This is a genomic window from Pseudomonas sp. MM213 (genome assembly GCF_020423045.1).
In the GTDB taxonomy this organism is placed as follows: domain Bacteria; phylum Pseudomonadota; class Gammaproteobacteria; order Pseudomonadales; family Pseudomonadaceae; genus Aquipseudomonas; species Aquipseudomonas migulae.
This window is the reverse complement of record NZ_CP081943.1, coordinates 1145894-1203564: the sequence shown is the minus strand read 5'-3', so window position 1 is coordinate 1203564 and position 57671 is coordinate 1145894. Positions and strand designations below refer to the sequence as shown.

51 protein-coding genes and 1 pseudogene (1 of these 52 cut by a window edge) are annotated in these 57671 nt (G+C 60.5%); 46 read left to right on the top strand and 6 right to left on the bottom strand.

The features are described 5' to 3' along the window. Window positions 1-241, bottom strand: partial view of a cupin domain-containing protein gene (locus K5R88_RS05430; protein WP_207284313.1) — the beginning only. It extends 260 nt beyond the left edge of the window; 241 of the gene's 501 nt are visible here — the first part of the coding sequence; the start codon lies at window positions 239-241; its stop codon lies off the left edge, out of view. A 68-nt stretch (window positions 242-309) separates the two neighbouring features. After that, window positions 310-816, bottom strand: a complete 507-nt coding sequence (locus K5R88_RS05425) for a transporter suffix domain-containing protein (RefSeq protein ID WP_008041543.1) — start codon at window positions 814-816, stop codon at window positions 310-312. A 104-nt stretch (window positions 817-920) separates the two neighbouring features. Between K5R88_RS05425 and K5R88_RS05420 the strand changes: the two genes are divergently transcribed. Genes K5R88_RS05420 through K5R88_RS05410 form a run of 3 tightly spaced genes read left to right on the top strand, consistent with a single transcriptional unit; the run spans window position 921 to window position 4589 of the window. Then, a complete protein-coding gene (locus K5R88_RS05420; RefSeq protein WP_192227201.1) occupies window positions 921-2438 on the top strand; it encodes an efflux transporter outer membrane subunit in 1518 nt (505 codons plus the stop codon). Beyond that, window positions 2435-3574 (top strand): HlyD family secretion protein, encoded by a 1140-nt coding sequence (locus K5R88_RS05415; protein ID WP_226299374.1) that lies wholly within the window; start codon window positions 2435-2437, stop codon window positions 3572-3574. Before K5R88_RS05420 ends, K5R88_RS05415 begins: the two co-directional genes overlap by 4 nt. After that, window positions 3564-4589: a DUF2955 domain-containing protein gene (locus tag K5R88_RS05410; protein WP_008041548.1), complete on the top strand. Its 1026-nt coding sequence runs from the start codon at window positions 3564-3566 to the stop codon at window positions 4587-4589. The genes K5R88_RS05415 and K5R88_RS05410 overlap by 11 nt, the downstream gene beginning before the upstream one ends. Here K5R88_RS05410 and K5R88_RS05405 read toward each other — a convergent pair. Further along, the gene (locus K5R88_RS05405; RefSeq protein WP_008026410.1) at window positions 4574-5026 is read right to left on the bottom strand and encodes a YMGG-like glycine zipper-containing protein; all 453 of its coding nucleotides are present in this window, start codon (window positions 5024-5026) and stop codon (window positions 4574-4576) included. The two genes, K5R88_RS05410 and K5R88_RS05405, sit on opposite strands and share 16 nt — an antisense overlap. A 275-nt stretch (window positions 5027-5301) precedes the next feature. Here K5R88_RS05405 and K5R88_RS05400 point away from each other — a divergent pair, with 275 nt between their 5' ends. From K5R88_RS05400 to K5R88_RS05375, 6 genes and pseudogenes are all read left to right on the top strand, one after another. Beyond that, window positions 5302-6078 carry an ABC transporter substrate-binding protein gene (locus K5R88_RS05400; RefSeq protein ID WP_226299373.1) on the top strand — a complete coding sequence of 259 codons (777 nt, stop codon included), beginning with the start codon at window positions 5302-5304 and terminating at the stop codon, window positions 6076-6078. A 92-nt stretch (window positions 6079-6170) separates the two neighbouring features. Further along, entirely contained in the window at window positions 6171-6860 is a 690-nt protein-coding gene (locus K5R88_RS05395; RefSeq protein WP_008026412.1) for an ABC transporter permease, read from the top strand. Window positions 6861-6873: 13 nt separating this feature from the next. Continuing rightward, window positions 6874-7572 (top strand): ABC transporter permease, encoded by a 699-nt coding sequence (locus K5R88_RS05390; protein WP_008026413.1) that lies wholly within the window; start codon window positions 6874-6876, stop codon window positions 7570-7572. Between the two features lie 9 nt (window positions 7573-7581). Next, window positions 7582-8693: pseudogene (locus tag K5R88_RS05385) on the top strand (succinylglutamate desuccinylase/aspartoacylase family protein). Window positions 8694-8711: 18 nt separating this feature from the next. Beyond that, entirely contained in the window at window positions 8712-9476 is a 765-nt protein-coding gene (locus tag K5R88_RS05380; protein ID WP_207284309.1) for an ABC transporter ATP-binding protein, read from the top strand. A gap of 120 nt (window positions 9477-9596) precedes the next feature. Further along, the gene (locus K5R88_RS05375; protein ID WP_008041565.1) at window positions 9597-10517 is read left to right on the top strand and encodes a MurR/RpiR family transcriptional regulator; all 921 of its coding nucleotides are present in this window, start codon (window positions 9597-9599) and stop codon (window positions 10515-10517) included. A 12-nt stretch (window positions 10518-10529) separates the two neighbouring features. On the opposite strand, the gene K5R88_RS05370 is transcribed toward K5R88_RS05375, so the two are convergent. Continuing rightward, window positions 10530-11450 carry a helix-turn-helix domain-containing protein gene (locus tag K5R88_RS05370; protein ID WP_226299372.1) on the bottom strand — a complete coding sequence of 307 codons (921 nt, stop codon included), beginning with the start codon at window positions 11448-11450 and terminating at the stop codon, window positions 10530-10532. A 161-nt stretch (window positions 11451-11611) separates the two neighbouring features. Here K5R88_RS05370 and K5R88_RS05365 point away from each other — a divergent pair, with 161 nt between their 5' ends. The 17 genes from K5R88_RS05365 (at window position 11612) to K5R88_RS05285 (ending at window position 31869) form a co-directional block, all read left to right on the top strand. After that, entirely contained in the window at window positions 11612-12970 is a 1359-nt protein-coding gene (locus K5R88_RS05365; RefSeq protein ID WP_226299371.1) for a glutamine synthetase family protein, read from the top strand. Between the two features lie 155 nt (window positions 12971-13125). Next, window positions 13126-14214, top strand: a complete 1089-nt coding sequence (locus K5R88_RS05360) for a polyamine ABC transporter substrate-binding protein (RefSeq protein WP_008026423.1) — start codon at window positions 13126-13128, stop codon at window positions 14212-14214. Continuing rightward, window positions 14211-15512: an NAD(P)/FAD-dependent oxidoreductase gene (locus K5R88_RS05355; RefSeq protein ID WP_226299370.1), complete on the top strand. Its 1302-nt coding sequence runs from the start codon at window positions 14211-14213 to the stop codon at window positions 15510-15512. Before K5R88_RS05360 ends, K5R88_RS05355 begins: the two co-directional genes overlap by 4 nt. A gap of 537 nt (window positions 15513-16049) precedes the next feature. Continuing rightward, window positions 16050-16646: a paraquat-inducible protein A gene (locus K5R88_RS05350; RefSeq protein ID WP_192227209.1), complete on the top strand. Its 597-nt coding sequence runs from the start codon at window positions 16050-16052 to the stop codon at window positions 16644-16646. Next, window positions 16643-17293 carry a paraquat-inducible protein A gene (locus K5R88_RS05345; protein ID WP_008038428.1) on the top strand — a complete coding sequence of 217 codons (651 nt, stop codon included), beginning with the start codon at window positions 16643-16645 and terminating at the stop codon, window positions 17291-17293. Before K5R88_RS05350 ends, K5R88_RS05345 begins: the two co-directional genes overlap by 4 nt. After that, entirely contained in the window at window positions 17274-18929 is a 1656-nt protein-coding gene (locus K5R88_RS05340) for a PqiB family protein (protein ID WP_226299369.1), read from the top strand. The genes K5R88_RS05345 and K5R88_RS05340 overlap by 20 nt, the downstream gene beginning before the upstream one ends. Before the next feature lie 17 nt (window positions 18930-18946). Next, the gene (locus K5R88_RS05335; RefSeq protein WP_223479995.1) at window positions 18947-19507 is read left to right on the top strand and encodes a PqiC family protein; all 561 of its coding nucleotides are present in this window, start codon (window positions 18947-18949) and stop codon (window positions 19505-19507) included. A gap of 79 nt (window positions 19508-19586) precedes the next feature. After that, a complete protein-coding gene (locus K5R88_RS05330; protein ID WP_226299368.1) occupies window positions 19587-20831 on the top strand; it encodes an MFS transporter in 1245 nt (414 codons plus the stop codon). A 77-nt stretch (window positions 20832-20908) separates the two neighbouring features. Next, the gene (locus K5R88_RS05325; RefSeq protein ID WP_008026436.1) at window positions 20909-21424 is read left to right on the top strand and encodes a sigma-70 family RNA polymerase sigma factor; all 516 of its coding nucleotides are present in this window, start codon (window positions 20909-20911) and stop codon (window positions 21422-21424) included. Continuing rightward, complete coding sequence (locus K5R88_RS05320; RefSeq protein ID WP_226299367.1) at window positions 21425-22402, top strand: FecR domain-containing protein; 978 nt, start codon at window positions 21425-21427, stop codon at window positions 22400-22402. A gap of 102 nt (window positions 22403-22504) precedes the next feature. Then, window positions 22505-24934: a TonB-dependent receptor gene (locus K5R88_RS05315; protein ID WP_226299366.1), complete on the top strand. Its 2430-nt coding sequence runs from the start codon at window positions 22505-22507 to the stop codon at window positions 24932-24934. 65 nt (window positions 24935-24999) lie between these two features. Continuing rightward, the gene (locus K5R88_RS05310; RefSeq protein ID WP_226299365.1) at window positions 25000-26187 is read left to right on the top strand and encodes an ABC transporter substrate-binding protein; all 1188 of its coding nucleotides are present in this window, start codon (window positions 25000-25002) and stop codon (window positions 26185-26187) included. Further along, the gene (locus tag K5R88_RS05305) at window positions 26184-27245 is read left to right on the top strand and encodes a FecCD family ABC transporter permease (RefSeq protein ID WP_192227216.1); all 1062 of its coding nucleotides are present in this window, start codon (window positions 26184-26186) and stop codon (window positions 27243-27245) included. Before K5R88_RS05310 ends, K5R88_RS05305 begins: the two co-directional genes overlap by 4 nt. Then, on the top strand, window positions 27239-27994 hold the full coding sequence (locus K5R88_RS05300) for an ABC transporter ATP-binding protein (protein WP_226299364.1): 756 nt from the start codon (window positions 27239-27241) through the stop codon (window positions 27992-27994). Before K5R88_RS05305 ends, K5R88_RS05300 begins: the two co-directional genes overlap by 7 nt. Window positions 27995-28186: 192 nt before the next feature. Next, window positions 28187-29200, top strand: coding sequence for an iron ABC transporter substrate-binding protein (locus K5R88_RS05295; protein ID WP_008026448.1), 1014 nt, complete (start codon window positions 28187-28189; stop codon window positions 29198-29200). A 3-nt stretch (window positions 29201-29203) separates the two neighbouring features. Next, the gene (locus K5R88_RS05290) at window positions 29204-30802 is read left to right on the top strand and encodes an ABC transporter permease (protein WP_192227298.1); all 1599 of its coding nucleotides are present in this window, start codon (window positions 29204-29206) and stop codon (window positions 30800-30802) included. Further along, window positions 30799-31869, top strand: coding sequence for an ABC transporter ATP-binding protein (locus tag K5R88_RS05285; protein ID WP_226299363.1), 1071 nt, complete (start codon window positions 30799-30801; stop codon window positions 31867-31869). The genes K5R88_RS05290 and K5R88_RS05285 overlap by 4 nt, the downstream gene beginning before the upstream one ends. Here the strand turns inward: K5R88_RS05285 and K5R88_RS05280 are convergent. Next, window positions 31866-32756, bottom strand: a complete 891-nt coding sequence (locus K5R88_RS05280) for a site-specific integrase (RefSeq protein ID WP_008038408.1) — start codon at window positions 32754-32756, stop codon at window positions 31866-31868. The genes K5R88_RS05285 and K5R88_RS05280 overlap by 4 nt on opposite strands. 434 nt (window positions 32757-33190) lie before the next feature. Here K5R88_RS05280 and arnB point away from each other — a divergent pair, with 434 nt between their 5' ends. The 13 genes from arnB to K5R88_RS05215 all read left to right on the top strand — a co-directional run bounded on the left by arnB (window position 33191) and on the right by K5R88_RS05215 (window position 49061). Next, the gene (arnB, locus tag K5R88_RS05275) at window positions 33191-34339 is read left to right on the top strand and encodes a UDP-4-amino-4-deoxy-L-arabinose aminotransferase (RefSeq protein WP_226299362.1); all 1149 of its coding nucleotides are present in this window, start codon (window positions 33191-33193) and stop codon (window positions 34337-34339) included. After that, window positions 34336-35355 (top strand): undecaprenyl-phosphate 4-deoxy-4-formamido-L-arabinose transferase, encoded by a 1020-nt coding sequence (gene arnC / locus K5R88_RS05270; RefSeq protein WP_008026458.1) that lies wholly within the window; start codon window positions 34336-34338, stop codon window positions 35353-35355. The genes arnB and arnC overlap by 4 nt, the downstream gene beginning before the upstream one ends. Beyond that, window positions 35352-37343, top strand: coding sequence for a bifunctional UDP-4-amino-4-deoxy-L-arabinose formyltransferase/UDP-glucuronic acid oxidase ArnA (arnA, locus tag K5R88_RS05265; RefSeq protein WP_226299361.1), 1992 nt, complete (start codon window positions 35352-35354; stop codon window positions 37341-37343). Before arnC ends, arnA begins: the two co-directional genes overlap by 4 nt. Then, on the top strand, window positions 37343-38227 hold the full coding sequence (gene arnD, locus K5R88_RS05260; RefSeq protein ID WP_226299360.1) for a 4-deoxy-4-formamido-L-arabinose-phosphoundecaprenol deformylase: 885 nt from the start codon (window positions 37343-37345) through the stop codon (window positions 38225-38227). The genes arnA and arnD overlap by 1 nt, the downstream gene beginning before the upstream one ends. Beyond that, window positions 38224-39873: a lipid IV(A) 4-amino-4-deoxy-L-arabinosyltransferase gene (gene arnT, locus K5R88_RS05255; RefSeq protein ID WP_223414294.1), complete on the top strand. Its 1650-nt coding sequence runs from the start codon at window positions 38224-38226 to the stop codon at window positions 39871-39873. The genes arnD and arnT overlap by 4 nt, the downstream gene beginning before the upstream one ends. Continuing rightward, a complete protein-coding gene (gene arnE, locus K5R88_RS05250; protein WP_192227224.1) occupies window positions 39870-40214 on the top strand; it encodes a 4-amino-4-deoxy-L-arabinose-phosphoundecaprenol flippase subunit ArnE in 345 nt (114 codons plus the stop codon). The genes arnT and arnE overlap by 4 nt, the downstream gene beginning before the upstream one ends. Next, the gene (gene arnF, locus K5R88_RS05245; RefSeq protein WP_008026471.1) at window positions 40211-40612 is read left to right on the top strand and encodes a 4-amino-4-deoxy-L-arabinose-phosphoundecaprenol flippase subunit ArnF; all 402 of its coding nucleotides are present in this window, start codon (window positions 40211-40213) and stop codon (window positions 40610-40612) included. Before arnE ends, arnF begins: the two co-directional genes overlap by 4 nt. Beyond that, a complete protein-coding gene (locus K5R88_RS05240; RefSeq protein WP_226299359.1) occupies window positions 40609-41988 on the top strand; it encodes a UDP-glucose dehydrogenase family protein in 1380 nt (459 codons plus the stop codon). The genes arnF and K5R88_RS05240 overlap by 4 nt, the downstream gene beginning before the upstream one ends. Window positions 41989-42327: 339 nt before the next feature. Further along, complete coding sequence (locus K5R88_RS05235) at window positions 42328-45960, top strand: toxin VasX (RefSeq protein WP_226299358.1); 3633 nt, start codon at window positions 42328-42330, stop codon at window positions 45958-45960. Between the two features lie 7 nt (window positions 45961-45967). Beyond that, window positions 45968-47074: a hypothetical protein gene (locus K5R88_RS05230; RefSeq protein WP_226299357.1), complete on the top strand. Its 1107-nt coding sequence runs from the start codon at window positions 45968-45970 to the stop codon at window positions 47072-47074. Then, window positions 47071-47247: a hypothetical protein gene (locus K5R88_RS05225; RefSeq protein WP_226299356.1), complete on the top strand. Its 177-nt coding sequence runs from the start codon at window positions 47071-47073 to the stop codon at window positions 47245-47247. Before K5R88_RS05230 ends, K5R88_RS05225 begins: the two co-directional genes overlap by 4 nt. A gap of 7 nt (window positions 47248-47254) precedes the next feature. Continuing rightward, on the top strand, window positions 47255-48361 hold the full coding sequence (locus K5R88_RS05220) for a hypothetical protein (protein ID WP_226299355.1): 1107 nt from the start codon (window positions 47255-47257) through the stop codon (window positions 48359-48361). Between the two features lie 97 nt (window positions 48362-48458). Beyond that, window positions 48459-49061, top strand: a complete 603-nt coding sequence (locus K5R88_RS05215) for a GNAT family N-acetyltransferase (protein ID WP_226299354.1) — start codon at window positions 48459-48461, stop codon at window positions 49059-49061. Here the strand turns inward: K5R88_RS05215 and K5R88_RS05210 are convergent. Next, on the bottom strand, window positions 48964-49935 hold the full coding sequence (locus K5R88_RS05210) for a LysR family transcriptional regulator (RefSeq protein WP_223451360.1): 972 nt from the start codon (window positions 49933-49935) through the stop codon (window positions 48964-48966). The two genes, K5R88_RS05215 and K5R88_RS05210, sit on opposite strands and share 98 nt — an antisense overlap. Before the next feature lie 296 nt (window positions 49936-50231). Here K5R88_RS05210 and argH point away from each other — a divergent pair, with 296 nt between their 5' ends. From argH to K5R88_RS05175, 7 genes are all read left to right on the top strand, one after another. Continuing rightward, entirely contained in the window at window positions 50232-51659 is a 1428-nt protein-coding gene (argH, locus tag K5R88_RS05205) for an argininosuccinate lyase (RefSeq protein ID WP_192227226.1), read from the top strand. 154 nt (window positions 51660-51813) lie between these two features. After that, window positions 51814-52692, top strand: a complete 879-nt coding sequence (locus K5R88_RS05200; RefSeq protein WP_008026479.1) for an amino acid ABC transporter permease — start codon at window positions 51814-51816, stop codon at window positions 52690-52692. Between the two features lie 10 nt (window positions 52693-52702). Next, window positions 52703-53467, top strand: a complete 765-nt coding sequence (locus K5R88_RS05195; RefSeq protein WP_008026481.1) for an amino acid ABC transporter ATP-binding protein — start codon at window positions 52703-52705, stop codon at window positions 53465-53467. A gap of 38 nt (window positions 53468-53505) precedes the next feature. Then, a complete protein-coding gene (locus K5R88_RS05190) occupies window positions 53506-54330 on the top strand; it encodes an ABC transporter substrate-binding protein (RefSeq protein WP_008026483.1) in 825 nt (274 codons plus the stop codon). A 140-nt stretch (window positions 54331-54470) separates the two neighbouring features. Next, window positions 54471-55313, top strand: coding sequence for a polysaccharide deacetylase family protein (locus K5R88_RS05185; protein WP_008038392.1), 843 nt, complete (start codon window positions 54471-54473; stop codon window positions 55311-55313). Further along, on the top strand, window positions 55306-56193 hold the full coding sequence (locus K5R88_RS05180) for a polysaccharide deacetylase family protein (RefSeq protein ID WP_226299353.1): 888 nt from the start codon (window positions 55306-55308) through the stop codon (window positions 56191-56193). The genes K5R88_RS05185 and K5R88_RS05180 overlap by 8 nt, the downstream gene beginning before the upstream one ends. Beyond that, the gene (locus tag K5R88_RS05175; RefSeq protein ID WP_226299352.1) at window positions 56190-57539 is read left to right on the top strand and encodes an MmgE/PrpD family protein; all 1350 of its coding nucleotides are present in this window, start codon (window positions 56190-56192) and stop codon (window positions 57537-57539) included. Before K5R88_RS05180 ends, K5R88_RS05175 begins: the two co-directional genes overlap by 4 nt. Window positions 57540-57671 lie beyond the last annotated feature (132 nt).

Sequence of the window (57671 nt, the reverse complement as noted above, 5' to 3'; positions counted from 1 at the left end):
TGTACTCAATGGCGTCGCCCAGGTGGTAGTAATGCATGATGTCGGATCGGTTCAGGTGAAACTGGCCGACGGGCGAATCTGTGGTCAACAGGTAATAGATGGAGCTCATCGTGTAACGTGGACCACCAATCGTCTCGACCATAGGCTGTTGATCAGCCTGATAGGTTCTTCGGTAGTAGCCACCCTCGACATGCGGTTCAAGGTTAAGCGCGGTCACGAGTGCTTCACTGTTTAGCTGCAATGGCTGCTCCGAATGCCATGATGGCAAATAGCTATACTAAATAGCCCTTTAGTTAAGTTAATCAATAATCACACTGCACTGGTGTTCACCACTCGCGCGGTTCGAATGAACAATGCGCGCACTTTTTCCCAGAAGTTTCCCCCCAGTACGAAAAAGCTGCCGATCAACATCAAGTCGCCCAACGCCTGGAGCTGCCAGATGTTGGGCCTGAGTCCAGGCCAGATACTGTCGACATAGGGTTCCAGAAATGCCGAAATCAGCGGCAGACAAAACATCACGACACCGATCCAATGACGCCATGGCCCAACTTCGGTGTCGGTTGCCGGTGCCAGTTTAGACACGTAGCCAAATACAGTGCTTTTAAGCTGCTGAAACCCCGCCTTGCCCATGACAGCAATGACGATAATCAACAGCACTTTGTTACTGATAAACAGGACGCCGGTCAGCGCGGCGATCTTGGAACCCGGCATGTCGGTTGCCGCCATGATCGGCACCAACAGCCAGGAGCCGAGCATCAGACAAATGATCGCGATGCCCAGTTTGAATCGCCATCCAGCGGTATGGGGTGCATTCATGGCTGTCGTACCTGTTAAAAGGGTCAGATGTTTGGACAGCTTAGCAGTCAGTTGATCATTTGGACGTCTATGCTCCTGTGAACTTCCTTGGCTGGAAAACATGCATGCATCTGACGCGATCGGGACAACTGTTGCTGCTGGGTGTGCTCGGCTTGAGTGGCTGCGTACGTCTGGGGCCGGATTTTCAGTCGCCGAAGCCCACGTGGATCGAGCACTGGAGCTCCCCTGCCCTTGAGCAATCCAGTCAACGCAGCCTGAACCCGGATTTGCGTCAGTGGTGGCAAGTCTTCGGCGATCCCGTCCTCGATCGTCTGATTGCCGAAGCGGATACGAACAATTCGGATCTGAAGATTGCCGGTCTGCGGGTCATGGAAGCTCGTGCGCAACTGGGGATTGCCCAAAGCGGACGCTATCCGCAACTGCAGCAAGCCAGCGCCGACAGTCTGTACTTCAACCGCCGGCAATCCGGCGGGAACAATCCTCAGGACAGTCATTTCTGGCAGCACAGTGCCGGGTTCGACATTGGCTGGGAGCTGGACTTCTGGGGGCGTTTCAGCCGAGCGATCGAGTCGGCCGATGCCAGTTACTTCGCCGCCCATGCCAACTATGAAGACGTGCTCGTGCTGCTGCGCGCGCAGCTGGCGGATACGTACTTCTTGTTGCGCACCACCGAGGCACGCTTGCGGGTTGCAAGGGAAAACGCCAAACAGCAAAAGCGTAACTTCGAGATCACCGAAAAACTGTTCAACAGCGGCCAACAAGCCGAACTCGACTTGCAGCAAGCCAGAACCCAGTACCTGGGCACCCTGAGCACCATCCCCAGCTTCGAGGATCAGTTGCTGCGCACGCGCAATGCGTTGGCGGTGTTGATTGGCCAGCCGCCCGGTGCGCTACCGCAACTCATCGACAATGAAGGACTGATCCCGCTGGTCGACCGCGCCGTGCTGCAGGACGTCCCGGCCAATCTGCTGCTGCGACGCCCCGATGTACGCGCTGCTGAACTGAATGTCGCGGCCCAGTCGGCCTTGATCGGTGTGGCCGAAAGCGATTTCTACCCGTCGCTGACCTTATTGGGCAGCATCGTCTGGTCGGCCGACACGCTCAATGGCACCTCGAGAAGTCTGGACCTGATCGGTGGCCCCAGCCTGCGCTGGAACCTGTTCGACCATGGCCAGATCAGCAACAACGTGCGCGTGCAGGATGCGCGGTTGCAGCAGTTGATCGAGGCTTACCGCGACAAGGTTCGCCAAGCGGCTCGCGAGGCAGATGACGCCGCCAATGGGCTGATCAAATCCCTGGAGCGCGAAAGCATCCTGCGTGAGGCTGAAGTCGCCGCCAAACGTTCGTTGGTGCTGGCGAGCGCCCAGTATCGCGAAGGCTATTCCGACTTTCAGCGGGTGCTGGACGCGCAACGCGCATTGCTGGAGCAACAGGACAATTACCTGGTCAGCCGCAGCAATGCCGTGAGCAATGTGATCGCGCTGTATAAGGCGCTGGGCGGCGGTTGGTACAGCGCCCAGCCGATCGTTGATCCGGCCACCCGCCAGGATATGAAAAAACGCACGGACTGGGGCGATTTACTGGATGAGCCCGCAGCCGCCAAAAAAGGTAACGGACCATGAGTGATGCCGCGCAACCCTCCCCTGAGGCGCCCTCCCCCAAGGCGCCTGAACCGCCTGCCGACCCGGCGAAAAAAGGGCTCAAGTGGGTGCTGCTGTTGATCCTCCTGAGCCTGGCCTGGTATCTGTTGGCCGACCGATACACGCCTTATACGCAACAGGCTCGGGTCGGTGCCTTTGTCATTCCGGTGGCCGCGGAAGTGGCCGGTCGGGTCATTCGCGTCAACGTGCGCAACAATCAGGACGTGAAGGCGGGAGACGTGCTGTTCGAGGTCGATCCTCAGCCTTATCAGATCGCCGTCGACCGTGCGCGCGCAGACCTTGAGTCGACACGTCGCCAGATCGGCGCCAGTACCGCCGGCATTGCCTCGGCCCAGGCCAATTTACGCGCCGCGCAAGCCAACGAACTCAAGGCTCGCCAGGACAATCAGCGCCTTGAAGGTTTGTACCGCGACGACCCCGGGACCATTTCCGTGCGCCTGCTCGAAGTGTCTCGGGCCAACCGCGAACAAGCGGTCAGCCAGGTCGCCGCTGCCCGTGCCGAAGTCCAGCGCGCGCGTGAGCAGGAAGGTGGCAGCGAGGAAGAGAACGCCTTGCTGCGCAGTGCAGCCACCGCGTTGTCGAAAGCCGAGCTGGATCTGGCCAATACGCAGATTCGTGCGCGTTCGGCCGGTTTGATCACCGACTTGCGCACTGACGCCGGGCAGTTCGCTGCCGTTGGCACTCCGGTGATGACGCTGATCGCGATCCACGATGTCTGGATCAGCGCGGACATGACCGAAAACAACCTCGGCCGGGTCAGGGTCGATACGCCGGTGGCAATCGTTCTGGATGCGCTGCCGGGCGAGGTGTTCGAGGGGCGCGTGCGCAGTGTCGGTTACGGCGTCAGTGTCGGTCAGACGCCGCCACCCGGTACGTTGCCCACTGTGCAGAACAGCCGTGACTGGCTGCGCCCGGCCCAACGCTTTCCAGTGATCATCGAATTTTCCGAAGACTCGATGGCCAAACTGCAAGACAGTCGCGCCATTCGTACCGGCGGTCAGGCTGAAGTCATGGCGTTCCCCACCGAGGGCAATCCGTTGAATCCACTCGGCCGCTTGTTTGTGGGCCTGATGAGCTGGCTGTCGTATGCCTACTGAGCGCACACCCCGGGAGCAGCGCGCATTGCGCCTGGCCACCGGCACCGCGATGTGTCTGGCGGCCAGTTTCGGTTTGGGATTGCCGATTCCGTTCATCGCGCCGGTGCTGGCGTTGTTGTTGCTCGCCAGCGTCAATCGTGCGCTGCCGTTTAAGGCTGGACTGGCGCTCGCGCTGATCGCAATGTTGACCACCGGCGTCGGCCTGTTGCTGATTCCGATCCTGCGTTATTACCCGGTCAGCGGCGTACTGTTGATCGGCGTGTGCCTGTTTATGGTGTTTCGTTTTGGGCTGCGCGGCGGCAACAATTTGATCGTCACGTTCCTGGTGATCGGCCTGACCATGATTTCCTCGGCCGGCGTTGCCGAGTTCGACCTCGCGGCGACGGTCATCGGGGCGCTGGTCAAAGGATTGCTGCTGGCCGTGATGGTGGTCGGGCTGAGTCATTGGCTGTTTCCTGAACCTGCCAACGCACCGTCGCCGCCAGTCGCGCCGCCGATGCCAGCCGAAGAAGTCAGCCGCGTGGCGCTGCGTGCAACCCTGATTGTGCTACCGGCGTTTTTACTGGCATTGATCGATCCGGCAAGCTATCTGCCGATCATCCTGAAGGCGGTCGGCCTGGGTCAGCAGAGTTCCACCACAGCCCGCAACGCCGGTCGCGAACTGGTCGGTTCGACCCTGCTCGCCGGTGTGCTGGCGGTGCTGTTCTGGAGTGCACTCAGCCTGTTTGTGCACCTCTGGATGTTTTTTCTGTGGATGCTGCTGTTCGGTCTGATCATTGCGCGCAAGCTCTACGCGCTGAGCCCGACAAGTTTAACCCCGGGGTTCTGGCTCAACAGCCTGATCACGATGATCATTCTGCTGGGCCAGTCGGTGCAGGACAGCATCGCAGGCAAGGACGTCTACACCGCATTCGCCGTGCGCATGGGACTGTTCATTCTGGTGACGCTGTATGCCTGCCTGATGGTGTATCTGCTGGATCAGCGACCGCCAAAACACGCTCAGGGATTGACCTGATACCCCTTACCTTGCAGGCAACTGGTATAGGCCGTCGAGCTGGTCGAAGCGGCGGTTTTCTGCTGCGCCCGGCGCTCCTGGCGTTGACGCGAGCCACCGACCACCGCGCCTGCCGCTGCCGTCTCTTTGGCGCGATTCTGCCGATAATCCTGCTTTACATCGTCATCGACGCGGTCATAAAACTCGTCGTGCTGGCGCCCGCGAACCTGAGCTCCAGCGGCTCCGGCAGCGGCACCGACCGCCGCGCCTTTCAGGCGGCCACCGGATGTTGGCTGCGTCGATGAACTCTGACTGGCGGCCACGTTGTGGCACTCATTGATGTCCAGCTGTGTCTGTTGCGAGTTCTGCCCTTTCATCGGCACAACCGTTTCTGCCCGACTCTGAGTAGCGACAACCGACAGCGCGAGACACAGGCCAATGCAAGACAACCTGTTCATGAAAACCTCCTGGCATTTTTCTCAGCCATCAAGAGTGTAGATCACCCCCGCTCCCCCTCCTCCGACGGGTGACTGACGGCCCTCACTACACACCGGTTTCGGGTCATGCGCGTCGAGAATTTGTGCGCCCTGTTTTGATATGTATATTTTCACACTGTTGCAAAATGAAATAAAACGTGTCAATTATAGCTGCACACATTTCAGGGACTGCGACATCGCCAGATCGGACGGCTTCTACCCGGACCACCCAAACGCCCCTTCAAGGAGTCAACAAAATGAACAAAAGAGCACTTCTAGGCGCCATGGCACTGTGCGCAACAAGCTTCCTGGCGCATGCCGACGAAGACAGCCTGCGTATCGGTATCGAAGCCGCTTACCCTCCCTTCTCCTTCAAGACACCGGAGGGCAACGTCAGCGGTTTCGACTACGACATCGGCAATGCCCTGTGCGAAGAAATGAAGATCAAATGCGAGTGGGTCATCCAGGAGTTCGACGGCATGATCCCGTCACTCAAAGTGCGCAAGATCGACGCCGTGCTGTCGTCGATGTCGATTACCGAAGACCGGATGAAGTCGGTCGACTTCAGCAAAAAGTACTACCACACGCCGGGCAAGTTCGCGATGAAGGCCGGCAACGTGATCAACGACCCGCTGATTGATCTCAAAGGCAAGAAAGTCGGCGTGCAACGCGCCTCGACTTACGACCGTTTCGCCACCGAACAGCTGGCGGAACGCGGGATCGAGGTGGTGCGCTATTCCTCGCAGAATGAGGCGTTCCTCGACCTGGCGTCAGGCCGTCTGGACGCGACGCTGGCCGACATCGTCAACACCAACGAAAGCTTTATCAAAACCGCGGCGGGCAAGGATTTCGCCCTGGTAGGACCGGACATCAACGACCCGAAATATTTCGGTCGGGGCGCCGGGATCGCGGTGCGTAAAGGTGACAGTGCCAACGTTGTCCGCCTGAGTGCCGCCATTGACGCCATCCGCGAAAATGGCAAGTACCAGCAAGTGATGAGCAAGTACTTCGCGTTCGATATCTACGGCGAATAAGCCTTCACCCGCCACTCTGGCGCCGGCCCCCGGGCAGGCGTCGCTTTGGGCTTGTTTGCGCGCCTCACCGCGCTCGCTTGAGGAACTTCATCATGCTTCACGGCTACGGATCGAGCATTCTCGATGGCGCCTGGCTGACCGTTAACCTGGCCCTGACTTCCATGGCCATGGCGATAGCATTGGGTCTGCTGGGAGCGGCCTTTCGTTTGTCGCCACTGAAATGGCTGGCGATGCTGGGCGAAAGTTATACCACCCTGATTCGGGGCATTCCCGACCTGGTGTTGATCCTGCTGATTTTCTACGGCGGCCAGGATCTGGTGAACCGCGTCGCTCTTGCGCTCGGTTACACCCGCTATATCGATATCAATCCCTTTATCGCCGGTGTCTGCACCATGGGTTTCATTTTTGGTGCCTACCTGTCGGAAACCTTTCGCGGCGCCTTTATGGCGATCCCTAAAGGCCAGGCCGAGGCTGGTGCCGCTTATGGCATGAGGGGCGCGCAGGTGTTCTGGCGAATTCTGGTGCCGCAGATGATTCGTTTCGCCCTTCCCGGCTTCACCAACAACTGGCTGGTGCTGACCAAATCCACCGCGCTGATCTCGGTCATCGGCTTGCAGGACATGATGTTCAAAGCCAAGAACGCTGCGGACGCCACCCACCAGCCGTTTACCTTTTTTCTCGCGGTAGCGGCGCTCTATCTGATGCTGACCAGCCTGTCATTGCTGGTGCTGCGCTATCTGGAAAAACACTACTCGGTCGGCATCAAAGCCGCCGAACTGTGATGGGGAGCAACCAATGATGCTCGACTACAACCTGATCTGGGAAAACCTGCCGCTGTATTTCAACGGCATCCTGGTGACGCTGAAAGTGCTGCTGATTTCCCTGGCCTTCGGCCTGGTCCTGGCCGTTCCGCTGGCGTTGATGCGGGTGTCTCGATCGCCGCTGATCAACTTTCCGGCCTGGCTTTACACCTACGTGATCCGCGGCACGCCCATGCTGGTGCAGTTGTTCCTGATCTATTACGGCCTGGCGCAGTTCGAATCGGTACGCCAAAGCGCGCTCTGGCCCTACCTGTCCAGTGCCACCTTTTGCGCGTGCCTGGCCTTCGCGATCAACACCAGTGCCTACAGCGCAGAGTTACTGGCCGGCAGTTTGAAGGCCACGGCACATGGCGAGATCGAAGCGGCCAAAGCCATGGGCATGTCGCGCGTGACGTTGTACCGCCGCATTCTGCTGCCGTCGGCCTTGCGCCGGGCGCTGCCGCAGTACAGCAACGAAGTGCTGATGATGCTGCAAACCACCAGCCTGGCGTCGATCGTCACGCTGGTGGATATCACCGGGGCCGCGCGAACAGTCAGTTCGCGGTTCTACCTGCCGTTCGAGGCGTTCATCACTGCCGGCCTTATCTACCTGGCCCTGACCTTCATCCTGGTTCGTCTGTTCAAGTTGGCCGAGCGCCGCTGGCTGGCATACCTGGCACCGCGCAAGCATTAAGGAGCTGTTATGGAGCACATTGAATACCTGTTGCCGTGGAGTGCTTCGGGCACCGAGCGGCGCCTGTCACTGTTTCGCTTTGGCAGCGGGCCGCGCAAGGCTTACATCCAGGCCTCCCTGCATGCCGACGAGTTGCCGGGGATGCGCGTGGCGGTGGAACTCAAACGTCGTCTGCGAGTACTGGAAGAGCAAGGTCGCCTGAACGGGGTCGTCGAGTTGGTGCCGATGTCCAACCCCATCGGCATCGCCCAGATGTTCCAGGCCACCCATCAAGGTCGCTTCGAGTTCTCCAGCGGCAAGAATTTCAATCGTGATTTCCCCGAGTTAACCGAAGCCGTGGCCGCATTGGTGAAAGGCCTACTGGGCACCGACGCCGACGTCAACACCGCGCTGATCCGGCGCGCCATGGCCGATGTCCTCGCCGACATACCGCCAGCCACTTCGAACTCGATGGCCTGCGTCGCCTGCTGTTGCGACATGCGTGTGACGCCGACGTGGTGCTGGACCTGCACTGCGACTTCGAGTCGATCATGCTGCTTTATGCCATGCCGCAACACTGGCCACGTTTGCGCTCATTGGCCGCACGCCTGGGCGCCGGTGCCGCCCTGCTGGCCGAAGATGCTGGCGGCAGCGCCTTCGATGAAGCCTGTGCGATTCCTTGGTTACGCCTGGCCGAGCTGTTTCCCGAAGCGGCCATCCCGATGGCGTGCGTGGCCACGACCATCGAATTGCGTGGCATGGCCGACACCGAGCGCGAGCAATGTGTCGACAGCGCCGAGGCCATTCTCGGCTATCTCGCCGAACAAGGCCTGATCAGCGGTGACTGGCCCCTGGCCCCGATATCCACTTGTGAAGCAACGCCATTCGCCGGGACGCAATATGCCTACGCGCCGCACCCTGGTGTGGTGAGTTTCCTGCAACCGCTGGGCGCCCGGGTCAAGGTTGGCGATCCACTGTTTGAAGTGCTTGACCCGCTGAACGATCGCCACAGCATCGTGCGCGCCAGCACCGACGGCATCCTTTATGCCCGCGAACGTCTGCGTTTTGCCCAACCCGGTTTGTGGCTGGCCAAAGTCGCCGGCACCCGCCTGATTCGCCAGGGCCGCTTACTCAGCGACTGACACCAGAGAGTGAACAGAATGTACAAACTTGAAATCCAGAACCTGCACAAAAGCTACGGCGCCCATGAAGTGCTCAAGGGTGTATCCCTGGAAGCGAAAGCGGGCGACGTCATCAGCATCATCGGTTCCAGCGGCTCAGGAAAAAGCACCTTCCTGCGCTGCATCAACCTGCTGGAACAGCCGAACGCGGGCAATATCGTGCTCAATGGCGAGCAGCTCAAACTGGTGAACAACAAACTCGGTGGCCTGAAGGCTGCCGAACCCCGGCAGTTGCAGCGCATGCGTTCGCGACTGTCGATGGTGTTTCAGCACTTCAATCTCTGGTCACACATGAGTGCCCTTGAAAACGTCATGGAAGCCCCGGTGCATGTGCAGGGGCTGGGCAAGAAAGAAGCGCGGGAAAAGGCCGAGCATTACTTGAACAAAGTCGGCGTGGCGCACCGCATGAATGCGTGGCCGGCGCATATGTCAGGTGGCGAGCAGCAGCGCGTGGCGATAGCGCGTGCGCTGGCCATGGAACCGGAAGTGATGCTGTTTGATGAACCGACGTCGGCACTCGACCCCGAGCTGGTCGGCGAAGTGCTGAAGGTCATGCAGGACCTCGCTCAGGAAGGACGCACCATGGTGGTGGTGACCCACGAAATGGGTTTTGCCCGGGAAGTCTCCAATCAACTGGTGTTCCTGCATAAGGGCCTGGTCGAAGAGCGCGGTGATCCGCGTGAGGTGCTGGTAAAACCACAGTCCGAACGGCTGCAACAGTTTTTGGCCGGCAGCTTGAAGTAATCCGCGCGTTTGCGTCACCGACCCTCGCCCTTGCGCTGCACGCCGAGGGTCGGCTTCGGATACACTCGGGCCAACCTCATGCCAGGCCTTCTCTAATTCTCAGGAAATGTTGAGCCGGATATGCCGACCCCATCGAAAGACACCACGGTCTATGCCGCGCCGGTCATGCGCAAACTGGCGGAAACCGTCTCCGAGTTGCCGCCGTCACTGCGCAAGGTGGCCGACTTTATTCTGCGCCACCCGCTGAAGGCGGCGACGCTGACCATTGAAGAGATGGCTCACGTCACGTCTACCTCACCCGCAGCGGTAAACCGCCTGGCCAAAGCGCTGAACCTCGGCGGCTACACCGGCATGAAGGCCGAGCTGGTGGCGACGTTGCAGCAAATGGTCTCCCCCGTCGACAAGCTGCGCAACGAATTGGCGCATCGCCCCGATGGCGCGTTTGGGCTGCAGGAACAAATCCAGAGCGCCACCAGTAACCTGGCGACGGCGGCGACCAACAACCATGAAGACACGTTTGAAGCGTTCGTCACCAGCCTGATCAACGCACGCAAAATCTACATTCTGGGGTTTGGCAACAGCGTCTATTTTGCCGGCCTCGCCGCCTCGACGTTGATGCCGTTCTGTGCGGACGCCACCGCCATCAGCATGGAGGGCGGTAACGAAAACGCCGCTTACCGTCTGGCCGCCATTACCGACCAGGACGTCTTGCTGGCGATTGCCCTGCCGCGTTACTCGCTCGACACCCTGCAACTCGCCCGTTTCGCCCATGAACGCGGGGCCAAGGTGCTGGCAATCACCGATTCGCCTGCATCGCCGCTGACCAGCGTTGCCGATCACGTTCTGTTCGCCCCGGCCGATCACCCGGTCATGACCAGTTCCAACATCGCCGTACTCGCCTTGATCGAAGGGTTGGTCGCAGGGGTGATGGCGCGCAACAAGGAAGCCGTCAAACTGGCGACCGAGTTGACCGAAAGCGTCATGGCTTACCTGCACATCCCCGGCAGCACTAAATCGCCCAAAGCCACCAAGCCACGCTGAGCAGTGGTCGGCTCAGCGGCTTGATGCCCGACCGGTTTTGCGCGCGAGGGTCTGACTGGGAAGCTCTTTGAACAACGCTCGGTAGCTGCTGGAAAACCGCCCCAAATGCCAGAACGACCACTGCATCGCCACTTCGGCCACGGTGGTTTCCATAGGCGAGCGATTCAGCAGTTCGCGGTGGGCGCTGTTGAGTCGGCGCAGACGCAGCCAATGGGTCGGCGTCATGCCGGTGTACGCCTTGAACGCGTGCTGCAACTGACGCAATGACACCCCGGCAACCCGGGAAAGCTCCAGCAGGTTCAGGGTTTCTTCCGGGGAATCGGCCGCCCATTCACCAATGCGCTTTATCACCGCCCGCTCTTCAGCGCGGCGCTGCAAACCGCCGCGATCCAGGCAGACCGAGGCGTTGTCGAGGATGTACAGGCAGTCTTCCAGCAACTGCTGGGTCAAGGCCTCTTTGCTCGGCGGATCGAGGGTTTGCGCCAACCGGGTCAAAGTCCCGCTCAGCCAACGGCTGAACAGCGCGTTCTGCCCCGAATTCAGCGGTGCCATGAACAATCCTTCGAGCCTGGCGACATTCAGACCGTGACGCTGAACGAACTCCGGCCCGAACACCACGGCGATTTCCTGGTAGTTCTCCGGCGTGATCCAGATGTTGCGGCTTTCTTCATTCAGCACGTACAGCGCGTTGTCACTGCGATCGAAACAGAACGCCAGTGCACCCTCGGGCGCGCTGAAATTCTGCTCGACCCGGGTGTTCATGTGTTCTTCGTAAATCTCTACGCCCTGCAGGTCAAGGTAACGCACCCGCCCGGCGAAATGCCCCGGCGACATCTGCTGGTAATGCTGGACCCAACCAGGTGTGGCGCGGATTTGCTCGGCGACATCGGCGGTATCGAACGCTTGGACCTGTAATGGATTGCACGCTGTCATGGGTGACCTTACGCACTCGTTTGGTGCGTTTTGGTGCTGCTGAAAGTGGATAGATGGAACGTCAAGGCTCGCCCAAGATAGTCGTCAACGCGTCCCAGGGGAAGTGTGTGGCGGATGAAACCACCCTCCCCGGCGTTAATAAAACCAATAACGAGGTCTTTATGAATGTCCCTTTCGATCAGCTGCTCACGTGGCTGAAAGATCACAAGATTACCGAAGTCGAGTGTGTCGTCAGCGACCTGACCGGCATTGCACGCGGCAAAATTGCGCCCACCAACAAGTTCCTGCATGAGCGAGGCATGCGCCTGCCGGAAAGTGTGCTGTTGCAAACGGTAACCGGGGACTTTGTCGACGACGACATCTACTACGACCTGCTCGACCCGGCCGACATCGACATGGTGTGCAAGCCGGTTTCCGATGCGGTGTACGTGATCCCGTGGGCCATCGAGCCCACCGCAATCGTGATCCACGACACCTTCGACAAGTTCGGCAACCCGATTGAACTGTCGCCGCGCAACGTGCTGAAGAAAGTCTTGCAGTTGTACACCGACAAAGGCTGGAAGCCGATTGTCGCGCCGGAAATGGAGTTTTACCTGACCCAGCGCTGCGAAGACCCGGACTTGCCGCTCAAGGCGCCGATGGGCCGTTCGGGCCGTGCGGAAAGTGGGCGTCAGTCGTTTTCCATCGACGCCGCCAACGAATTCGACCCGCTGTTTGAAGACGTCTACGACTGGTGCGAATTGCAAGGCCTGGACCTCGACACGCTGATCCACGAAGACGGCCCGGCGCAGATGGAAATCAACTTCCGTCATGGCGACGCGCTGGACCTGGCCGACCAGATCACGGTGTTCAAACGCACCATGCGCGAGGCAGCGCTCAAGCATAACGTCGCGGCGACGTTCATGGCCAAGCCGATTGGTGACGAGCCGGGCAGCGCCATGCACATTCACCAGAGTGTGGTGGACATCGCCACCGGCCAGCCGATCTTCGCCAATGCCGACGGGCAGATGAGCGAGCTGTTCCTGCATTACATCGGCGGCCTGCAGAAATACATCCCCAAAGTGCTGCCGATGTTTGCGCCCAACGTGAACTCGTTCCGCCGTTTCCTGCCGGACACCTCGGCGCCGGTGAACGTCGAGTGGGGTGAGGAAAACCGCACCGTGGGCCTGCGTGTGCCGACCTCCAGTCCCGAGGCGATGCGCGTGGAAAACCGCTTGCCCGGCGCCGATGCCAACCCGTATCTGGCCATCGCCGCCAGCCTGTTGTGCGGTTACCTCGGCATGGTCGAGCGCATCGATCCGAGCGCTGCGGTACAGGGCCGGGCCTACGAACGACGCAACCTGCGCCTGCCGATCACCATCGAAGACGCGCTGACGCAGATGGAAGAATGCGAAACCATCGAGCGTTATCTGGGCAGCAAGTTTGTCCGCGGTTACGTCGCGGTCAAGCGGGCGGAGCACGAGAACTTCAAACGGGTGATCAGCTCGTGGGAGCGGGAGTTTTTGTTGCTCAGCGTCTGAGCCCTACACACATCCCCTGTGGGAGTGAGCCTGCTCGCGATGGCGTCAGCACAGCCAACCTCTGTATCGATTGGCCCACCGCTATCGCCAGCAGGCTGGCTCCCACAGGAATAGCGAAACACCTGAATAACCCGATAAATCCAAGAGGTGTCGATATGCGTCTATTGAAATCCGTGGTCCCGGTCGCGCTGGCCCTGCTGTTCAGCGCTGTTGCCCAGGCTCAACCACAGGTCAGCGTCTACAACTGGACCGATTACATCGGCGAAACCACCCTCGCCGACTTCCAGGCCAAATCCGGAATCAAGGTGATCTACGACGTTTTCGACTCCAACGAAACCCTGGAGGGCAAACTGCTCGCCGGTCGTACCGGGTATGACGTGGTGGTGCCGTCCAACCACTTCCTCGCGCGCCAGGTGAAGGCCGGCGCGTTCCTCAAGCTGGATCGCGCACAGCTGCCAAACTTCAAGAACCTCGACCCGAAACTGCTGGCGCTGCTGGAGAAAAACGATCCGGGTAACGAGCATTCGGTGCCTTACCTGTGGGGCACCAATGGCATCGGCTACAACGTCGACAAGGTCAAACAAGTGCTGGGCATCGATCACATCGACTCCTGGGCCGTGCTGTTCGAACCGGAAAATATCAAGAAGCTCAGCCAGTGTGGCGTGTCGATGATGGACTCGGCGGATGAAGTCTTCCCCGCGATCCTTAACTACATGGGCATGGACCCACGCAGCGAAAATCCCGAGGACTACAAGAAGGCCGAAGCCAAGCTGCTGAGCATCCGGCCTTACATCACTTACTTCCACTCATCCAAGTACGTGTCGGACCTGGCCAACGGCGACATCTGCGTGGCGTTCGGTTATTCCGGCGACGTGTTCCAGGCCGCCAACCGCGCCAAGGAAGCCAAGAACGGCGTGAACATCGCCTACGCGATTCCCAAGGAAGGCAGCAACCTGTGGTTCGATTTGCTGGCGATTCCTGCCGACGCCAGTAATACGAAGGAGGCGCACGCCTTCATCAATTACCTGCTCGACCCACAAGTGATCGCCAAGGTCAGCGCCTCGGTCGGTTACGCCAACCCCAACCCGGCCGCCAAGCAATTCATGGACCCTGAGTTGGTGAACAATCCCGAGGTCTACCCGCCTCAGGAAGTGCTCGACAAGCTCTACATCTCGACCACCCCGCCCCAGGCGATCATGCGGCTGATGACCCGTTCCTGGAGCAAAGTGAAGTCCAACAAATGAATCAGTACAACCACGAACATGCGCGCTCCTATTACGCGGCATCGGCCCATACGCTGACGCCCTTCCCTGCGCTGGAAGAGGACCTTGTCGCCGATGTCTGCGTGATCGGCGGCGGGTTTACCGGGGTCAACACGGCCATCGAACTGGCTCAGCGCGGGCTCTCGGTGATTTTGCTGGAAGCCCGGCGGATCGGCTGGGGCGCCAGCGGGCGCAACGGTGGTCAGTTGATCCGCGGCATTGGCCATGACGTCAGCGGTTTCGCCCGGCACGTCGGTGTAGAAGGCGTGCGTTATCTGGAGCGCGCGGGGACCGAATCGGTCGAACTGGTGGGCAAGCGCATCCGCGAGCACGGCATCGATTGCGATCTGCGCTGGGGTTTTTGCGAACTGGCCAACACCAAGGCACAGTTCGCGGCGTTCAAGGCTGAGCAAGAAGGCCTTGTCGAGTCGGGTTACGCTCATGAAACGCGCTTGGTCGGGCCGGAGCAGATCCGTGAGCACGTGGTGAACTCAGGCGTGTATGCCGGTGGCCTGGTGGACATGGGGTCGGGGCATTTGCACCCGCTCAATCTGGTGCTCGGTGAAGCACGACTGGCGCGATCGCTTGGGGTGCAGATCTTCGAACAGAGCCCGGTGCTGGAGTTGGTTCACGGCAATACCGTGCAGGTGCGTTGTGCCGGTGGCACGGTGCGCGCCGCCAGCCTGGTGCTGGCGTGTAACGCGCATCTGGACGAACTCGAACCGAAGCTCAACGGCAAGGTGCTTCCGGCGGGCAGCTACATCATCGCCACCGAGCCGTTGGCGCCTGACGTCGCAACGCAGTTGATCCCGCAGAACCTGGCGCTGTGCGACCAGAAAGTCGGCCTGGATTACTACCGGCTCTCGGCGGATCGGCGTTTGCTGTTCGGCGGTGCCTGCCATTATTCCGGGCGTGATCCGGCAGACATTGCCGCCTACATGCGCCCGCAAATGCTCAAGGTGTTCCCGCAGCTGGCCGATGTGCGCATTGATTATCAATGGGGCGGCAAGATTGGTATCACCGCCAATCGCTTCCCGCAGGTCGGGCGCTTGAACCAGCATCCGAACGTGTTCTACGCACAGGGTTATTCCGGTCACGGACTGAACGTGACCCATTGGTGCGCCAAACTGCTGGGCGAAGCGATTCACGCCGGGCACAGCCAAGGCTTTGACGTATTCAGCGCCGTGCCCCACATGACCTTCCCCGGCGGCCCGAAGCTGCGCTCACCGCTGCTGGCCCTCGGCATGTTCTGGTATCGCCTGCGCGAAATCCTCGGCTAAAACACCCACCCCTTGCTGGCGATGGCGCCCTCAACATAACCGCAAGCCTCAAGGCCCAATCGCCAGCAAGCCGGCTCCTACAATAACCGTGCGCAGCCGATCCACCGGGTAAACACCAACCCCTGTAGGAGCCAGCTTGCTGGCGATGGCGTCCTCAACATAACCGCAAGCCTCAAGGCCCAATCGCCAGCAAGCCGGCTCCTACAATGGCCGTGCGCAGCCGATCCACCGGGTAAACACCAACCCCTGTAGGAGCCAGCTTGCTGGCGATGGCGCCCTCAACATAACCGCAAGCCTCAAGGCCCAATCGCCAGCAAGCCGGCTCCTACAATAACCGTGCGCAGCCGATCCACCGGGTCAACACCAAACCCTGTAGGAGCCGGCTTGCTGGCGATGGCGGCCGCAAGATCAGTGCAGGACTCGAGGCCCGATCACCAGCAAGTCAGCTTTAAGTCCGCCTTTTAATTTGCTCAATCGCAAGGCACTTCTATATTGAGGATGTGCTCTGACTTTCCTGCCTCCTGGCGAGTGCGGCCTATGGCTACGACTGACCAACTGATCATCTGCGAGCACTGCGACTGCGTGTATCAAAAAGTCACGCTCGCCAAACATCAGAAAACCCTCTGTACGCGCTGCGGCGGCGTGCTTCAGCGCTATAACGGCCTGACGGTGGAGCAGCGGCTGGCGCTGACCGTCACCGCGCTGATGCTGTGGATTTTCGCCAATTTCTACCCGGTCATGAGCATCAGCCTGCAAGGCCTGAAAAACAGCGCGACGCTGTGGGATTCGGTGCAGGCCCTGAGTCTGGGCCCGATTACCTTCATCGCGATGGTGGCGGCGATCGCCATGATCATCGCGCCGATTTTCCAGTTGCTGCTGCTGATCTGGGTCCTGAGTTTTGCCCTCGCCTCCCGTCGTTCGCCGGGTTTCAGATTCTGTATGCGCTGGCTGGAAACCCTGCGGCCCTGGAGCATGCTGGAAGTTTGCCTGCTGGGGGCGATGGTCGCGGTGATCAAGCTTGCCGGGTTGCTCGACGTCCTGCCCGGCATCGGCCTGTTCGCCCTGGCCATTCTCAGCCTGATGATGATCCGCATCGCCGGGCGCGATGTCCGTGAACTGTGGGATGTCTTATGACTACGCCACCAGTCGCCAGCGAACTCAACCTGTGTCTCTGCCACAGCTGCGGCCTGGCCTGTGACATGACCGGCGACCCCCACGAATGCGAACGCTGCGGTGCGCCGCTGCATCGGCGCAAAACCAACGCCCTGACCCGAACCTGGGCCTACTTGATCACGTCATTGGTGTTTTACATCCCGGCCAATGTGTTGCCGGTGATGAACACCAAAATGGTCGGCAGCGGCGCGGACAGCACAATCATGGGTGGTGTGCTGGATTTCTGGCAGCACGGCGCCTGGGACATCGCCCTGATCATTTTCATTGCCAGCATCGCGGTGCCGGGCATCAAGTTCGTCGCCCTGTCGTTATTGCTGGTGACCGTTCAGCGCGACAGTGATTGGGCGCGCAAGGAGCGCTCAAAAATGTACCGTTTCGTCGAGCTCATCGGTTATTGGTCGATGCTCGACGTGATCGTGGTCGCCCTGGTGGCTTCGTTGGTGAAGTTCCAGGCGCTGGCCGATATCGAACCGCGCGCGGGCATTCTGTTTTTTGGTCTGGTGGTGGTGTTCACCATGCTGTCGGCGATGAGTTTCGACCCACGTCTGATCTGGGATCAGCAACATTCCGAAAACGAGGAGGTCATGGATGAAGTCTCAAGCCGCTGACGGGCCGCAAGCTCCCGGGCAGGCCCCCATCAAGACCCGCCGCTACAGCGTTTCATTGGTGTGGATCGTGCCGATTGTCGCGGTGCTGGTGGGTATTTCGCTGGTAGTTCACAGCATTTTGCAGGAAGGACCGACCATCACCGTCACGTTCAAGACCGGTAGCGGCCTGACCGCCAACAAGACCGAAGTCAAATACCGCAACGTGGTGATCGGGCATGTCTCCGACGTGGAACTGAGCAACGACCAGAAAAGCGTCAACGCCACCATCAAACTGTCCAAGCAGGCGGAAAGTTTCACCCGCGAAGACTCGCAATTCTGGGTGGTACGGCCCCGCATCGGTGCTGGCGGCGTGTCGGGCATCGATACACTGCTGTCCGGGGACTACATTGGCGCCGACATCGGCCAGGCCAATGCCCGGTCGAAGAATTTCACCGGGCTGGAAAATCCGCCCCCCATTACCTATGGCGAACCCGGAAAGCGCTTTACGCTGCACACCCAGGACCTGGGCTCGCTCGACATTGGTTCCCCCGTCTACTACCGCAAAATTCCGGTCGGCCAAGTGGTCGCCTATGCCCTGGATGCCGACGGCAAAGGGGTGAACCTCGAAGTCTTCATCCATTCGCCCAACGATGCCTTCGTCACCGATAACACCCGGTTCTGGAATGCCAGCGGCATCGATGTCAATGTCGGCGCCAACGGTTTTTCGGTGAAGACCGAGTCGCTCTCGTCCATATTGGTGGGCGGCATCGCGTTCAGGGCGCCGGAATACAGCCCCAACGATAAACCGGCGCTGGAGGACAAAGGCTTCGAGCTGTTCGAAGACCAGCAAACCGCCCTCGCCCCACCCAGCGGCAAGGCGCAGTTCCTGAGTTTGCGTTTCGACCAGGCATTGCGTGGGTTGAAAGTCGGTGCGCCGGTGGAATTCCTCGGCATCGAGTTCGGCAGGGTTGTGTCGGTCAATCTGGATTTCGACCCGAAAAAACGCAGCTTTCCGGTTAACGTCGGCATCGTGATCTACCCGCAACGGCTCGGCCAGGCCCACGCCAGAATGCTTGAAGCGCTGAAGCATGACCCCAATGACGAAGCCGCTGGCGTACGGTTGATGGGCAGCTTCATCGAAAACGGTCTGCGGGCCCAAGCCCGCAGCGGCAACCTGTTGACCGGCCAGTTGTACATCGCACTCGACTTCTACCCCAAAGCGGAGAAAGTCGTGTTCGACCCGACCGCCCGCCCTGTCAGCATTCCCACCATTCCTGGCAGCCTCGAACAGTTGCAGGAAAAACTCGAAGGCATGGTCACCAAGATCAACCAACTGCCCATCGAGCGCATCGCCGGCAACCTCGACAGCAACCTCGTAGAGCTGCGCAAGGGCCTCGCGCAATTCAACGCCAAGACCCTGCCTGGCGTGCAAACCACCCTGGCGGACGTCAGCAAAACCCTGCAATCGGCCAGCTCGACCCTTGCCGAAGACTCGCCGCAACGCGAGCAATTGACCCAGACCCTGGAAGAACTCGGGCGCATGTCGCGCTCCCTGCGTGAGCTCTCGGATTACCTGGGCCGGCATCCAGAGTCGCTGATTCGCGGTCGTCCCAATAACGCAGCACCGACGGACCTACAGGGCCCACCGCGCAACTGACCACAGGAGCAACACCCATGGCTTTTTCGCTGAAGATTACCTTGGTCACTGCGTGTCTACTGCTCGCCGCCTGCCGCAGTGATCCGATTCAGTTCCACACCCTGACCCCGGCACAATTGAGCGGCACCGCACGAGGCAACGGTGGGGAAATCCAGATCGAAAGCCTCAGCGTACCGGCCCAGGTCGATCGCCCGCAGATCGTCATTCGTCAGGGCAACAGCGGCGTGGCAATTCTCGAAACCCAATGGTGGGCTGCGAGTCTGGTGGACGAGTTGCGCAGTGCTCTGGTGGATCAACTGGCCAACAGCAGTCCGAAGCGAAGAGTGTCGGTACGCCTGGAGGTGCAACGCTTCGACTCGATTCCCGGGCAGTACGGTTTGATCGACGTCAAATGGCGCCTGCGCAATCCCGGCGAAGGAGATAACACGCTGATTACCTGCCGCAGCACCTTGCAGACGCCTTCAGGCCCTTCCATTGATGACTTGGTGGTGGCCCAGCAAAACAACGTCAAACGCCTGGCCGCGTTGATCAGCCAGGCAGCAACCACTGCGCAGCGAGGCTGTCCGTCTGCCAACTGACACCGATACAGAACGCCCGATATGGTTTTCCCTCGATGGCAAAGCACGTAGGATGCCGGCCAACCACCGAGGCTGACCGATGTTCCATTCAGGCACTTTTCAGGGTTCCAGCGTCAGAATCCTGATTTATCTTCTGTTCACGATCCAGCTCATCTCCATGGGTGCGATGGAAATGAGCGGCCCGTTCTGGCCGGTCTACCTGCGCGGGCTGACCACGTCGGAATCGCTGTTCAGTTTCGCCAGCATCGCCGTGTACGTCGGCCCGATGCTGGGCATCATGCTGACCAGCGCCTTCTGGGGCCGGATCGGCGACCGTTATGGCCACAAGTTGATGATGATTCGTGCCTTGGCCGGTTTGTCGTTGACTCAATTGGGGTTGGCGCTGTGCAGCGATATCTGGGTGATTCTGCTGCTGCGCTTCCTGCAAGGCGCCTTTGCCGGGTATATCGCGCCAGCCCAGGCTTACGGGGTCAGTATCGAGGCGCCCTCACGGCGGGCCCGCCTGTTTGCGATCCTGCAAATCTCCACCAACGTCGGCTCGTTGCTCGGCGCAGTGGTCGGCGGTCTGATTCTCGATTACGCGACTTTTTTCTGGATCAATCTCATCGCTTCGGCGCTCTGCGCGGTGTGCACCGTGGTGGCGGCCGTGACGTTGCCGGATGTGCCTCCCGTGAAAAAAACGCCGGTGGTGGATGCTGCGCCGCAGCCGGGTCGGGCACGCAGCGTGTGGCAGGGCTCGCCCCTGATGTCGCTGTTGGGCGTCATGGGCATTCTGCTGTTGGCGCGGATGCTGCCGCAGACATCATTTTCGTTGTACGTCAGCTCGGTGTTTGAGGTCGGCAATTCGGTCACGGGCCTGTGTTACGGCTTGCTGGCACTGGGCTTCATCCTTTCGGCGACACGCTGGGCGCGCTACTTCGAACACCGGACGCAACAGCAAACCCTGCAGCGAATGTCCTGGGTTGTCATTGGCTGCATCGGCCTGACCGGCGTCGCCGGCCTTACCCGAAACCCGGCCGTGTTTGTCATGGCCTACTTCCTGTGGGGCGTGCTGCTGGGCGCCACGACGCCGGTGCTGATGGCGCTGATTTCCAAGACGGTCGACAGTTCGCAACAGGGTTACGTACTGGGAGTGGCTCAGAGCACGGCGCAACTGGCCTCCATCGCAGGTATTTCCCTGGGCGGTTTGCTCAGCCAGGTCTACGGCCTGCAATACACCTATCTGATCGTTTGCCTCGCCTACGCAATGGCCTTGGTGCTCATTGTCGCCTTGCGTTATCGATCAGTGCTGTTGCAACCGGACGAAGCGCCACGCTGCGACTGATCAGCCTCCCCCTTGCGCCGCAGGGGTGCAGTCACTTAGGATTGGGAATACTTCTCAATCGCTAAAAATTATCATCCATGAGCGATACCCTGCCCGCGACTCATCACAATCACCTGCGCGCGATCGAGGCTCTCTATACCGGCCATCACGGCTGGTTGTACGCCACGCTGCGCAAAAAACTGGGCAACGCCATGGATGCGGCGGACCTGGCGCAAGACACCTTCACACGCATACTGGCTTCCAGGGTCGCGGTCATTGAACAACCCCGGGCCTACCTGAGCTGTGTGGCCAAGGGCATTCTGGTCAATTGGTATCAGCGCAAGGCGCTTGAACGCGCCTATCTGGATGCCCTCGCGCTGTTGCCTGCCCCTGAAGCGCCCTCGCCCGAATTGCGTTTCATCGTGCTGGAAACCCTGCACGAAATCGACGCGATGCTCGACGCCCTGCCGCCGCTGGTCAAACGCGCATTCCTGCTGTCGCAGATCAGCGGGCTGAAATACGACGACATCGCCACGCAACTGGACGTGTCGCTGATCACCGTGAAGCGCTACATGAAACAGGCCTTCGTTCAATGCCTGATGCTGGTGGAATGAATGTCGACCTACGCCACGCCTACTCAGATTGATCCACAAGTACTCGACGAAGCGGCCGAGTGGCTGATGCGCATCAGCGAAGGCGACCTTGACGATACCGAGCGCGCCGAGTGGGAATGCTGGCGCGTCAGCAGCCCTGAACGCAGCCGCGCCTGGGGCCGGGCACAACTGCTGCAAAGCAAGCTGGGCGGCCTGCCCCCGTCATTGGCGATGTCGGCGCTGGATCGCCCGAGCAATCCCGAGCGCCGCGTGGCCCTCGGCAAACTGGCGATAATGCTGGCCGTGTTGCCCGTCGGCTGGGGCAGTTGGAAGCTGGTTGAAACCCAGCAATGGTCGGCCGACTACCGGACCGCCGTGGGCCAGCAACGCGAGTTGACGCTGGCCGATGGCTCGCGCATTACACTCAATACCGATTCGGCGATCGATGTGCTGTTCGACGCCCGTCAACGGCTGATCAATTTGCGTGAAGGTGAAATCCTGGTGCAGACCGCGCCGGATGTAGCCCCCCAGTCCCGACCGTTTCTGGTGACCACCCGTCAGGGGCGAATGCAGGCATTGGGCACGCAGTTTACGGTGCGCGAACTGCAAACCCGCACTCAGCTCGCAGTACTGGACGGCGCTGTCAGGGTTGAACTGCCTGGTGGCAACGGCGTAACGCCCTTGATCGTCAATGCCGGGCAACGCACCGACTTTTCATCGCAGGCTTTCGGCCTGTTGAACCCGGTGGACCGCTCCGTCAGCGCCTGGACCCAAGGCATGCTGATGGCCGACAACATGCGTCTGGCCGACTTCATCGCGGAACTGGCGCGTTATCGCAAAGGCTTCGTGCGTTGTGATCCGGCGATTGCCGATCTGCGCATTTCTGGCGCGTTCCCCATCAGCGATACCCAACGCACCTTGAACATGCTGGTGCAAACCTACCCGGTGCTCGCAACCGGCCACTTGAGCGGTTATTGGGTGACGCTCTCCCCCGCCTGAACCTCGCGCAAAAAAAAATGGCTGAGCGGGTGATACTTTTTTTGATCTCGACTGGCAAGGAAAGGAAGAACTTCTCAACCTCGTCGAAAGGGTCATCACTCCATGTTCGTTGCACGCCCTCTGCGTTCGGATCGCTCACTCAAGCTGGCTATCCGCAGCGCGTTGCTAAGCCTTGCCCTTACCGGCGTCGCCTGCCCCGTTGCCCTTGCCGCGCCAGCGTCACTGGATACCACTGCGACCCGCGCCTACAGCATTGCCCCCGGCCCGCTGGGGGCAACCTTGTCGAAGTTCGCGGTGGACGCCGGCATTGCGCTGTCATTCCAGCCATCAATGACCGAGGGCCTGATGAGTCCGGGGCTTTCCGGCACTTACTCGACCCAGGAAGCGATCACCCGACTGTTGTCCGGCAGCGGCCTGCAAATAGTGCCGCGCACTGATGGCAGCTACACCCTGGCGCCGATCCCGGCCAACAGCGAGGGTGACCTGACCCTTGCCGAAACCACGATCAACGGCACCGACGGTCGCAAGGGCAGTTTGCCGCCAGCCTACCCGGGCGGTCAGGTCGCCCGTGGCGGGCGTCTCGGCATGCTGGGCAACAAGGACGTGATGGACGCGCCGTTCAGTGTCAGCAACTACACCTCGACATTAATGAAAGATCAGCAGGCCGTGACAGTGGCCGATGTGCTGGAGCGCGACTCCTCGGTACGCTCCACTGGCCAGACCGGCGGCATTGTCGATTCCTTCTTCATTCGCGGTTTCCCGGTGGGCGAAGGCAACCTCGGCGAACTGGCGTTCGACGGTGTATACGGCGTTGCGCCCAACTACCGGGTCTTCACCGAATACGCCGAGCGTATCGAAGTGATCAAGGGCCCCGGCGCCCTGCTGTACGGCATGTCGCCCAACAGCGGTGTCGGTGGCGTGATCAACGTAGTCCCCAAGCGTTCTCTCGATGAGGACCTGACCCGTTTCACCGCCAGCTACGCCATGGATTCGCAGATCGGCGGCCACGTCGATGTCAGCCGGCGCTTCGGCGAAGAACGCCGCTTCGGTGTGCGCGTCAACGGCAGCACCCAGCAAGGTGACACGGCCATCGACGATCAATCCCGGGACGTCGACATCGGCGCCATCTCCCTGGACTATCAGGGTGATCGTCTGCGAACCACCCTGGACCTGATCAGCCAGAAAGAACAATTCGACGCCGCGTCCCGTCCGTTTCTCATTGCCTCGGGCGTGGAGATTCCCTCCGCCGCCAACGGCCGCACCAACGTGAGCCAGGACTGGGGGTGGGCCGAAACCCGCGATAAATCGGCCCTGCTTGGTGCCGAGTACGACCTCAACGACGCCTTGACCGTGTTCGCCCACGCCGGTGGCGGCCGGTCGGACGTGAAGCGGATGTCTGATCAGACCCCGACCATTCTCAACAACGCGGGTGACACCTCTTCAATCCCGGGCTACTACAAGTTCGAAGTCGAGCGCTACACCGTCGACGCCGGTGCCCGCCTGCGCTTCGACACCGGTCCGATCAGCCACAGCACCACGTTGCAGGTCACTCGTTATCGCGACGAACTGAAACGCGGCATCATCTCCGGCCCGGCCGTGCTGTCGAACATGTACCACCCGATCGACCGTCCGAAACCGTCCATTGCCGAACCGGATGCCCTCAAAGTTTCCGAGACAGAACTGTCGGGTGTGGCGTTGGCCGACACCCTTTCGGTACTGGATGAGCGCTTGCAGGTCACTGTCGGCCTGCGCAAGCAGAACATCGAATCCGACAACTTCAACGCGGCCGGCGCCGTCACCACGTCTTATGACGAAAGCGAGACCACGCCGCTGTTCGGGGTGGTGGTCAAGCCCTGGGACCACGTGTCGTTCTACTACAACTACATCGAAGGCTTGAGCAAGGGCGACATCGCCCCGGCCACCGCGTCGAACTCCGGCGAGATCTTCGCGCCGTACATTTCCCGCCAGCAGGAAGTCGGGGTCAAGGTCGACTACGGCACCTTCACCTCCACACTCAGTCTGTTCCAGATCAAGAAACCCAGCGGCGAGCTGGCCTCCGGTGTGTTCTCGGTACAAGGTGAACAGCGCAACCGGGGCGTGGAGTTGAACGTGTTTGGCGAGATCGCCCAAGGCACTCGCCTGCTCGGTGGCGTCACCGTCCTCGACGCTGAACTGACCAAGACCGGAACCGTTGCCAATCGCGGCAACAAACCGGTGGGCGTGCCCGAGGTCCAGGCCAACTTGTGGGCCGAGTGGGATACGCCGTGGATCGAAGGTTTGACCCTGACCAGCGGCGCGATCTACACCGGCAGCCAATACGTTAACCAGGCCAACACCCAGGAACTCGACCCATGGACCCGCTTCGATGTTGGCGCACGTTACGCCACGCGCATCGCGGAGCGTCCGACCACATTCCGGGCCACGGTGCAGAACGTTTTCGACCGTGAGTACTGGTCCGGTGTCGCGTCCTATGGCGCCTTCTCACAAGGTTCGCCGCGCACCCTGCAACTGTCGGCCACCGTCGACTTCTGAAACGTTCAGCCCCGGGCAACGGCCTGAGCCGTTGCCCGGTCTGGCTACCTGTAAAGGTTTCAACCATGGCATCTGTTCATCCACGCCGCCACGCCTTCGCGGCCCTGCTATTGGCGGGACTGCTGGGCGTGGTGTGGTTTTCCCTGGCGCCGCGCACCGCGCTCGCGGCGAATCCGGATCCCGCCGCCGTCACGGTCACTGACCTGCTGGGCCGCAAGGTCAAGGTTCACCTCCCGGTCAGACGGGTGATTCTCGGCGAGGGGCGCCAGTTGTACCTGGTCGCCGCGCTGGATACGCAAAACCCCATCGAGCGCATCGTCGGTTGGCGCAAGGACTTGATTCAGTCCGACCCGGACACTTACGGTGCCTACCTGCGCAAGTTCCCCGACATCGCCAGGATTCCCACCTTCGGCGGCTTCGAGGACGGCACCTTCGACATCGAGCAAGCGATCTCGCAACAACCGGACGTCATCGTCCTGAACATCGAAGCGCAGCACGCCACCGAAGATGCGCGCTACATCGAGAAGCTCGACGCGCTGGGGATCCCGGTGGTCTACGTCGATTTTCGCAACAACCCGATGCAAAACACCGAGCCGACCATGCGCCTGTTCGGCCAGTTGTTTGGCAAGGAAGAGCGCGCCGAGGCGTTTATCGACTTTCGCAATCAACAGATCCGTCGTGTCACCGACGTCATCGAGGCCAAACACCCTGCGCGGCCCAATGTATTCATCGAGCGAATCGGTGGGTACACCGACGATTGTTGCCTGAGTTTCGGCAACGAGAATTTCGGCCTGTTTGTCGACATGGCCGGTGGCAACAACATCGCCAAAAGCATCATTGCGAACACCTTTGGCCAGTTGAACCCCGAACAGGTGATCGTCGCCAACCCGGATCAAGTGGTCGTCACCAGCGCCAACTGGCAAGCCTTTGCGCCCGGCGGTCGCTGGGTGGGCGTCGGACCGGGGGCGGACCTTGCACAAGCGCGGCACAAACTGGCCTGGTACACCCAACGCCCGGCCTACGCCGGTATCAAGGCGCAGAACGATCAAGCGTTTCATGCCATCTGGCACCAGTTCTACAACAGCCCCTACCAGTTTGTGGCCATCCAGCAATTGGCCAAGTGGTTTCATCCGGCGCTGTTTGCCGATCTGGATCCCGACGCCGCGTTTCGCGAACTCCACGAGCGCTTCCTGCCCGTGCCCTACCAGCCGGGCTACTTCGTCAGCCTTGAGAAAACCGGGGGCAAGCCATGAGTTCGCTAGGTGAACTGCCTATTGCGCAGAGCGTGACGTACCGTCAACGGGTCCTGCGAAAACGACTGATCCTGGTGGCGCTGGCGGTGTTGCTGGTGTTCAGCGTGTTGCTCGATCTGGCGCTGGGGCCGGCCAGTTACAGCCTGAAGGAGGTGCTTGGCGCCTTGTTTTCACCGGACACGGCGTCGGCGCAAGTGCGGGTGGTGATGTGGGACATCCGCTTGCCGGTCGCGCTGATGGCGGTTGCGGTCGGCGCGGCGCTGTCGCTGGCCGGTGCGCAGATGCAGACAATCCTCAACAACCCGCTGGCCAGTCCGTTCACCCTGGGCCTTTCTGCTGCCGCCAGTTTTGGCGCGGCAATGGGACTGGCTTTCGGGGTGGCGCTGTTCCCGCTGGCGGCGCAGTACATGGTGCCGCTGAACGCGTTCATCATGGCCATGCTCTGCGCGCTGCTGATCCACTTTCTGAGCATGCGTCGCGGCGTAACCGCCGAAACCATCGTGCTGCTCGGCATTGCCCTGGTGTTTACGTTTAACGCGTTGTTGGCACTGGTGCAGTTTTTTGCCACAGAGCAGGCGGTGGCCGCCGTAGTGTTCTGGACCATGGGCAGCCTGACCAAAGCCACCTGGCCAAAACTCGGGGTGATTTGCGCGGTGATCCTCATCACCCTGCCGATCTTCGCCAAACGGGCCTGGGCCCTGACGGCCCTGCGTCTGGGCGATGACAAAGCCGCGAGCTTCGGGATCAACGTGCGCAGCCTGCGCTTCCAGACGCTGATCATGGTCAGCCTGCTCGCCTCGTTTCCGGTGGCCTTCGTCGGCACCATCGGTTTTATCGGGCTGGTCGGCCCGCACATTGCCAGGATGCTGATTGGTGAAGATCAACGGTTCTTTTTGCCGGCGTCATTGCTGACCGGAGCGCTGATTCTGTCCGCCAGTTCGGTGGTCAGCAAAACCCTGATCCCTGGCGCGATTTTCCCCATTGGCGTGGTCACTTCGCTGATCGGCGTGCCGTTCTTCATCTCTTTGATCCTTGGCGGGAAGAAAAACACATGGTGAAGCTCCAGCTTGAAAACCTTGGTGCCCGCTATGGCCAGCGCGAAATCATTAGCGCCGTGACCACGGCAACGTTTATCGGTGGCCAGGTGGTCGCAGTGGTCGGGCCCAATGCAGCGGGTAAATCCACCCTGTTCAAACGCATGGCCGGGCTGATCGACGGCCCGGGACAGGTCAACTTGCAGGGCTCGAAAAAGGGGCCGCAGGGCATCAGCTATATGCCTCAGGGCTTGAATGCCAGCGCCCGGCTGACCGTCTATGAATCTGTGTTGCTGGCCCGCAAACAACTGACACCGGGGTGGGTCGTTCACGACGACGAGCTGAAACTCGTGGACCAGATTCTCGACGCGCTCGGCATCACCGAACTATCCTTTCGCAACCTCGGTGAACTCAGTGGCGGGCAGCAGCAATTGGTATCGATCGCACAAACGCTGGTGCGCGAACCGGAAATCCTGCTGATGGACGAACCGACCAGCGCGCTGGACATGCATCGGCAGGTTCAAGTGCTGAACTTCATGCGCGCACTGGCACGCAAACGCGAAGTCATTGTATTTATTGCCATCCATGACCTGAATCAAGCGCTACGTTTTGCCGATCAGGTATTGGTGATTGCCAATGGAACGTCCCGGGGGAGCGGCCCCAGCGCTGAAGTGATCACCGAACAGATGCTGCGCGATGTCTACGAGGTCGAAGCCAGAATCGAGATTTGCAGCCGTGGCCAGCGCCATATCCTGATCGACGACATCGTTTGAATCAGATCGACCGGGCAAGGAGCTGAGTCACTGCTAATCTGAATGAAAATGACATGTATTAACGGTTTATTTAACGTTTTTTTCTCATTGTACCCACTACATTCCAGCGATCCGAAACATGCAAATGATTCGCATTGGTTGAACCGCGAATTCCTGCGCATGACGCCAAAAAAACCAGGAGCTGCCCGAAGCATGAATCGCCATATCCCCTCTTTCCTGAAAAAAGCCCTGCTGGCCACTGCCCTGCTGAGCGCCGGTCACGTCTACGCCGCCGATGCCGACGGTATCGTGGTCTACAACGCCCAGCACGAAAGCCTGACCAAAGCCTGGGTCGAAGGTTTTACCAAGGAGACCGGGATCAAGGTCACGATACGCAATGGCGACGACACGGAAATGGGCAATCAGATCGTGCAGGAAGGCGCGGCCTCTCCGGCCGACGTATTCCTGACCGAAAACTCCCCGGCCATGGTGCTGGTGGACAACGCCGGGCTGTTTGCACCGGTGGCGCCGACCACCCTGGAACAGGTCGATGCAGCCTACCGTCCGGCCCATGGCAAATGGGTCGGGATCGCCGCGCGCTCCACGGTGTTTGTCTATAACCCGGGCAAACTGCCCGAAGCCGAATTGCCGAAGTCGCTGATGGACCTCGCCGACGCCAAGTGGAAAGGCCGTTGGGCGGCCTCGCCGGCCGGTGCCGACTTCCAGGCGATTGTCGCCGCCGTGCTGGAACTCAAGGGCGAAGCCGCCACGCTTGAGTGGTTGAAGGGCATGAAAAACAACTTTACCGCGTACCGGGGCAACAGCTCGGTGCTCAAAGCGGTCAACGCCGGGCAAATTGACAGCGGCGTGATTTATCACTATTACCGCTTCGGTGATCAGGCCAAGACCGGCGAGAACAGCAAGAACACCGCCCTGCACTACTTCAAGCACAAAGACCCGGGCGCGTTTGTGAGTATTTCCGGTGGCGGTGTCCTGGCGTCCAGCCAACACAAGGATCAAGCCCAGGCGTTCCTGAAATGGGTCACCGGCAAAGACGGCCAGGCGATCCTCAAGACCGGTAACTCCTATGAATACGCTGTAGGCAAGAACGCTGAATCCAACCCCAAACTGGTGCCGCTGCAGCAGCTCGACGCGCCGAAAGTCGACGCCTCGAAACTCGACAGTAAAAAAGCCGTGGAGCTGATGACTCAGGCCGGACTGCTCTAATTGATACCTGAAACATTACCGGCGGGCGTCGCTGAGGCGATTCCCGCAACTTTACGCCGCCGCTCCCGCGGATTGTTCGTGGGTCGCGGCGGTGCGTGGGTGATCGGTTTGTCGGTGCTGGTTTCTCTACTCGCGCTGCTGCCCATCGCCTTTGTCATCGGCGTGTCCGTACAAACTGGCTGGTCGACCTTGCTGGCACTGGTGTTTCGGCCACGGGTTGGCGAGCTGTTGATCAATACGGTGTTGCTGGTGTTGATCACGATCCCCTTGTGCATCGCGCTGGGCGTGACACTGGCCTGGCTGACCGAGCGCAGCGATCTGCCGGGGCGACGCTGGTGGTCGTTACTGGCGACCGCGCCGCTGGCGGTCCCGGCATTCGTCCACAGCTATGCCTGGGTCAGCCTGGTGCCACCGATTCACGGGCTGTTTGCCGGGGTTCTGGTGTCGGTCATCGCCTACTTCCCCTTCCTCTACTTGCCGATTGCGGCGACTTTGCGTCGGCTCGATCCGGCCATTGAAGATGTCGCGCAATCGATGGGGCTCAAGCCCTGGGCCGTGTTTTTTCGCGTCGTGCTGCCGCAGTTGCGCCTGGCCATTTGCGGCGGCGCCTTGCTGGTGGGGCTGCACCTGCTGGCCGAATATGGCCTGTACGCGATGATCCGCTTCGACACCTTCACCACGGCGATCTTCGATCAGTTCAAATCCACCTTCAACGGACCTGCCGCGAACATGCTGGCCAGTGTTCTCGCGCTGTGCTGCCTGGCGATGCTCACCGTTGAATCGACGGCGCGTGGCAATGCGCGTTATGCCCGCGTCGGTTCCGGAAGCGCCCGGGAGCAGCAGCTCGTGCGCCTGAAAAAGGTGCCCACGGTGCTCGCGCTGACCTTGCAAATCGTGACCTGCGCCCTCGCGCTCGGGGTGCCATTGATCACTTTGGGCAAGTGGCTGATCGCCGGTGGTGTGCACGTCTGGCAGATGGCCGACTTGATGCCGGCACTGCAACAGACGCTGCTGCTCGGGATTGCGGGTGCGGCCCTCACCACCTGTGCGGCGATCCCGATTGCCTGGCTGTCGATCCGCTCGCCGGGGCGGCTGCAACGGGTCCTCGAAAGCTGCAACTACATCACCAGCTCATTGCCGGGCATTGTGGTCGCCCTGGCCTTGGTGACCGTCACGGTACATTTCGCCCGGCCGATTTATCAGACCACGATCACCGTACTGCTGGCGTATCTGCTGATGTTTTTACCCCGTGCGCTGGTCAGCTTGCGGGCGGGTATCGCCCAGGCGCCGGTGGAGCTGGAGAACATCGCGCGCAGTCTCGGTCGCTCGCCCGGCCGCGCACTGTGGCTGATCACCCTGCGCCTCGCCGCGCCCGGTGCAGCCGCGGGTGCCGCGCTGGTGTTTCTGGCGATCACCAATGAATTGACCGCCACCTTGCTGCTCGCACCGAACGGCACGCGCACGTTGGCGACCGGGTTCTGGGCGTTGACCAGCGAGATCGACTACGCCGCTGCTGCGCCATATGCCTTGCTGATGATCCTGCTGTCACTTCCGTTGACCGGGCTCCTCTATCACCAATCCAAAAAAACGGCTGGCCGATGAACGCTCTTGAACTGCATTCGATCTGCAAATCCTATGGCTCGCAACGCGCCCTGGAAAACATCAGCCTGTCGGTGCCGACGGGCAGCCGCACGGTGATCGTCGGGCCTTCCGGTTCGGGCAAAACCACCTTGTTGCGCATGATCGCCGGTTTTGAGTTTCCGGACTGGGGTCGCCTGACACTCAACGGTCAGACGTTGGTGGACGACACCCACGAAGTCCCGGCGCACCAACGCCAGATAGGTTATGTCCCGCAGGACGGCGCCCTGTTCCCGCACATGACCGTGGCCGCCAACATCGGTTTCGGCTTGTCGACCAAGGGTGCGCAAAAACAGGAGCGTATTGCTGAGCTGATGGACAGCGTCGCACTGGATTCCAGCATGGCCAATCGTTGGCCCCACGAGCTTTCCGGCGGCCAGCAACAACGTGTGGCTCTGGCGCGGGCACTGGCGCAACAGCCGCGCCTGATGTTGCTTGATGAGCCGTTTTCCGCGCTCGACACCGGCTTGCGAGCGGCCATGCGCAAACTGGTCGCGCGGTTGCTGGCAGACGCCGGGGTCACCACCATCCTGGTGACCCATGACCAGAGTGAGGCGCTGTCGTTTGCCGATCAACTGGCGGTCATGCGCGATGGCCAACTGGTGCAGTCAGGTCATCCACTGGACCTCTACCGCTACCCCGGTGACGAACAAACCGCGCTGTTCCTCGGCGATGCGGTGGTCATGCCCGCCAGGATCGAAGCTGGCTGGGCGCATTGCGATCTGGGGCGGATCCCGGTCAACAACCATCGCAACAACCGTTGCGCGCAGATCATGCTGCGGCCCGAGCAGCTGCAAGTGGTCGGCATCGTGCCGAGTGCGGTGGAGGCCGCCGGGTGTCGCGCGGTGGTGACCGAGCGGGATTTCAGCGGCAATACCTGCACCTTGACCGTGGAACTGGAGTCGCCGCCATCCGCCGAACAGCCCGGTCGCACGCTCATGGTGCGCAGTTCGGGCCTGTACGCGCCACCCACCGGCAGTGCGGTGCACGTCTCGACCATCGGTCACGCCCACGTGTTGAGCGAAGCTTAAAGGTCGAAACGATCCACGGCCCGTCGCCGCTCGTTGTCATCCCGCACGTCGTAGTTGGCGGTTGTCTGGATATTGCTGTGATGGGCGAGTTTCTGCGCGATCGACAAGTCGTGTTCCTCGATCACCCGGGTAATGAACGAGCGGCGAAAATCGTGGGGCATGATCTTCACCCCGACCTGCGCGCCGCGCTGGCGGGCGATGTAATAGATCGCGTGCTTGGTGATGCGCTCACGGGTGATGTGGCTGCCACGGCGAATACGGTTGAACAGGAATGGATCATCCACTTCGCCTTCCTTGAGCTGCGAGCGGCGCAGCTCCAGCCAGGCATCCAGTTTGGCGAATGCCCAGGCCGGTGCGTATTTGATCAGTTGCTTGTTACCTTTGGCGGTCACCCGCAGGCTGCGCTCGGTGAAATCCACCTGATCGAGGTCCAGGTTCACCGATTCCGACTTGCGCATGCCCGAGCCATACAGAATCCCGATGATCGCCGCGTCTCGCAAGCCCTGTGGCCGTGGGTCCGCGGCACAGACCGCCATCATTTCCTGAATCAGCGAGCGTCGCAGGTTGCGCCCTTGGGACAGCCGCGTTCCGGCAATCCCCTTGACCGAACGCATTTTCAGCAAATGCTCCTGGCTGATCAGGCTCATGCGCCACGCTTCGTTCATCACCCCGCGCACAGCGTTGACGTACAGCGACGACGTATTCGGCGCGTAGCCATCCTCACGCAGTGCCGCGACCAGCGCGATCACATCCTCGGGCTGAAGCTCGTGCCAGGGAATTTCCTCGACGTTCATGTCTTCGAAGCCCAGACGGTCGGCGGCATCCTGCAACACATAACGCATGGTCAGTTGGCTGGACGGCGCCAGTCGCGCCAGATAGACGGTCATCGGGCTCTTTTGCAGCAGTTGAATCAGCAACAGGTAAGTCAATCAAAACAAAACGGCCTTGAGTGGAAACAGATCATTAAAACAACTAAGGATTGAAACATCCTTCATATAAAGCGGAACACTTCTGTAGGACCTTTCTACTAAAAACGCGATGAACGGCAGTAGTCTGAACACGGGCTTAATAGCTGTCAGAAAAACGATTCGCCGACCGGTTTTTCATGTTCCTTTCACAAAAACGCGCCTAACCTCTTATGAATACGGTGAGCCGCAAGGGGCTCCCAACCTGCCGGTCCAGGCAGGAAAAGTCAATGAAAGCGGATTGTCAGCATGATGAGTCAACTCATTGATGCAGCTTTAGATTATTCGGCTACGCTTTTATTGGATCCAATAATTATCTAGAGCCACACCACTAAGCCAACAGCCTTGAGGTGCCCATGAGTCAGGCTTTTCTCCCCTTCTCCCGCCCCAGTATCGGCGATGAAGAAATGGCTGCCGTAGAGCAAGTATTGCGCTCCGGCTGGATTACTACCGGACCGAAAAACCAGCAACTGGAAGAACACTTCGCCAACTACGTGGGTTGCCGTCATGCCGTGGCACTTTCCTCGGCGACTGGCGCCATGCACGTCACATTACTGGCCTTGGGCATTGGTCCCGGCGATGAAGTGATCACGCCGTCCCAGACCTGGGTCTCCACCGCCAACATGATCTGCCTGCTGGGCGCGACACCGGTGTTCGTCGACGTTGACCGCGACACGCTGATGAGCAACATGGAGCACATTGAAGCGGCCATCACCCCGCGCACCCGGGCAATCATTCCGGTGCATTATGCCGGTGCCGCCTTCGATCTCGACCCGCTCTATGCGTTGGCCGACAAACACGGCATCCCCGTTGTTGAAGACGCCGCCCACGCCGCCGGAACCCTCTACAGAAATCGTCACGTCGGCGCGAAAGGCACGGCGATCTTCTCGTTCCACGCGATCAAGAACATGACCTGCGCCGAGGGCGCGATGTTCGTCACGGATGATGAAGCGCTGGCCAACCGGGTGCGCATGCTCAAGTTTCACGGCCTCGGCGTCGATGCCTACGACCGCCTGACCCACGGCCGCAAACCCCAGGCCCAAGTGATCGAGCCGGGGTTCAAATACAACCTGGCCGACATCAATGCCGCCATTGCTTTGGTACAACTGGAGCGCCTGGACCAGATCAACGCCAAGCGCACCGAACTGGCCAAGACTTACCTGCAACGGCTGGAAGGCTCACCGGTGCAACCGCTGGCGATTCCGGCCTACCCGCAGCAGCACGCCTGGCACCTGTTCATCCTGCGCATCGATGCCGAACGCTGCGGGCTGGACCGTGAGGCGTTCATGAAAGCCCTGCAGGAACAAAACATCGGCACCGGCATTCACTTCATCGCCACTCACCTGCACACCTACTACCGCCGGCGATTCCCCAACATCTACCTGCCCAACACCGAATGGAACTCGGCGCGCCTGTGTTCGATCCCGTTGTTCCCCGACATGACCCACGACGACGTCGACCGAGTGGTCAGCGCCATCGAAGCCACTGTGGACAGACGCCTGTGAAACCCTACCCAATCCGTTGTGTGTCAATTGTCATCCCGGTCTACAACGAACAGGACAGCCTGCCCGAATTGCTCAGGCGCACCGAGGCGGCGTGCCAGCAATTGCACCATGACTATGAAATCGTATTGGTCGACGACGGCAGCCGCGACCACTCGGCGCAGATACTTGAAGAAGCCGCCAGTCGCGAGTGCAGCCCGGTGGTGGCGGTCATTCTCAACCGCAATTACGGGCAGCACGCGGCAATCATGGCCGGTTTCGAGCAGTGCAAGGGCGATGTCGTCATCACCCTCGATGCCGATCTGCAAAACCCGCCCGAAGAAATTCCACGGTTGGTGGCTCAGGCCGAACTCGGCTATGACGTGGTCGCCACGGTGCGCAACAACCGCCAGGACTCGGCCCTGCGCCGTTGGCCGTCGAAGCTGATCAACCTCGCCGTGCAGCGCTCCACCGGCGTCGCCATGAGCGACTACGGCTGCATGCTCCGGGCTTACCGCCGGACCATTGTCGACGCCATGCTCGCCTGCCGTGAACGCAGCACGTTCATTCCGATCCTGGCCAACAGCTTTGCCCGGCACACCACGGAAATCCTGGTGACCCACGCCGAGCGCGAACACGGCGAATCGAAGTACAGCCCCATGCGCCTGGTCAATCTGATGTTCGACCTGATCACGTGCATGACCACCACGCCGCTGCGGTTGCTGAGCATCGTCGGCTTCGCCATGGCCGGACTGGGCGTGGCATTCGCCATGGCGCTGATCGTCCTGCGGCTGGTGTTCGGCGCCAGTTGGGCCGGTGACGGTACGTTCGTGCTGTTCGCCGTGCTGTTCGTGTTCACCGGCGGCCAGTTCATCGGCATGGGCCTTTTGGGCGAGTACCTCGGGCGCATGTACAGCGACGTTCGCGCCCGTCCGCGGTTCTTCATCGAAAAAGTCCTGCGCGGCCAGCCGGCCACCCCGGCGCCTGTAGTCACCGTCGACGGCCTCACTTCCACCTCTTCAGATCAGGTTCTCTCATGAGCGCAAAAGCTGTTGTCTTCGCCTATCACGATATTGGCTGTGCCGGCCTCGAAACCCTGCTCGCCAGCGGTTACGAGATTGCCGCCGTGTTCACCCATGCCGATGATCCGCAGGAAAACGCCTTCTACGGCTCGGTTGCGCAACTGTGCGCCCGTCAGGGGATCCCGGTGCACGCGCCGGAAGACGTCAATCATCCGCTGTGGATCGAACGCATCGCCAAGCTCAACCCCGATTACCTGTTCTCGTTTTATTACCGCCACCTGCTCAGCGAACCGTTGCTGGCCACGGCCACTAAGGGCGCGTTCAACCTGCACGGTTCGTTGCTGCCGCGCTATCGCGGTCGTGCGCCGGCCAACTGGGTGCTGGTCAATGGCGAAAGCGAAACCGGCGTGACCCTGCACCGCATGGTCAAACGGGCCGATGCCGGCGCGATCCTCGCCCAGAAAAAAGTAGCTATTGAGCGAAGCGACACCGCGCTGAGCCTGCACGGCAAGTTGCGCGTGGCCGCCACCGACCTGCTGCGCGACACGCTGCCAGCGTTGCTCGCCGGGAAAGTCAGCGAGACCCCGCAGGACGAATCGAAAGCCACGGTGTTTGGTCGCCGCACGCCTGCCGACGGCAAGTTGATGTGGCAAAAACCGGCCGAAGAACTGTTCAATCTGGTACGCGCCGTGACCCAGCCTTATCCCGGCGCGTTCTGCGCGGTGGGTGAGCACAAACTGATTGTGTGGAACGCCGAGGTCGCCCTGGGCAACGAAGGCCAGGCACCGGGCCGGGTCATCAGCGTCGATCCGCTGCGCATTGCCTGCGGCGAAGACTCGCTGGTGATCACTGCCGGTCAACGCAACGACAACGGTTTGTACCTGAGCGGCCCGCAACTGGCCAACGAACTGGGGCTGGTCGACGGTTCGGTGCTGCGCGGTGCCGAATCAGGGCGCGCGCCACGTCGCACCCGCGTGCTGATCCTCGGCGTCAACGGTTTCATTGGCAATCACTTGTCCGAGCGTCTGCTGCGTGACGACCGCTACGAGGTCTACGGCCTGGATATCGGCTCGGACGCCATCGAACGCTTGCGCAGCCATCCGCATTTCCACTTCGTCGAAGGCGACATCAGCATCCATTCCGAGTGGATCGAGTACCACATCAAGAAGTGCGACGTGGTCCTGCCGCTGGTGGCGATCGCCACGCCGATCGAGTACACCCGCAACCCGCTGCGCGTGTTCGAACTGGACTTTGAAGAAAACCTGAAACTGGTGCGCTACTGCGTCAAATACAACAAGCGCGTGATCTTCCCCTCGACCTCGGAAGTCTACGGCATGTGCCAGGACGCCAAATTCGACGAAGACACCTCCAACCTCGTGGTCGGGCCGATCAACAAGCAGCGCTGGATCTACTCGACCTCCAAGCAATTGCTCGACCGCGTGATCTGGGCGTACGGCCAGAAAGGCCTGAATTTCACCCTGTTTCGCCCCTTCAACTGGATGGGCCCGCGCCTCGACCGACTGGACTCGGCACGCATCGGCAGCTCACGGGCCATCACGCAACTGATCCTCAATCTGGTGGAAGGCACGCCGATTCGCCTGTTCGATGGTGGTGAGCAAAAACGCTGCTTCACCGACATCGCCGACGGTGTCGAAGCGTTGGCGCGGATCATCGATAACGACAACGATGCCTGCAACGGCCAGATCATCAACATCGGCAACCCGGACAACGAAGCCAGCATCCGTCAGTTGGGCGAGGAACTGCTGCGCCAGTTCGAAGCCCACCCGCTGCGCGACAACTTCCCGCCGTTCGCCGGCTTCCGCGACGTTGAAAGCAAGGCGTTCTACGGCACCGGTTACCAGGACGTGTCCCACCGCAAACCGAGCATCGACAACGCCAAGCGCCTTTTGGACTGGGCGCCGACCGTGCAGATGAGCGAAACCATCGGCAACACCCTGGATTTTTTCTTGCGTGAAGCGATGCTCGAAATCGCGGACAAGCACTGATGCAGGCAGGCCTTCGGATTGATGTCGACACCTACCGGGGTACTCGGGAAGGAGTGCCCCGGCTGCTGGAGATGCTCGATGAAGCCCAGGTCAAAGCGACGTTTTTCTTCAGCGTCGGGCCGGACAACATGGGGCGCCACTTGTGGCGCCTGATCCGTCCGCAGTTCCTGTGGAAGATGCTGCGTTCCAACGCCGCCGGGCTGTACGGCTGGGACATCCTGCTGGCCGGCACCGCATGGCCGGGCAAACCCATTGGCCGCGACCTCGGGCACTTGATGCGCCAGGCCCGGGATGCAGGTCATGAAGTCGGCCTGCATGCCTGGGATCACCACGGCTGGCAGGCCAATGCCGGGCGCTGGAGCGACGCACAGCTGATCGAGCAGATTCGCCAGGGCGTGGACACGCTCGGCGACATCCTCGGGCAAAAAATCGAGTGTTCGGCAGCCGCCGGTTGGCGCGCGGACGAGCGCGTGATCGAGGCCAAGCAGGCTTTCGGCTTTCGCTACAACAGCGATTGCCGTGGCCACAGTCTGTTCCGCCCGATATTGGCCGAGGGTGATCTGGGCGCGCCGCAGATTCCGGTCGACCTGCCGACCTTCGATGAAGTGGTTGGCCCAACGCTCGCGGCCAAGGACTTCAACGGGTTCATTCTCGATCGATTCTCCCCGGAAAAACTCAACGTTTATACGATCCACGCCGAAGTAGAAGGGATTCTGATGGCCAACGATTTTCGTCAACTGCTGGCCGCTGCGCGCCAGCGAGGTATCCGTTTTCAACCCTTGGGCGACCTGCTGCCCAAGGCGCCAGGCACCTTGCCGACCGGTCGTGTAGTGCGCGGCACGCTCGACGGCCGTGAAGGCTGGCTGGGAGTGCAAGGTGCATGAGTAAACGCTGGGTACTGCCGCTGCTGCTGGGTCTTTTCCTACTGGGCTACCTGCTGCCGATGGGCACCCACGGTCTGTGGATTCCCGATGAAACCCGTTACGCGCAGATCAGCCAGGACATGCTCTTGAGCGGCAATTGGATCTCGCCGCATTTCATGAGCCTGCGCTATTTCGAAAAACCGGTGGCCGGGTACTGGATGATCGCCCTTGGCCAGGCACTGTTTGGCGATAATCTGTTCGGGGTGCGGATTGCTTCGGCCATCAGTACCGGGCTCAGTGTGATGCTGTGTTACTTGATCGCCCGCCGGCTGTGGAACGAGCCACGCAAAAGCTTTGCCTGCGCGTTGCTGTACATGAGTTTCACCGTGGTCGCCGGGCAAGCCGGCTACGCCAATCTCGACCCGCAGTTCACTTTCTGGGTCAACCTGAGTCTGGTCGCCTTGTGGTTTGCGTTGGACAGCGCCACCCGCGCCCGACGCCTGATTGCCTGGGCAACACTGGGCCTGGCCTGTGGCATGGGCTTCTTGACCAAGGGCTTTCTCGCCTGGCTGCTGCCGGTGCTGATCGCCCTGCCCTGGATGCTCTGGCAAAAACGCTGGCGTGAACTGTTGATCTACGGCCCGCTGGCAATTGCCGTGGCCATCGCCGTGAGCCTGCCCTGGGCCTTGGCGGTGCACGCGCAGGAGCCCGATTACTGGCGGTTTTTCTTCTGGCACGAGCACATCCGCCGGTTCGCCAGTGAGGACGCGCAGCATGACGCGCCGTGGTGGTTTTATCTGCCGTTGCTGGTGGCGTTCAGTCTGCCGTGGGTGGTGCTGCTGCCGTCTGCACTTCGTCAGGCATGGCAAACCCGCAGGCAGGCAAACATCGCTTTCCTGCTGTTGTGGTTACTGATGCCGCTGCTGTTTTTCAGCCTGAGCAACGGCAAGTTGCCCACCTACATCATGCCGTGCCTGCTGCCACTGGCCTTGCTGCTGGGGCATGCGCTGGCGGATCGCTTGCGACTGGAGCAAGGCCGGGTACTGGGCCTCAACGGTTTGCTCAATCTCATGCTGGGCCTGACCACCCTCTTCACTTTGGTGTACCTGCAACTTAAGAAACCGCTGTACGACCACGAGTTGCACAACCTGGTGCTGGTGTTCATCGGCCTGATCGGCTGGATCATGGCCAACCTGCTGCAAGCGTTCCGGCCCTTGCAATGCTGGGCGGCGCCGGCCTTTGGCAGCCTGCTGCTGGTCGGGGTCTTGCCGGCGGCCATACCCGAATCGGTGGTGGCGAACAAAATGCCCGACCAGTTTGTCCTTGAGCATGCCCGGGAACTCGGCGAGACCGCCAGTTTGTTGAGTAACGATCTGGGCGCAGCTTCGGCCCTGGCCTGGCGCCTGAAACGCCCGGACGTGGCGTTGTACAACACGATAGGCGAACTGAAATATGGCCTCGCTTATCCTGACGGCGCGTCGCAACGCGTCGACCCTGATCGCGTACAACAGTGGATGCACGACGCCCGTCAGCGTGGCTCGGTAGGCGTGCTGATGCGGGTCAAGGGTGAAGACGAGCTGCATGAAATCGACCGCTTGCCCAAGGATGGCAAACGCTATGAACAAGGCAACCTTGTGATTTTGATATTCCCTCAGGGTGCGTCATGAGCCTGTTGCTGGTATTGGCGGCCTGCCTGCTGACCTGCCTGGGCCAGATCGCCCAGAAATACGCCGTGGAGAACTGGCGCGGCAAGACGTCGGGCTGGGGCGAAAAACTGCGCTCGCCATGGCTGTGGCTGGCCCTCGCCGCGTTGGGCGCGGGTTTGCTGGTGTGGCTGCTGGTGTTGCAGCGACTTGAAGTCGGCGTCGCCTATCCGATGTTGAGCCTCAATTTTGTGCTGATCACCCTGATCGCTCGCTTTGTCTTCCACGAAACCATCGACCGCCGCCACTGGTTGGGCGTAGCGCTGGTGATCGGCGGCGTGATTTTGCTGGGGTTGAACGCATGAGCCTGCGTCGGGGCATCGCCTTCGCCCTGGGCAGCGTGCTGCTCGGCAGTGCCGCGCAGTTGGGCATGCGCTGGAGCATGACGCGCCTGCCGTCACCGGAGCACTTGCTGACCGCCAGCCTCGACCCGAGCGCCGTCGCCGTGGTGCTGGCCGCCATCCTCGCTTATGCCCTGTCGATGCTCAGCTGGCTCGTGGCCCTGCGCGATGTGCCGCTGGGCCGGGCTTACTCGCTGCTGAGCATCAGCTACGCGCTGGTGTACCTGCTGGCCGCCGTCCTGCCAGTGTTCAACGAAGACTTCAGCCTTTCCAAAAGCCTCGGGGTGGCCCTGGTCATTCTGGGCGTCATCACCATCAACGCTCGACCTGCTCACGCGTCCACACTCAGGAGTGACCTATGAAAATCAGTGTATTTGGTAGCGGTTACGTCGGCCTGGTGCAGGCCGCTGTTCTGGCTGAAGTCGGCCACGATGTGGTTTGCATGGACATCGACGAGAAAAAAGTCGAGTTGCTGCAACAAGGCCACGTGAGCATTTTCGAGCCGGGGCTGGCCAGCCTGGTGCGCGAAAGCCTGGAAGCCAAGCGGTTGCAGTTCACCACCGATGAAAAATTCGCGGTGCAACACGGCCAAGTGTTGTTCATCGCGGTGGGCACGCCGTCCCGGGACGATGGTTCAGCGGATTTGCGCTACGTGCTGTCGGTGGGCGAAGCGGTGGCCCGCCACCGCGAGCAGCCGGTGATTCTGGTGGAGAAATCCACCGTCCCCGTGGGCACCGGCGATACCTTGCGCACGCACATCGACAAGTGCCTGATCAAGGTCGGCCGGTTACTGCAGTTCGATATCGTCTCCAATCCGGAGTTCTTGAAAGAAGGTTCGGCCGTCGCCGATTGTCGGCGCCCGGACCGTATCATCATCGGTTGCGAAAACGATGACGTGCGCGATGTCATGCGCGACCTCTACGCACCGTTCAACCGCAACCATGACCGGATCATGTTCATGGACCTGCGCAGCGCCGAGCTGACCAAGTACGCCGCCAACTGCATGCTGGCGACCAAGATCAGCTTCATCAACCAGATCGCCGAACTGGCCGAACACCTCGGCGCCGACATCGAATCTGTGCGGCTGGGCATCGGCGCCGATTCGCGCATCGGCTACCACTTCATCTACCCCGGCTGCGGTTATGGCGGCTCGTGTTTCCCCAAAGACATGCGCGCCCTGATCCACAGCGCCGAGGAAGCGCATTGCTCCAGCGACCTGCTGCAAGCGGTGGAAGCCATCAACCAGCGGCAGAAACACAAGCTGTTCGAGCGCATCAACGCGTTCTACAAAGGCGATTTGCGTGGCAAGACGTTTGCTGTGTGGGGCCTGGCGTTCAAGCCCAACACCGACGACATGCGCGACGCGCCGAGTCGGGTACTCCTGGAATCGCTGTGGGCCGCCGGTGCCAGCGTGCGGGCGTTCGACCCGGAGGCGATGCAGGAAACCCAGCATTTGTATCCCGACGAAGCGAAGCTGATGCTCATGGGCACCCCGGAATCGGTGCTGGCCGGCGCTGATGCGTTAATCATCTGCACCGAATGGCAGCAGTTCAAGGCGCCGGATTTCGATCTGATCCAGCAACGATTGAAAGCGCCGGTGATATTCGATGGACGCAATCTGTATGACGCGGACCGGTTGGCACGCAGCGGGTTTATGTACTTTCCGATGGGGCGAGGCGACTCGCGCAAGTTACCGATTCCGCATCAACAATGGCCAGTGGCTTCAGTTGTTGCTTGATCGTCAAGTCACCGAGTATGCGCCAGCAGTCCCTGACGTTCGGGCTGCTGGCATTGATGCTGTTCAGTGTTGGGGTTTGTCCCTTCCTACGCTTTGCGCCCGCGATACAGCGCCCCCATCCCCCATCCCTACAGACCGCTCTTACAACCATGCGTCTTGTGACGAAGGCAGTCGGCACCTGACCGCAGATTACGACTTCACGGAGCCGTCCTACGCCAATTATCGAATCGCCTGACATCAACCAATCGGTTGATCCACGCAAAGTCCTGAGTCTTGAAATAGACACAAGGACCTGTGGATGCTCAGCACTTTCACGCCAGTGGCTTCGGCGGGTCACCCATGACCCACCCTGCCAACCTTGCGGCGGCGGCCGCCTCGAAAACCGCCATTGGTTCCCCCGGAGCCTGCCCTCTGCGCAAAACCCATGTGCAGTTGCTACCCCTGCGCTATGGCCTGGTGGAAAAGCCCCTCGATCCCGGCTCTGAACTGAAATTACCCTACGCCCTGACGGCCCGTCCGTTGGGCATTCGTATGCTGCGCGATGGCTGGTTGTATGTGATCGACAGCGCGACCGGTGAACTCCACGAATATCAGGTGCACAACGGCTTGATCAGCGCCCTGCTGCACAAGGGCAATAAGGTCGGCAGTGATCAGCGCACGCCCATCGAGGAACGTCCAGCGCTGATTTTTTCAAGGCGCAGCACGCTGTACGTGACCTTCGCTGAAGTGCAGTGGACAGCGGCGAAATGCGCCCAGGTCCTCGACAGTCGTGAGGAACGCGAACACTTCATGCAGGTCGTCGATCTCGGCCCGGTGGATTGCGAAACCGGTGGCACGCACTTGCTGACGGTCGAGCAAGGCAAACAGTGGCTGGCGGAGATTGCGACCGCCCCGGCCCGGCAGGCGCAAGCCGTACAAGACCGCACTGAACAGGCAGCCGAGTCGCCGCCGGACGCGGTTTTATTGCCGACAGTGCAGGTCAGCGACGCCCCCGAGCACGAACGTGAACCCTATCTGTGGGAGCAGCCGCGGCGCTTTCGCGAGGCGCATATCGGCGAGTTTCTGGGCCAGGTGCGCGGGCCTTATCAGGACGACACGCTGTTCCTGGTGGTGCAGGATGACCTCGGCGTGTTGCGTGATCTGGCCGAGTATCAAGACACTGTCGTCGGTTGGGTCGACGACTGGAGCAATGCCGACGCCAACGAGCGCGATTACTTGCTGGCCTTTTACATCGAATCCCTGAGCCGGCTAAGTGCCGGGGATATCGGCGGGCTGGCCAAGGCTGACGGCAACCCGAGCGTGCAGGCCTTGTTCGCCGATCTGGAGCAGTTGCCGGAACCGGATCAGGAACACACCCGCCAAGCCTTGCTGGATTATTTGAACAAGGGTGGCAAGGTCGAGCCTGCAGGCGTAGCAACGCCCCCGGAACTGGAGCAATTGCGCAAAGACGCCCATGCCGAGGCGTTTAAATTCGCCAGATACCAAGGCGCCACACCCGACTTCACCGCCCACGGCCGCGCCAGTGACGAGGCTGATCGCCGTTACTACACGCGCCAGCATTTCGAGGTTGCCCCCAAGGATTTCGTCGAGCGTCACCTCGATACCCTGATCAAACTCGGCCATGAGCAAGACAAGCGCATAACGGACGTGCTCGAAGGTTCCAGTTTCAGTGGCAAACGCGGGGTCAACGATTTGATCGATCGCCCGGCCATGGACGCGGCGCTGTCTCAGCATCGCGACGACCTCAGCCGCTGGAACCGGATGCTCGATCGCATCACCGCCGACCGCACGATGCTGGTGGGTGCCGGTCGCTTCCACCGTTCGGCCTGGTACTACGACGCGCAGGATCAACAGCAACTGCATCAGGCTTTCACCGCCGAATACGCCTGCCTCAAAGACATCTGCCGCAGCGACCACGCCAGCGACATCCTGCTCGGTTATCTGGAGGAACACCCGGAACTGACACGGCCACTGTTCTACACCTTGCCCCTGCGCCTGCAACCGGAAAAGGCCGCGCAATACGCAACGTTGTTCAACGCCGGCATGGGTGTGTTCAACAACTTGCCGCACTGGTTGGCCGAGTTGAACAAGATCGAACAGCTGGGTTTGCCGGCGCTCGACGACCTGCCCGACCCCACCCGCGCGGTCGCCGATGCCGCCCAGCACAGCCTCAGCCCCGCACTGAACCTGGGCTTGAACCGCGCGCTGGAAGGGTTCGACCTGACGGGCGAGAAAATCCCCGACCTCGACGAACTGTTCCGGCAACTGCCCAAGGCGCTGTCGGGTCGCATCCTCGACGCCGCGAAAACCACCGGCGTGACCTTCACCGTCGCCAGCCCGGCGGAACACGCGGTGCTGCAAACCACCCTCAAGGAACTGCTGAAGGAGCGCGACTACCTGAAAACCCTGACCCGCGAACGCAACCAGCTCACCCACAACAAAAACCGCCAGGGCCACAAAACGCCGCGGGCGGTGGAGTTGCAGGGCGAAATCGTGCGGGTGCGCGGGCAGTTGACCCAGCTCGAAGGGCGATTGGCCGGGGCGCTGAGCCCGATTGCGGAACTGCCGGATCAGTCGGTTCGGCTGTACGGCGCGACGCAGGCCCGGGCGGGTGTGACGGCGGTGTTTCCACCGGCGCAGCAGCTGGAGGTGCGGAGTTTGCTGAAGGACATTCGGATTGGGGTGAGCTCGGTGCCGAATGGGCAGTTGATTCGGAGCGAGGGGATGGGGTTGTTGGTGTTTTTGGTGCAGGGGGTGAATTTGGTTTCGGTTTATAGAGAGATGATGAGTCAGACCAAAAACCCCAAGAAACGGGACGAATTCTTTGGAGCTTTGACTGCTACGGGAGCGGCGGGATTTACGGCCGCGCAAAGTCTGGCGGATACCGCTCTGAAGGCGCGTAGCGCTGAGCTCGTGGCCGGGCTTCAACATCATGCGTTGCAGAATGTGCAGGTGTCGATGGGGAAGATGCATGTGGGGCTGGGGTTCTTTACTTACCTTTTTGGTTTTGCCTCTTCAGCCATCAGCCTCCATTCCCAACGGCAGAAATGGCAGCAGGCGACACGGACCGGAGATCGCGCCGAACAGATTGGCGCAGCACTTGCCACTTTGGGCGCAGGTGGCATGACGGCTGCTAACGCCTACGGCTTGGGCCACACCTTGCACGCGGGTTATACCGTCGCGATAGCTGGAAACTCCGCAGCTAGAAAAGCCGCCTGGGCCGCAGCGGGAACAAGACTATCTACCGTGTTCTTCCGCTTTAATCTGGCCGGTGCTCTGTTCACTGTTCTGGAGTTTGGGGGCACCTGGCTTTTCAACCGCTTCAACCTCAGCGCCCACGATAAATGGTTGAAAACCACACCCTGGAGCCTGGATGCCGATCATCGCGGTAACCACACACTGGATGAATATCGGCGCTATCTGGACTACCTGATCAACGCGCCGTATGCACAACTGGGTCCGAACGAACATGACTCGTGGTTGAAAAACCTGCTGCTGAAAGCCAAGCCCAGCGACATTCATCTGGTCCTGCCGAGGTTCAATCTCAGCGACTTCCAACCGCCTCTCAGCGGCAAACCGATTCATCGTCTGGGGATCGGAGCCCGCCGTCTTTCTGTACCTCTCCACAGCCGTGGTGTGCCGCAAGAACGCAAGGAAGTGATCAGCGATGAGGTAGTGGCGAGTCTGCGCCTCGTGCAAGCAGCACCGGATCGGCTGGTGCTATGCCTGCGCTACCCACTGAATCCGGACGCCGAGTTTACCCCGGCGGTTGAAACGCTGGAGCTGGCGGTCTGTATCGAAACCCTGAACGCCAAGGGGATCTGGGAGCCACGGACTCAACTCATTCGGATCAATCCTCACAGTACAGGGCGTTTCCCGGTACTGCCGCCTCAATCCGTCAGCGAATATCCACCGTTGCTGCTGGTTGAAACCCATCTGTTGGAGATGGCCGATCATGCCCACCAAGAGTGATGCCCCAATGCCTGACCCGATCCCCGCACCGTCCCGCAACGCCGGTGATGTCGAGCCGTTTCCCAGTGGCAGGATCACCTATCTCGCGCCGCTGCCCTTGCCGACAGCCATGCCACCGCATGGCCCTCACATCGGGGAACTGAATGAGGTGTACATGGATTTCGGGCTCGGATCACCTCAAGTGTTTATGTGGCAAGTAACATTAGGCGGACCATTCAGCGGCACTTTAATGCTCGCTTTTCTACCACCACTAGTTGCTGGATTCCTCGGGGTCGTTTTCGGTTACAGCCAAGTAGAAATCTGGGACTCGATACTCGGCGTCTATGATGCAAGTTATGGCTACGCGCTATTTAGTGGCTTTTGCTCCCTACTCATCGGCCTGGCCGTCTGGCGCCACAACCACAAAAAACGCCTCAGCATCATCCCCACCCGCTTCAACCGCCAACGCCGCGAAATCTGCTTCATGCCCGAAGGCGCCACCGAACCCGTCTTCGTCCCCTGGGAATCCCTCTCTGCCTGGGTCATCGAAGCCCAAGGCGCCACCCAATACGGCATCCACCGCCAATACGGCATGGGCATCGGCTATCAGCACGGCGAAACCCTGACCAGCGTCGAATTCCCCTGCTTCGGCCTCTCCTTGGCCATCAGCCACTGGGAAGCGATCCGTGGCTACATGGAACATGAAATCCACGACCTCAAATCCATCCAGGACCTGCAAGACCTGCAAGGCCCAAACGACCCGCCCCGCGAAGGCCTGCACACCTTCCACAACGCCCGCGCACGCCTGCACCGGGAAATCCGCGACGGCCAGCGCAATTGGCTATCGGGATTTTTCTGGTACCTGTTCCACGTCATGACCTTTTGGACGATTCCCAACCACCTGGTCGAATGGGAAGTACGCCGCCTGCAGAAAATCGGCCCGCAGGCCATGCCCGACGTCATGCGCCAATGGTCCGAGCCGCTGCCGAAAGAGCAATGGGCGAAACCCAGCGAAGAACTCGTTCGGATGAGCGCCCAGGTTCGCGCCTTGCACAAACGCCAGCCACGCCGACCGATTACCGAGATTTTCGCGGAAGTGCAGCGCTTGAATGCCACGGGCAAGCAGCGCGCATGAGTGTCTTTTTTAAGGTGAAACCCAAGCGTTCAAAGGCAAACAAGTTTCGTGTCCCTATTGGGTATGAGGGGCGTTTCCCGGTCCTGCCGCTGCAATCCATCAGCGAGCATCTGCCGCTGTTACTGGTTGAAACCCATTTGCTGGAGATGGCTGACCATGCCCACAAAGAGTGATGTTCCCATGCCTGACCCGGTTGCTGCGCAATCCCGCAACGCCGGTGATGTCGAGCCGTTTCCCAGCGGTAGGATCACTTATCTCGCGCCGTTGCCCTTGCCGACGGCCATGCCACCGCATGGCCCTCATATTGGGGAACTGAATGACGTGTACATCGATTTCGGATTGGGATCGCCGCAGATTTTTTCATGGCAGGTCATATTAGGCGGGCCATTCACCGGCGCCTGGATGTTCATTTTCCTTTTACCTCTCTTTAGTTTTTGTTTTGGTCTCGTTCTTGGGTACGAGTGGCTTTACTCATGGGAGTTTGCGGTAGATGTTTTTTTCGCTGCTTCAGAACTCGGACTCTTAACCGCATTTTTTTCTCTGCTCATCGGCCTGGCCGTCTGGCACCACAACCACAAAAAACGCCTCACCATCATCCCCACCCGCTTCAACCGCCAACGCCGCGAAGTCTGTTTCATGCCCGAAAACGCCACCGAACCCGTCTTCGTCCCCTGGGAATCCCTCTCCGCGTGGGTCATCGAAGCCCAAGGCGCCACCCAATACGGCATCCATCGCCAATACGGCATGGGCATCGGTTTCCAGCATGGCGAGACCCTGACCAGCGTCGAATTCCCCTGCTTCGGCCTCTCCTTGGCCATCAGCCACTGGGAAGCGATACGCGGCTATATGGAACACGAAATCCACGACCTCAAATCCATCCAGGACCTGCAAGACCTGCAAGGCCCCGACGACCCGCCCCGCGAAGGCCTGCACACCTTCCACAACGCCCGCGCGCGCCTGCACCAACAAATGCGCGACGGCCAGCGCAACCGAATTTCAGGTTTCTTCTGGTACCTGTACCACGTCATGACCTTGTGGACGATTCCGAACCACCTCGTAGAATGGGAAGTCCGCCGCCTGCAGAAAATGGGTCCGCAGGCCATGCCCGATGTAATGCGCGAATGGTCCGAGCCGCTGCCGAAAGAGCACTGGGCGAAACCGAGTGAAGAACTCGTTCGGATGAGCCTACAGGTTCGCGCCCTGCACAAACGCCAGCCGCGCCGACCGATCACCGAGATTTTTGCCGAGGTGCAGCGCTTGAATCCGACCGACAAACGTCGCGCATGAAAGGTGACAACCGTGATGAGGACCATTTCCAATCGTTGCCCACCAACCCATCACCGAACGCAGCCCGAACCTTCGGCAGTTCCTACCTGTGACAGACATGACAATTACTTTACGCCGCGCCTTGATTACTGACGCCCCCGCCCTCCCCGACATCGAACGTTGCGCCGCTGAATTGTTTCGCGCCGAGCCTTCATTGTCCTGGCTGGCCGACAGCCCTGTGCCCGATGCCGAACACCATCAACGGGCTATCGAGACGGAGCAGGTTTGGGTGGCGCAATCGGCGGAAGGTGTACTTGCAGGTTTTCTCGCTGCGCGGGAAATCGACAACCAACTGCATATTCAGGAACTGTCGGTCAGCCAGCCATTTCAGGGCCGGGGCATTGGTCGAAAGTTACTGTTAACCGCTGTTTCATACGCTCGCGGGCAAGAACTCGCCGGTCTGACTTTGACCACGTTCCGCGACTTGCCGTGGAATGAACTGTTTTATCGGCGCATGGGCTTTGCAACATTGAGCCCTGCTGAAACAGGCCCGCGTTTAACCCAGGTTTTAAACGACGAAGTCGCCCACGGTTTACCCGGCGAGCGCCGTTGTGCGATGCGATTCAGCCTTGAACCGGCACCTTCAAATCAACGCCCAACGCCTGGGCAAACGCCTTCACCAACGGACTGCGCACGGTGTTGTGACGCAGGATCAGATTGAACGGTGTGCTGATGTGAATGAGGTCCGGCCGCACCGCGCGAAACTGCCCTTGGGCGACCATCGACGCGGCGTAATGCTGCGGTAGAAAACCCACGAAACGCCCGGTCTTGATCAGCAGCGCCACGGCTTCCACCTGGGTCGCCGAGGCGGAAAAACTGTCGTACCGGGCAAAATTCAGTTTGTCGCGATGGATCGCGTAGCGGTGGTTGATGCACTCGTAATCCTTGAGCACATTGCTGCCGATTTCTGCGTCCGGCACCGAGAACAACGGGTGGCCGATCGCGCAGTAAACCTGCGAGCGTTCTTCATACAGCGTGTAATAGTCGAACTCTTCGCGTTTCTGATAAACCGGCACGATACCGGCCACCAGGCGCCCCTCTACGACCCCTCTTTCAATTTCATCCAGTTGTGACGCCTGAAGTTGAAACCTTACTTTAGGCGACTCTTCATTTATCCGTCTAAGCGCTGCAACTAACGGCGAATTAAGATCGGAAATAGTGTTATCAATAACGCCCACACCCAAGTCGCCAATGAGTTCGTTCTGCGCTGAACTAAGCCTGTCGCGAAAGTTGTCGACCGAGGCAAATAAATCAATCGACGCCTGATACACCAGGCGGCCTTCTTCGGTCAGATGAAAGCCCTCGCGACCTCGGGTGCACAAGCGCATGCCGATGCGAATTTCAAGGTCGGAGATCTGTTTGCTGATGGCCGCCAGCCCCACATTCAGCTCGTTCTGCGCCGCACTGAAACCACCGGCCTCGACCACGGCCTTGAACACTTTGAGCAGTTTGAAATCCAGCCCGCTGAGGGCCAGTGGCGCCCGATGCGCCGTTTTTGGCGCCGGGTTTCCGGAATTGGAAAGTGGGGTTTCCATAATGCTTATTTACCTCTGGCGCGCTATTCAACAACCTGTGCCCAACAACAAAAACATAGCTGGCCAATAATAATGAACACAGAAAACCAGGCTTGGCAACCGCTAATAATCCCCGTACTTCAGTGCCAACTCACTGATTTCGAACTACTAAAAGCTGACACTTCGATCAGCTCTCGCAACGCTGCAACTGCCCTCTTGAAAACTGCTTAGGCCGAACCACGCCCGAATTATTTCCGGCGGGTCTTCCCGGCTCTGCGCATCAATTTCAGTTCGCTTTACCGACGAGGAAAACAACAATGTCTCAAACCACCGACCGTCTCTGGGGTGCCCGCTTCAAAAGCGGCCCATCCGAAGCCCTGGCGGCCCTGTCCCGTTGCCCTGAGCGCTACTTTCGCCTGACCCCGTATGACCTCGCCGGTTCCAAGGCCCATGCCCGTGAACTGCAGCGCGCCGGGCTGTTGAGCGAGCAGGAAACCCACACCATGCTGGCCGCGCTGGAAGGTATCGGCGCTGACTTCAAAGCCGGCAGCATCGCGCCAACGCTGGATGACGAAGACGTCCACACCTTCATCGAACGCCTGCTGACCGAGCGCCTCGGCCCATTGGGCGGCAAGCTGCGCGCCGGCCGTTCGCGCAACGACCAGACCGCCAACGATCTGCGTCTGTTCCTGCGGGACCACGTGCGGACCCTGGCCGTCGAAGTGCTGGCCTTGCAACAAGCGCTGGTCGACCAGGCCGAACAACACATCGAAAGCATCTGCCCCGGTTTCACTCACCTGCAACAGGCGCAACCGATCGTCTTTGCTCACCACTTGCTCGCTCACGCCCAATCGATGCTGCGTGACGTGCAACGGCTGGTGGACTGGGACATCCGCACCTCGCTGTCGCCACTCGGCGCCGCCGCCATGGCCGGTTCCGCCATCGCGCGCCTGCCGCAACAGTCGGCCAAGGAAATGGGTTACAGCGGCGTGTGCGAAAACTCCATCGACGCCGTGGCCAGCCGCGATCACGTGGCCGAGTTCCTGTTTATCGCCAGCATGCTCGGGATCAACATTTCCCGCCTCGCGGAAGAATTCTGCCTGTGGTCTTCGCGGCAATTTCGCTGGGTCGCACTGGACGATGCCTACGCCACCGGCAGCTCGATCATGCCGCAGAAGAAAAACCCGGACATTGCCGAGCTGGCCCGGGGCAAGGCGGGTCGCCTGATCGGTAACCTCACCGGCCTGCTCTCCACCCTGAAATCCCTGCCGCTGTCGTATAACCGCGACTTGAGCGAAGACAAGAACGGCGTGCTCGACAGCGTCGACACCTTGCTGCTGGTGCTGCCCGCCATGGCCGGGATGGTCGCGACCATGAAGGTCAACGTTGAAGAGTTGCGCCGTCAGGCACCGCTCGGGTTCACCCTCGCCACCGAAGTGGCCGACTGGCTGGCGGTGCGCGGCGTGCCGTTCAAGGAAGCCCATGAAATCACCGGCGCGCTGGTTCAGGCCTGTGAGAAACACGACATCGAGTTGTGGGAAGCCTCGCCGGCACTGTTGGCCGAGATCGATTCGCGCCTGACCCCGGAAGTACGCGACAGCCTGACGCTGGAAGCCGCCATCGCCGCCCGTAGTGGTTGGGGTGGTACGGCGCCGCAGCAGGTACGCGAGCAGATCGGCCGGTTGAAGACCGCCCTCGCCGCGCAACACGAATGGACCGAGAACTATCAGGGCTTCCGCCTCTGATAGACAACGCAGATCCCTTGTAGGAGCGAGGCTTGCCCGCGAAGAGGCCATGTCAGTCAGCATCAGTGGTGAATGACACACCGCTTTCGCGAGCAAGCTTCGCTCCTACAGGGAATTGTGTTTGACCTGTAATACCAGTGTTCGGAGAAACAACATGAGCCAGACTCAGGCAGAACGACTCCAGGCGGAGCGCAAACTGGCGGAAAACCAGTTCGATATCACCCAGTACGATCACGTGCCACGGCGTTACTACGGGCGGATCTTTTTCGCCACGGTCATCGTCATCGCGATCATCGGCCTGGTGCGGGCCTTCGCCGAAGGCAAGATCGAGTGGTCGTACATCGGCCAGTTCCTCACGTCCCAGGCGATCATGTGGGGCTTGCTCAATACCATCGTCATGGCCGTGCTGGCGATGGGGCTGGGCATTGTGTTCGGGGTGATCACGGCGATCATGCGCATGTCGGCCAACCCGATCCTGCGCTACGTGGCGGTGACCTACACCTGGCTGTTCCGTGGCACGCCGCTGATCCTGCAACTGCTGTTGTGGTTCAACCTGGCGCTGATTTTTCCCACCATCGGCATCCCCGGCGTGTTCGAAATGGACACCGTAAGCCTGATGACGCCGTTCGTGGCCGCCCTCCTCGGCTTGAGCATCAACCAGGGCGCCTACACCGCTGAAGTGGTGCGCGCCGGTCTGCTGTCGGTGGACACCGGGCAGTACGAAGCCGCCAAGTCGATCGGCATGCCACGCCTGCAAGCGCTGCGCCGGATCATCCTGCCGCAGGCCATGCGGATCATCATTCCACCGGTCGGCAACGAGTTTATCGGCATGGTGAAAATGACCTCGCTGGCGAGCGTCATCCAGTACTCGGAGCTGCTCTACAACGCTCAGAACATCTACTACGCCAACGCCCGGGTGATGGAGCTGCTGATCGTCGCGGGTATCTGGTACCTGGCCACGGTCACCGTGCTGTCCTTTGGTCAAAGCCGTCTGGAGCGTCGTTTCGCTCGCGGCGCCGGCAAGCGTTCTTGAGGAGTCGAACATGAGAAGCATCGTCAAGGCCGTGAGCCTGAACAAGTATTACGACCATTTCCACGCCCTCAAGGACATCAACATCGAAGTCGAGCAAGGCGAAGTGCTGTGCATCATCGGCCCGTCCGGGTCCGGCAAAAGCACCTTGCTGCGTTGCGTCAACCAGCTGGAAAAGATCGACAAGGGCGGCCTGTGGGTCGATGGCGAGCTGGTGGGTTACCGCATCGTCGGCAACAAACTGCACGAACTCAACGAGTCGCAGATCGCCCGTCAACGCCTGGCCACCGGCATGGTGTTCCAGCGTTTCAACCTGTTTCCGCACATGACTGTGCTGCAAAACATCATCGAAGGGCCGTGCCAGGTGCTCAAGCGTTCGCCCAAGGAGGCGCACGAAGAAGCCTTGGAACTGCTCGCCCGCGTCGGCCTGGCCGACAAGCGCAACAGCTACCCGATCGAGCTTTCGGGTGGTCAGCAACAACGTGTCGCCATTGCTCGCGCATTGGCCATGCGGCCCAAGCTGATGCTGTTCGATGAACCCACTTCGGCACTCGACCCGGAACTGGTCGGTGAGGTGCTGTCGGTGATGCGCGATCTCGCGCAATCCGGCATGACCATGATCGTCGTCACCCATGAACTGGGCTTCGCTCGCGAAGTATCCAACCGCATGGTGTTCATGGACGGCGGGCAGATCGTGGAGGCAGGAAGCCCCGAAGAAATACTAATAAGTCCGCAAAACCCGCGCACCCAAAGCTTCATTTCTGCCGTTCGAACCTAAGCGCCGGCTGGCGTAACAACACACATAAGAGAACGACCATGAAGAACATCGTAATCCCAGCAGTACTCGCAGGCCTGATGGCATCCAGCGTCAGCTTCGCCGCCGAATTGCCGGCCAGCATCAAGGAAAAAGGCGAGATCGTCGTCGCGATCATGCCGAACTACCCGCCGATGGATTTCAAGGACCCGGCCACCAATACCCTCACCGGTGTGGACGTTGATCTGGGCAACGCCCTGGCCGAACGTCTGGGCGTGAAGATCAAATGGCAGGAAACCGGCTTCGAGCAAATGATCAACGCCCTGACCACCGACCGCGTCGACATGGTGCTGTCGGGCATGACCGACACCAAAGAGCGTCAGGCCAGCGTGACCTTCGTCGACTACTTCACCAGCGGTCCGCAGTTCTACACCCTGCAGAAGAACAAGGACTTCAACGAAATCACCGACCTGTGCGGCAAGAAAGTCGGCACCAGCCGCCGTACCACGTTCCCGGCGGAAATCGCTGAATACAGCAAGGCCAACTGCGAAGCCGCCGGCAAACCGGCCATCGTGGTGATCGGCACCGAAGGCTCGGCGGATGCCCGTGCGCAACTGCGTCAGAGCCGTATCGATGCCGCGATGCAAGGCAGCGAGACCTTGTCGTACCTGAAGACTCAGGAAAAGGACATGTACAAAACGGTCGGCCAGCCGATTTCCGTGCAGTTCTCCGGCATGGGCCTGAGCAACAAAAAGCCTGAGCTGAGCGAAGCGGTGAAGGTTGCGTTGCAGAGCATGATCGATGACGGCAGCTATCAGACCATCCTGAAAAAATGGGACCTGGAGCTGGGCGCAATCAAGACGGCAACCATCAACGCCGGCAAGTAATGCTTGCCCTGTAGGAGCCGGCTTGCTGGCGATAGCGGTGGATCAGTCGCTATGAATGTTGGCTGACACACCGCCATCGCCAGCAAGCCGGCTCCTACAGGTTTGGTTGCGTTTCGACTATTGAGAACGGAGCACCAACGATGTCGTCCTCCCCAACCTGGCCCGACCAGCACAAGGCCTGCCTTGCCCTGGCCTTCGACCTCGACGGCCCCACCGGCGATGCGATGCTCAACGGCTCGATCTGGCACAAGCCCGAGTACTTCGGTTTTGGTGGTTACGGCCCTTACCGGGCGCTGCCACGGATTCTCGACCTGCTCGACGAATTCCGCATCCCGACCACGTTTTTCGTTCCGGCCTGGGTCGTGGAGAACTGGCCGAAACAGTGCCAGGCGATTGTCGAGCGCGGGCATGAAGTGGCGTACCACGGCTACAAACACGAATCCTTTTACGCCCTGACGCTGGACCAGCAAAAGGACGTGATGAAGAAATCCCGCGAGGTGTTCTGGAAACACCTGAACATCCGCGCCGAAGGTTTCCGCACGCCGTCCGGCGACTGGCGCGCCGAGACCCCGGCGATGCTGGTGGAAGCCGGCGTGACCTACTCCAGCAGCATGCGCGGCGACGACCGACCGTACCTGGTGAACGTGCCGGGGTTCGACACGCCACTGGTGGAAATCCCCGGTCGCTGGGAAATGGACGACTACGCCTCCCTCGCCTACACCCGCGCGCCGGACTTTCCTTCGGGACTGGACCGCACGGCCAGCTATGAGCTGACCCTGGACAACTGGTGCCGCGAGTACGACGGCGCCATGAATGAGGGGTTGTGCCTGACCACCCTGTTCCACCCCAAGATCACCGGCAAACCGGGGCGCATCCTGTTGCTGGAAAAACTTTTCGAACACATGCGTCAGCGCGACGACGTGTGGTTTGCCACTTGCCGCGACGTCGCCCAGTGGTGGCTGAAGGAGCATCACCATGGCTGATTCCATCGTCTGGCCCGACGGCTATCGCTGCGCCGTGGTGCTGACCGTCGATTACAACGACATTCACGGGATTCTCACCCAGGCGCCGGAAGTCGCCGGGCGCGACAAGACACTGTCTGTATGGCGTTACGGCAGCCAGCGCGGCGTCGAGCGTCTGCTGGGTTTGTTCAAGGAACTGGGGGTTCGCAGCAGCTGGTTTATCCCTGGCATCGTCGCCGAAGAAAACCCCGAACACCTTCAGGCGATCCAGGCCGGTGGGCATGAAATTGCCTGCGCCGGGTATCGCCATCAAAACTACGACACCCTCGATCTGGCACAGCAGAGCGCCGAAATTGCCGCCGGCTGCGAGGCTCTGCAAACATTGACCGGCCAGCGTCCGACGGGGTTTCGCATCCCCGCCGGCAATGGCGCGCCGGGGTTCATCGAGGCGCTGAGGGATCAGGGCATTCATTGGTCATCCTCGTGGCGCGGCGATGATTTGCCGTTCGCGCATCCCACTGCGCCGCAGGTGATTGAACTGCCCTTGCACTACGAGCTGGAAGACGAACCCTACTTCGCGTTCAACCTGAGCCCGGCGGTGCCGCCGGCGCAATCACGGATCGCCTCTTACAGCCACACCCTGGGCAACCTGCAAATGGACTTTGCAGGGTTTCACCGCTTCGGGCTGTGTTACGTGCTGCGTTTGCACCCGGAGATCGTTGCCACGCCGGGACGGATCGGCGTGTTGCGCGAATTGCTGCAGGGCATTCAGCAACACAACGACGTGTGGATCGCCACCGGAGCCGAAGTCGCTCAGTGGTGGGCCGATTCCGCGACGCCTGTGACCGAGGATCACCCGGCGTCAGTGTACGAACGGCATTATCGGGACTACCTCCTATGACCGAGCGTTTGCAACGACTGGCGCAGTTTTGCGTCGACACACGATTTGAAGACTTGCCCCCGGCATTGGTTGCACAAGCCAAACGGCACATTCTCGACACCTTTGGCGCGACGCTGGCCGGGGCTGATAGTGATGTGGCGAAACAGGCGCGCCTGGTGTTCGCGGGTGAAATCGGCGGCACGCTGGTCTGGGGTGCGGACCTGCAGGTCGGCGCCGCTCAGGCTGCAATGCTCAACGGCGTCGCCGCGCATGCGCTGGAACTGGATGACACCGGTGGCTGTGACCATTCCGGCGCGGTGGTGCTGCCGGCGGTGATGGCCGCTGTTTCGATGTCCACGCGGCCTGTCAGTGGTCGCGAGTTCATCACGGCGGTGGTCATCGGTTACGAAGTCGGCCGCCGCGTGCTCGAAGCCTGTGGCGGTTATTCGGCGCACAACGGCGCCGGCTGGCATTCCACCGCCACCTGCGGCGTGTTTGGCGCAGCGGCGGCAAGTGCACGCATCCTGGGTTTGAACGCCGGACAAATGCTCTCGGCACTCGGTATCGCGGGCAGTTTCAGCGGCGGCTTGTGGGCCTTCATCCACGACGGCTCGCAGAGTAAAAAACTGCACAGCGGGCGCGCCGCCGAAGGTGGATTGCTGGCGGCACGGTTTGCGCAGCAAGGCATCACCGGGCCGTCGAAGCTGTTCGATGATGTCTGGGGCGGTTTCCTGAAAACCCTGGCCGGCGGGACGGCACAACCGGAGGCACTGGATGCCGGCCTGGGCGTCGTGTGGAAGCTCGCCCGCTGTTCGATCAAGCCGTACGCCTCATGCCGTGGCACGCATTCGGCCATCGACGCGTTGGGGTTGTTGCTGGATCAACTGCAGGTGGATGTCGATCAGGTTGAAGACCTTGAGGTTTCGCTGTGCGGGTTTCTGCAAGACATGTGCGGCGCTCAGGAGGTGAGCAGCCTCGCGGCGGCGCAGATGAGCTTGCCGTACGCCCTCGCCGCACGCTTGGTCCATGGGCATTGCCGGCTGGAGGCGTATGACGACGAGCAACGGCGTGTTCCACAGATTGCGCTGTGGATGTCGCGCATTCGTCTTGTAGTGGACCCGCAACTGTCAGAGGATGGCGAGCCCGTGGTGAGCGTGCGGACGGTGGACGGTCGGCAGGCGAGCCTGTGCGTCGACCCGCCACTGGGTGCGCCGGGCAATCCGTTGAGTGATGACGCGTTGGAACAGAAGTTTTTCAGTCTGGCGGTGCGGGTGATGCCGAGGTTGCAGGCAGAGGAACTGATCGGGCAGTTGTGGCGGTTGGAAACGCTGGAATCGGTGGCTGCGCTGGATCGGTGGTTGAGTTGAATTTTGCGTTGTCTGCGCGGGCCTCTTCGCGGGCAAGCCTCGCTCCTACAGGGGCAGCGCAACCGTGTAGGAGCGAGGCTTGCCCGCGAATGGCGCGACACGGTACACCGTCGAACACCCTGAAATCTGAAT

Coding starts and splice junctions, on each gene's coding strand:
- arnB (WP_226299362.1), top strand. CDS start 33,191: ATGAGTCAGGCTTTTCTCCCCTTCTCCCGCCCCAGTATCGGCGATGAA.
- K5R88_RS05345 (WP_008038428.1), top strand. CDS start 16,643: ATGACTACGCCACCAGTCGCCAGCGAACTCAACCTGTGTCTCTGCCAC.
- K5R88_RS05225 (WP_226299356.1), top strand. CDS start 47,071: ATGAGTGTCTTTTTTAAGGTGAAACCCAAGCGTTCAAAGGCAAACAAG.
- K5R88_RS05285 (WP_226299363.1), top strand. CDS start 30,799: ATGAACGCTCTTGAACTGCATTCGATCTGCAAATCCTATGGCTCGCAA.
- K5R88_RS05325 (WP_008026436.1), top strand. CDS start 20,909: ATGAGCGATACCCTGCCCGCGACTCATCACAATCACCTGCGCGCGATC.
- K5R88_RS05410 (WP_008041548.1), top strand. CDS start 3,564: ATGCCTACTGAGCGCACACCCCGGGAGCAGCGCGCATTGCGCCTGGCC.
- K5R88_RS05185 (WP_008038392.1), top strand. CDS start 54,471: ATGTCGTCCTCCCCAACCTGGCCCGACCAGCACAAGGCCTGCCTTGCC.
- K5R88_RS05395 (WP_008026412.1), top strand. CDS start 6,171: ATGCTTCACGGCTACGGATCGAGCATTCTCGATGGCGCCTGGCTGACC.
- argH (WP_192227226.1), top strand. CDS start 50,232: ATGTCTCAAACCACCGACCGTCTCTGGGGTGCCCGCTTCAAAAGCGGC.
- arnE (WP_192227224.1), top strand. CDS start 39,870: ATGAGCCTGTTGCTGGTATTGGCGGCCTGCCTGCTGACCTGCCTGGGC.
- K5R88_RS05210 (WP_223451360.1), bottom strand. CDS start 49,935: ATGGAAACCCCACTTTCCAATTCCGGAAACCCGGCGCCAAAAACGGCG.
- K5R88_RS05175 (WP_226299352.1), top strand. CDS start 56,190: ATGACCGAGCGTTTGCAACGACTGGCGCAGTTTTGCGTCGACACACGA.
- K5R88_RS05320 (WP_226299367.1), top strand. CDS start 21,425: ATGTCGACCTACGCCACGCCTACTCAGATTGATCCACAAGTACTCGAC.
- K5R88_RS05335 (WP_223479995.1), top strand. CDS start 18,947: ATGGCTTTTTCGCTGAAGATTACCTTGGTCACTGCGTGTCTACTGCTC.
- K5R88_RS05305 (WP_192227216.1), top strand. CDS start 26,184: ATGAGTTCGCTAGGTGAACTGCCTATTGCGCAGAGCGTGACGTACCGT.
- K5R88_RS05355 (WP_226299370.1), top strand. CDS start 14,211: ATGAATCAGTACAACCACGAACATGCGCGCTCCTATTACGCGGCATCG.
- K5R88_RS05375 (WP_008041565.1), top strand. CDS start 9,597: ATGCCGACCCCATCGAAAGACACCACGGTCTATGCCGCGCCGGTCATG.
- K5R88_RS05310 (WP_226299365.1), top strand. CDS start 25,000: ATGGCATCTGTTCATCCACGCCGCCACGCCTTCGCGGCCCTGCTATTG.
- K5R88_RS05405 (WP_008026410.1), bottom strand. CDS start 5,026: ATGAACAGGTTGTCTTGCATTGGCCTGTGTCTCGCGCTGTCGGTTGTC.
- K5R88_RS05400 (WP_226299373.1), top strand. CDS start 5,302: ATGAACAAAAGAGCACTTCTAGGCGCCATGGCACTGTGCGCAACAAGC.
- arnD (WP_226299360.1), top strand. CDS start 37,343: ATGCAGGCAGGCCTTCGGATTGATGTCGACACCTACCGGGGTACTCGG.
- arnA (WP_226299361.1), top strand. CDS start 35,352: ATGAGCGCAAAAGCTGTTGTCTTCGCCTATCACGATATTGGCTGTGCC.
- K5R88_RS05350 (WP_192227209.1), top strand. CDS start 16,050: ATGGCTACGACTGACCAACTGATCATCTGCGAGCACTGCGACTGCGTG.
- K5R88_RS05235 (WP_226299358.1), top strand. CDS start 42,328: ATGACCCACCCTGCCAACCTTGCGGCGGCGGCCGCCTCGAAAACCGCC.
- K5R88_RS05280 (WP_008038408.1), bottom strand. CDS start 32,756: ATGACCGTCTATCTGGCGCGACTGGCGCCGTCCAGCCAACTGACCATG.
- K5R88_RS05330 (WP_226299368.1), top strand. CDS start 19,587: ATGTTCCATTCAGGCACTTTTCAGGGTTCCAGCGTCAGAATCCTGATT.
- K5R88_RS05340 (WP_226299369.1), top strand. CDS start 17,274: ATGAAGTCTCAAGCCGCTGACGGGCCGCAAGCTCCCGGGCAGGCCCCC.
- K5R88_RS05425 (WP_008041543.1), bottom strand. CDS start 816: ATGAATGCACCCCATACCGCTGGATGGCGATTCAAACTGGGCATCGCG.
- K5R88_RS05365 (WP_226299371.1), top strand. CDS start 11,612: ATGAATGTCCCTTTCGATCAGCTGCTCACGTGGCTGAAAGATCACAAG.
- K5R88_RS05215 (WP_226299354.1), top strand. CDS start 48,459: ATGACAATTACTTTACGCCGCGCCTTGATTACTGACGCCCCCGCCCTC.
- K5R88_RS05415 (WP_226299374.1), top strand. CDS start 2,435: ATGAGTGATGCCGCGCAACCCTCCCCTGAGGCGCCCTCCCCCAAGGCG.
- K5R88_RS05300 (WP_226299364.1), top strand. CDS start 27,239: ATGGTGAAGCTCCAGCTTGAAAACCTTGGTGCCCGCTATGGCCAGCGC.
- K5R88_RS05380 (WP_207284309.1), top strand. CDS start 8,712: ATGTACAAACTTGAAATCCAGAACCTGCACAAAAGCTACGGCGCCCAT.
- K5R88_RS05420 (WP_192227201.1), top strand. CDS start 921: ATGCATCTGACGCGATCGGGACAACTGTTGCTGCTGGGTGTGCTCGGC.
- K5R88_RS05195 (WP_008026481.1), top strand. CDS start 52,703: ATGAGAAGCATCGTCAAGGCCGTGAGCCTGAACAAGTATTACGACCAT.
- K5R88_RS05370 (WP_226299372.1), bottom strand. CDS start 11,450: ATGACAGCGTGCAATCCATTACAGGTCCAAGCGTTCGATACCGCCGAT.
- K5R88_RS05230 (WP_226299357.1), top strand. CDS start 45,968: ATGCCTGACCCGATCCCCGCACCGTCCCGCAACGCCGGTGATGTCGAG.
- K5R88_RS05315 (WP_226299366.1), top strand. CDS start 22,505: ATGTTCGTTGCACGCCCTCTGCGTTCGGATCGCTCACTCAAGCTGGCT.
- K5R88_RS05220 (WP_226299355.1), top strand. CDS start 47,255: ATGCCTGACCCGGTTGCTGCGCAATCCCGCAACGCCGGTGATGTCGAG.
- arnT (WP_223414294.1), top strand. CDS start 38,224: ATGAGTAAACGCTGGGTACTGCCGCTGCTGCTGGGTCTTTTCCTACTG.
- K5R88_RS05190 (WP_008026483.1), top strand. CDS start 53,506: ATGAAGAACATCGTAATCCCAGCAGTACTCGCAGGCCTGATGGCATCC.
- K5R88_RS05200 (WP_008026479.1), top strand. CDS start 51,814: ATGAGCCAGACTCAGGCAGAACGACTCCAGGCGGAGCGCAAACTGGCG.
- K5R88_RS05295 (WP_008026448.1), top strand. CDS start 28,187: ATGAATCGCCATATCCCCTCTTTCCTGAAAAAAGCCCTGCTGGCCACT.
- arnF (WP_008026471.1), top strand. CDS start 40,211: ATGAGCCTGCGTCGGGGCATCGCCTTCGCCCTGGGCAGCGTGCTGCTC.
- K5R88_RS05180 (WP_226299353.1), top strand. CDS start 55,306: ATGGCTGATTCCATCGTCTGGCCCGACGGCTATCGCTGCGCCGTGGTG.
- K5R88_RS05240 (WP_226299359.1), top strand. CDS start 40,609: ATGAAAATCAGTGTATTTGGTAGCGGTTACGTCGGCCTGGTGCAGGCC.
- K5R88_RS05360 (WP_008026423.1), top strand. CDS start 13,126: ATGCGTCTATTGAAATCCGTGGTCCCGGTCGCGCTGGCCCTGCTGTTC.
- K5R88_RS05390 (WP_008026413.1), top strand. CDS start 6,874: ATGATGCTCGACTACAACCTGATCTGGGAAAACCTGCCGCTGTATTTC.